This window comes from Acinetobacter sp. TY1, assembly GCF_048551395.1.
Lineage (GTDB): Bacteria > Pseudomonadota > Gammaproteobacteria > Pseudomonadales > Moraxellaceae > Acinetobacter.
In genome coordinates this window covers 1-57,671 of sequence record NZ_JBLYZK010000013.1, presented here as the reverse complement: position 1 = coordinate 57,671, position 57,671 = coordinate 1, and the positions used below count along the sequence as shown (strand labels likewise).

At 37.6% G+C, this 57,671-nt stretch carries 54 protein-coding genes (1 of these 54 running past the window's edge); 46 read left to right on the top strand and 8 right to left on the bottom strand.

Annotation, left to right across the window (positions count from 1 at the left end; translation table 11 throughout):
* Window positions 1-4,127: the 3' portion of a DEAD/DEAH box helicase gene (locus ACK2M2_RS09670; RefSeq protein ID WP_419347890.1), read on the top strand. Its footprint begins 874 nt before the window's first position; the window shows 4,127 of its 5,001 coding nt (coding positions 875-5,001); the start codon falls outside the window, past its left edge; it ends in the stop codon at window positions 4,125-4,127.
* 66 nt (window positions 4,128-4,193) lie between these two features.
* The gene (locus ACK2M2_RS09665) at window positions 4,194-5,477 is read left to right on the top strand and encodes a hypothetical protein (RefSeq protein WP_017396146.1); all 1,284 of its coding nucleotides are present in this window, start codon (window positions 4,194-4,196) and stop codon (window positions 5,475-5,477) included.
* A gap of 108 nt (window positions 5,478-5,585) precedes the next feature.
* Here the strand turns inward: ACK2M2_RS09665 and ACK2M2_RS09660 are convergent, their stop codons facing one another.
* Window positions 5,586-6,137 carry a recombinase family protein gene (locus ACK2M2_RS09660; RefSeq protein WP_168397432.1) on the bottom strand — a complete coding sequence of 184 codons (552 nt, stop codon included), beginning with the start codon at window positions 6,135-6,137 and terminating at the stop codon, window positions 5,586-5,588.
* Window positions 6,138-6,538: 401 nt separating this feature from the next.
* Here ACK2M2_RS09660 and ACK2M2_RS09655 point away from each other — a divergent pair, with 401 nt between their 5' ends.
* The 8 genes from ACK2M2_RS09655 (at window position 6,539) to hisC (ending at window position 14,387) form a co-directional block, all read left to right on the top strand.
* Complete coding sequence (locus tag ACK2M2_RS09655; RefSeq protein WP_419347888.1) at window positions 6,539-7,987, top strand: RNA polymerase factor sigma-54; 1,449 nt, start codon at window positions 6,539-6,541, stop codon at window positions 7,985-7,987.
* 192 nt (window positions 7,988-8,179) lie between these two features.
* Window positions 8,180-8,542: a ribosome hibernation-promoting factor, HPF/YfiA family gene (gene hpf / locus ACK2M2_RS09650; RefSeq protein ID WP_409512275.1), complete on the top strand. Its 363-nt coding sequence runs from the start codon at window positions 8,180-8,182 to the stop codon at window positions 8,540-8,542.
* Between the two features lie 105 nt (window positions 8,543-8,647).
* On the top strand, window positions 8,648-9,235 hold the full coding sequence (locus ACK2M2_RS09645) for a cold shock domain-containing protein (protein WP_419347884.1): 588 nt from the start codon (window positions 8,648-8,650) through the stop codon (window positions 9,233-9,235).
* Window positions 9,236-9,371: 136 nt separating this feature from the next.
* Entirely contained in the window at window positions 9,372-9,623 is a 252-nt protein-coding gene (ibaG, locus tag ACK2M2_RS09640; protein ID WP_004830087.1) for a BolA family iron metabolism protein IbaG, read from the top strand.
* Window positions 9,624-9,629: 6 nt separating this feature from the next.
* Window positions 9,630-10,895, top strand: a complete 1,266-nt coding sequence (murA, locus tag ACK2M2_RS09635; protein WP_409512273.1) for a UDP-N-acetylglucosamine 1-carboxyvinyltransferase — start codon at window positions 9,630-9,632, stop codon at window positions 10,893-10,895.
* Window positions 10,895-11,599, top strand: coding sequence for an ATP phosphoribosyltransferase (gene hisG / locus ACK2M2_RS09630; protein WP_409512272.1), 705 nt, complete (start codon window positions 10,895-10,897; stop codon window positions 11,597-11,599). Before murA ends, hisG begins: the two co-directional genes overlap by 1 nt.
* Window positions 11,600-11,861: 262 nt before the next feature.
* On the top strand, window positions 11,862-13,163 hold the full coding sequence (gene hisD, locus ACK2M2_RS09625) for a histidinol dehydrogenase (RefSeq protein WP_419347879.1): 1,302 nt from the start codon (window positions 11,862-11,864) through the stop codon (window positions 13,161-13,163).
* A gap of 132 nt (window positions 13,164-13,295) precedes the next feature.
* The gene (gene hisC / locus ACK2M2_RS09620) at window positions 13,296-14,387 is read left to right on the top strand and encodes a histidinol-phosphate transaminase (RefSeq protein WP_409512270.1); all 1,092 of its coding nucleotides are present in this window, start codon (window positions 13,296-13,298) and stop codon (window positions 14,385-14,387) included.
* A 66-nt stretch (window positions 14,388-14,453) separates the two neighbouring features.
* On the opposite strand, the gene ACK2M2_RS09615 is transcribed toward hisC, so the two are convergent.
* Complete coding sequence (locus ACK2M2_RS09615) at window positions 14,454-15,830, bottom strand: anthranilate synthase component I family protein (RefSeq protein ID WP_419347876.1); 1,377 nt, start codon at window positions 15,828-15,830, stop codon at window positions 14,454-14,456.
* Between the two features lie 246 nt (window positions 15,831-16,076).
* Between ACK2M2_RS09615 and ACK2M2_RS09610 the strand changes: the two genes are divergently transcribed.
* From ACK2M2_RS09610 to ACK2M2_RS09585, 6 genes are all read left to right on the top strand, one after another.
* Window positions 16,077-17,027 (top strand): DUF6160 family protein, encoded by a 951-nt coding sequence (locus ACK2M2_RS09610; RefSeq protein WP_409512268.1) that lies wholly within the window; start codon window positions 16,077-16,079, stop codon window positions 17,025-17,027.
* A 213-nt stretch (window positions 17,028-17,240) separates the two neighbouring features.
* The gene (locus ACK2M2_RS09605) at window positions 17,241-18,074 is read left to right on the top strand and encodes a C39 family peptidase (protein WP_409512267.1); all 834 of its coding nucleotides are present in this window, start codon (window positions 17,241-17,243) and stop codon (window positions 18,072-18,074) included.
* 47 nt (window positions 18,075-18,121) lie between these two features.
* The gene (locus tag ACK2M2_RS09600) at window positions 18,122-19,324 is read left to right on the top strand and encodes a hypothetical protein (protein WP_419347873.1); all 1,203 of its coding nucleotides are present in this window, start codon (window positions 18,122-18,124) and stop codon (window positions 19,322-19,324) included.
* Between the two features lie 12 nt (window positions 19,325-19,336).
* Entirely contained in the window at window positions 19,337-21,001 is a 1,665-nt protein-coding gene (locus tag ACK2M2_RS09595) for an OmpP1/FadL family transporter (protein ID WP_409512265.1), read from the top strand.
* Window positions 21,001-22,368 (top strand): putative pilus assembly protein FilE, encoded by a 1,368-nt coding sequence (gene filE, locus ACK2M2_RS09590; protein WP_419347870.1) that lies wholly within the window; start codon window positions 21,001-21,003, stop codon window positions 22,366-22,368. Before ACK2M2_RS09595 ends, filE begins: the two co-directional genes overlap by 1 nt.
* Before the next feature lie 14 nt (window positions 22,369-22,382).
* On the top strand, window positions 22,383-24,314 hold the full coding sequence (locus ACK2M2_RS09585; RefSeq protein WP_419347867.1) for a hypothetical protein: 1,932 nt from the start codon (window positions 22,383-22,385) through the stop codon (window positions 24,312-24,314).
* A gap of 112 nt (window positions 24,315-24,426) precedes the next feature.
* On the opposite strand, the gene ACK2M2_RS09580 is transcribed toward ACK2M2_RS09585, so the two are convergent.
* Window positions 24,427-24,975 carry an NUDIX hydrolase gene (locus ACK2M2_RS09580; protein ID WP_419347865.1) on the bottom strand — a complete coding sequence of 183 codons (549 nt, stop codon included), beginning with the start codon at window positions 24,973-24,975 and terminating at the stop codon, window positions 24,427-24,429.
* A 128-nt stretch (window positions 24,976-25,103) separates the two neighbouring features.
* Between ACK2M2_RS09580 and ACK2M2_RS09575 the strand changes: the two genes are divergently transcribed.
* The 19 genes from ACK2M2_RS09575 (at window position 25,104) to ACK2M2_RS09485 (ending at window position 41,093) form a co-directional block, all read left to right on the top strand.
* On the top strand, window positions 25,104-25,718 hold the full coding sequence (locus ACK2M2_RS09575) for a CoA pyrophosphatase (RefSeq protein ID WP_419347906.1): 615 nt from the start codon (window positions 25,104-25,106) through the stop codon (window positions 25,716-25,718).
* A 121-nt stretch (window positions 25,719-25,839) separates the two neighbouring features.
* Window positions 25,840-26,370: a gamma carbonic anhydrase family protein gene (locus ACK2M2_RS09570; protein ID WP_419347864.1), complete on the top strand. Its 531-nt coding sequence runs from the start codon at window positions 25,840-25,842 to the stop codon at window positions 26,368-26,370.
* Between the two features lie 190 nt (window positions 26,371-26,560).
* On the top strand, window positions 26,561-27,226 hold the full coding sequence (gene tsaB, locus ACK2M2_RS09565) for a tRNA (adenosine(37)-N6)-threonylcarbamoyltransferase complex dimerization subunit type 1 TsaB (protein WP_409512260.1): 666 nt from the start codon (window positions 26,561-26,563) through the stop codon (window positions 27,224-27,226).
* Window positions 27,227-27,251: 25 nt separating this feature from the next.
* Window positions 27,252-28,076 carry an undecaprenyl-diphosphate phosphatase gene (locus tag ACK2M2_RS09560; RefSeq protein WP_419347861.1) on the top strand — a complete coding sequence of 275 codons (825 nt, stop codon included), beginning with the start codon at window positions 27,252-27,254 and terminating at the stop codon, window positions 28,074-28,076.
* Window positions 28,070-28,888 (top strand): class I SAM-dependent methyltransferase, encoded by an 819-nt coding sequence (locus tag ACK2M2_RS09555; RefSeq protein WP_419347860.1) that lies wholly within the window; start codon window positions 28,070-28,072, stop codon window positions 28,886-28,888. The genes ACK2M2_RS09560 and ACK2M2_RS09555 overlap by 7 nt, the downstream gene beginning before the upstream one ends.
* 134 nt (window positions 28,889-29,022) lie before the next feature.
* On the top strand, window positions 29,023-30,462 hold the full coding sequence (locus tag ACK2M2_RS09550) for a C13 family peptidase (protein WP_419347858.1): 1,440 nt from the start codon (window positions 29,023-29,025) through the stop codon (window positions 30,460-30,462).
* A gap of 39 nt (window positions 30,463-30,501) precedes the next feature.
* On the top strand, window positions 30,502-31,338 hold the full coding sequence (gene fghA / locus ACK2M2_RS09545; RefSeq protein WP_419347856.1) for an S-formylglutathione hydrolase: 837 nt from the start codon (window positions 30,502-30,504) through the stop codon (window positions 31,336-31,338).
* Window positions 31,339-31,527: 189 nt separating this feature from the next.
* Window positions 31,528-32,628 (top strand): YjgN family protein, encoded by a 1,101-nt coding sequence (locus tag ACK2M2_RS09540; protein ID WP_419347853.1) that lies wholly within the window; start codon window positions 31,528-31,530, stop codon window positions 32,626-32,628.
* Window positions 32,629-32,645: 17 nt separating this feature from the next.
* Window positions 32,646-33,788, top strand: a complete 1,143-nt coding sequence (locus ACK2M2_RS09535; protein ID WP_419347851.1) for a M48 family metallopeptidase — start codon at window positions 32,646-32,648, stop codon at window positions 33,786-33,788.
* A 125-nt stretch (window positions 33,789-33,913) separates the two neighbouring features.
* Complete coding sequence (gene rpe, locus ACK2M2_RS09530) at window positions 33,914-34,600, top strand: ribulose-phosphate 3-epimerase (RefSeq protein WP_409512253.1); 687 nt, start codon at window positions 33,914-33,916, stop codon at window positions 34,598-34,600.
* 248 nt (window positions 34,601-34,848) lie between these two features.
* Complete coding sequence (locus tag ACK2M2_RS09525; RefSeq protein ID WP_419347848.1) at window positions 34,849-35,409, top strand: hypothetical protein; 561 nt, start codon at window positions 34,849-34,851, stop codon at window positions 35,407-35,409.
* 57 nt (window positions 35,410-35,466) lie between these two features.
* The gene (locus tag ACK2M2_RS09520) at window positions 35,467-37,278 is read left to right on the top strand and encodes a copper resistance system multicopper oxidase (RefSeq protein ID WP_419347845.1); all 1,812 of its coding nucleotides are present in this window, start codon (window positions 35,467-35,469) and stop codon (window positions 37,276-37,278) included.
* On the top strand, window positions 37,265-37,567 hold the full coding sequence (locus ACK2M2_RS09515) for a hypothetical protein (protein ID WP_419347842.1): 303 nt from the start codon (window positions 37,265-37,267) through the stop codon (window positions 37,565-37,567). Before ACK2M2_RS09520 ends, ACK2M2_RS09515 begins: the two co-directional genes overlap by 14 nt.
* The gene (locus tag ACK2M2_RS09510; protein ID WP_419347840.1) at window positions 37,554-38,459 is read left to right on the top strand and encodes a copper resistance protein B; all 906 of its coding nucleotides are present in this window, start codon (window positions 37,554-37,556) and stop codon (window positions 38,457-38,459) included. Before ACK2M2_RS09515 ends, ACK2M2_RS09510 begins: the two co-directional genes overlap by 14 nt.
* A gap of 248 nt (window positions 38,460-38,707) precedes the next feature.
* A complete protein-coding gene (locus ACK2M2_RS09505) occupies window positions 38,708-39,025 on the top strand; it encodes a DMT family transporter (RefSeq protein WP_419347837.1) in 318 nt (105 codons plus the stop codon).
* Between the two features lie 84 nt (window positions 39,026-39,109).
* A complete protein-coding gene (locus tag ACK2M2_RS09500; protein WP_419347835.1) occupies window positions 39,110-39,427 on the top strand; it encodes a DMT family transporter in 318 nt (105 codons plus the stop codon).
* A gap of 37 nt (window positions 39,428-39,464) precedes the next feature.
* Window positions 39,465-39,947 (top strand): methylated-DNA--[protein]-cysteine S-methyltransferase, encoded by a 483-nt coding sequence (locus tag ACK2M2_RS09495; RefSeq protein ID WP_419347833.1) that lies wholly within the window; start codon window positions 39,465-39,467, stop codon window positions 39,945-39,947.
* 36 nt (window positions 39,948-39,983) lie between these two features.
* Entirely contained in the window at window positions 39,984-40,319 is a 336-nt protein-coding gene (locus ACK2M2_RS09490) for a hypothetical protein (RefSeq protein WP_419347830.1), read from the top strand.
* A 111-nt stretch (window positions 40,320-40,430) separates the two neighbouring features.
* Window positions 40,431-41,093 carry a nuclease-related domain-containing protein gene (locus ACK2M2_RS09485; RefSeq protein ID WP_419347904.1) on the top strand — a complete coding sequence of 221 codons (663 nt, stop codon included), beginning with the start codon at window positions 40,431-40,433 and terminating at the stop codon, window positions 41,091-41,093.
* A 29-nt stretch (window positions 41,094-41,122) separates the two neighbouring features.
* Here ACK2M2_RS09485 and ACK2M2_RS09480 read toward each other — a convergent pair whose 3' ends face one another.
* Complete coding sequence (locus ACK2M2_RS09480) at window positions 41,123-41,890, bottom strand: hydroxymethylpyrimidine/phosphomethylpyrimidine kinase (RefSeq protein ID WP_419347828.1); 768 nt, start codon at window positions 41,888-41,890, stop codon at window positions 41,123-41,125.
* Window positions 41,891-41,969: 79 nt separating this feature from the next.
* On the opposite strand from ACK2M2_RS09480, the gene ACK2M2_RS09475 reads away from it, so the two are divergent.
* Window positions 41,970-42,614 carry an HAD-IA family hydrolase gene (locus ACK2M2_RS09475; RefSeq protein WP_419347826.1) on the top strand — a complete coding sequence of 215 codons (645 nt, stop codon included), beginning with the start codon at window positions 41,970-41,972 and terminating at the stop codon, window positions 42,612-42,614.
* Between the two features lie 377 nt (window positions 42,615-42,991).
* Here ACK2M2_RS09475 and ACK2M2_RS09470 read toward each other — a convergent pair whose 3' ends face one another.
* Both ACK2M2_RS09470 and ACK2M2_RS09465 read right to left on the bottom strand, forming a co-directional pair.
* Window positions 42,992-43,735 (bottom strand): sporulation protein, encoded by a 744-nt coding sequence (locus tag ACK2M2_RS09470; protein WP_419347823.1) that lies wholly within the window; start codon window positions 43,733-43,735, stop codon window positions 42,992-42,994.
* Window positions 43,736-43,935: 200 nt separating this feature from the next.
* Window positions 43,936-44,400 carry an Lrp/AsnC ligand binding domain-containing protein gene (locus tag ACK2M2_RS09465; protein WP_409512241.1) on the bottom strand — a complete coding sequence of 155 codons (465 nt, stop codon included), beginning with the start codon at window positions 44,398-44,400 and terminating at the stop codon, window positions 43,936-43,938.
* Window positions 44,401-44,538: 138 nt separating this feature from the next.
* Between ACK2M2_RS09465 and ACK2M2_RS09460 the strand changes: the two genes are divergently transcribed.
* The 5 genes from ACK2M2_RS09460 to ACK2M2_RS09440 all read left to right on the top strand — a co-directional run bounded on the left by ACK2M2_RS09460 (window position 44,539) and on the right by ACK2M2_RS09440 (window position 50,350).
* Window positions 44,539-45,798 (top strand): D-amino acid dehydrogenase, encoded by a 1,260-nt coding sequence (locus ACK2M2_RS09460; protein ID WP_409512240.1) that lies wholly within the window; start codon window positions 44,539-44,541, stop codon window positions 45,796-45,798.
* 171 nt (window positions 45,799-45,969) lie between these two features.
* Window positions 45,970-47,076 (top strand): alanine racemase, encoded by a 1,107-nt coding sequence (gene alr, locus ACK2M2_RS09455; protein WP_419347820.1) that lies wholly within the window; start codon window positions 45,970-45,972, stop codon window positions 47,074-47,076.
* Window positions 47,077-47,164: 88 nt separating this feature from the next.
* Window positions 47,165-47,533: a RidA family protein gene (locus tag ACK2M2_RS09450; protein WP_409512238.1), complete on the top strand. Its 369-nt coding sequence runs from the start codon at window positions 47,165-47,167 to the stop codon at window positions 47,531-47,533.
* A gap of 140 nt (window positions 47,534-47,673) precedes the next feature.
* Complete coding sequence (locus tag ACK2M2_RS09445) at window positions 47,674-49,098, top strand: amino acid permease (RefSeq protein ID WP_409512237.1); 1,425 nt, start codon at window positions 47,674-47,676, stop codon at window positions 49,096-49,098.
* Window positions 49,099-49,246: 148 nt separating this feature from the next.
* The gene (locus tag ACK2M2_RS09440; RefSeq protein ID WP_419347815.1) at window positions 49,247-50,350 is read left to right on the top strand and encodes an acyltransferase family protein; all 1,104 of its coding nucleotides are present in this window, start codon (window positions 49,247-49,249) and stop codon (window positions 50,348-50,350) included.
* Window positions 50,351-50,408: 58 nt separating this feature from the next.
* Here the strand turns inward: ACK2M2_RS09440 and hemJ are convergent, their stop codons facing one another.
* Window positions 50,409-50,861, bottom strand: a complete 453-nt coding sequence (gene hemJ, locus ACK2M2_RS09435; protein ID WP_419347813.1) for a protoporphyrinogen oxidase HemJ — start codon at window positions 50,859-50,861, stop codon at window positions 50,409-50,411.
* A gap of 79 nt (window positions 50,862-50,940) precedes the next feature.
* On the bottom strand, window positions 50,941-52,170 hold the full coding sequence (locus ACK2M2_RS09430; RefSeq protein ID WP_409512233.1) for a beta-ketoacyl synthase N-terminal-like domain-containing protein: 1,230 nt from the start codon (window positions 52,168-52,170) through the stop codon (window positions 50,941-50,943).
* A gap of 286 nt (window positions 52,171-52,456) precedes the next feature.
* Here ACK2M2_RS09430 and ACK2M2_RS09425 point away from each other — a divergent pair, with 286 nt between their 5' ends.
* The 5 genes from ACK2M2_RS09425 to ACK2M2_RS09405 all read left to right on the top strand — a co-directional run.
* Entirely contained in the window at window positions 52,457-53,944 is a 1,488-nt protein-coding gene (locus tag ACK2M2_RS09425; protein ID WP_419347811.1) for an EcsC family protein, read from the top strand.
* 147 nt (window positions 53,945-54,091) lie between these two features.
* Window positions 54,092-54,466 (top strand): 30S ribosomal protein S12, encoded by a 375-nt coding sequence (rpsL, locus tag ACK2M2_RS09420; protein WP_002050319.1) that lies wholly within the window; start codon window positions 54,092-54,094, stop codon window positions 54,464-54,466.
* A gap of 179 nt (window positions 54,467-54,645) precedes the next feature.
* Entirely contained in the window at window positions 54,646-55,116 is a 471-nt protein-coding gene (gene rpsG / locus ACK2M2_RS09415) for a 30S ribosomal protein S7 (protein WP_409512231.1), read from the top strand.
* A gap of 186 nt (window positions 55,117-55,302) precedes the next feature.
* Window positions 55,303-57,438, top strand: coding sequence for an elongation factor G (gene fusA / locus ACK2M2_RS09410; protein WP_409512281.1), 2,136 nt, complete (start codon window positions 55,303-55,305; stop codon window positions 57,436-57,438).
* Window positions 57,439-57,531: 93 nt separating this feature from the next.
* On the top strand, window positions 57,532-57,671 hold a 140-nt coding region (locus ACK2M2_RS09405; protein ID WP_409512859.1), incomplete at its 3' end, for a GTP-binding protein.

The window sequence follows — 57,671 nt, the reverse complement described above, 5'->3', positions numbered from 1 at the left end:
ATTTATTCAAGCCCAATGAAGCCAATGAGGACATGAATGTAGTGTTCTCTACCTATCACTCCATTGACGTTATTGCAGAAGCACAAAAAGCAGGATTTCCTGAATTTGATTTAATCATTTGTGATGAGGCTCATCGGACCACAGGTGCGACATTTGAGGGTGACGATGAGTCTAAATTTGTGCGTATTCATAACAATGATTATGTACAAGGAAAAAAACGTCTGTATATGACTGCTACCCCTCGTATTTATGGTGATACAGCCAAAGAAACTGAGGGAGTTACACTGTGTTCAATGGATGATAAATCACTTTACGGTGAAGATTTATATGTCATCACATTCTCGCAAGCAGTAAAAATGGGGATTCTATGCGACTACAAAGTAATTGTACTTGCTGTTGAAGAAAGCCACATTAATCGTCAATTACAGAGCTTATTAAAAGATGAAAACAACTCTCTAAAAGTTGATGATGCTGCAAAAATTGTTGGCTGTTGGAAAGCACTAGCTAAACAAGGTTTATATAATCCAGATGGTACAGTTGCTAAGCCAATGGAACGTGCAGTTGCTTTCTGTCAGGTCATTGAAAAAGAATACAAAGGTAAAAAACATAAGGTAAGTTCAAAACAAATTACTGAAATGTTTAGTGCTGTTGTTGAAGCCTACCAACAAGCAGAAATGGATCATTTGTACAGAACAGAAGAAGATCCATATATTGATCCATCATTAAAACTTAATTGCGAAGTTAAACATGTTGATGGAGGTATGAATGCAACAGAAAAGAAAGAAAAGATCACTTGGTTAAAAGAACAAGCTCCTGAAAACACATGCCGTATTTTATCGAATGTACGCTGTTTATCAGAGGGTGTTGATGTTCCATCACTTGATGCAGTGCTTTTCCTTACACCTCGTAACTCACAAGTAGATGTGGTTCAGTCTGTGGGTCGTGTCATGCGTAAAGCTCCAAATAAAGAATTGGGCTACGTAATTTTACCTGTCGTTATCCCTGCGGGTGTAGAGCCTGAACAAGCATTAAATAATAACGAAGCCTATCGTGTAGTGTGGCAAGTATTAAATGCCTTACGAGCACATGATGACCGCTTTGATGCCATGATTAATAAACTTGAGTTTAATGGCAAAGATGTATCTCGTATGGAAGTCGTTGCCATTGCAGATAAAGTTGTTAAAAAGACTAAAAAAGCAAAGCCACAACCGACTGATGGAAATGAAAAATCTGGTCAATCGGGTTTAAGTGAAGGTAAAAAACGCAAGGCAAAAGCCCAAGCTAGAGGTGGATCATCTATTGGGGAAGCTGTTTCACCAATGCCACAGCAAACAGAAATGGAATTTGAAGTTGGTGAAATTGAACGCGCTTTATATGCCAAAATCGTAAAAAAATGCGGTAATCGCCATCATTGGGAAGATTGGGCAAGTGATGTCGCAAAAATTGCCAAAACACATATTGACCGTATTCAAGCCATTCTTGAGAATCCTGCTAATACAAATGAAATTGCAGCATTCAATGAATTTGCACATGAACTACGTGATGACTTAAACAATAGCGTATCTGATGCTGAAATCATTGAAATGTTGGCACAGCATTTAATTACTAAACCTGTATTTGATGCCCTATTTAAAGACCATAGCTTTGCTGAACACAACCCAATGAGTTTAGCAATGCAAAAGGTGCTTGATGCGCTGAATGAGCATCACTTAGAAAAAGAAGCAGATACGCTTAACTCCTTCTATGAATCAATCCGTATGCGAGCAGAAGGCATTAATACTGCCGAAGGTAAGCAAAGTATTATTTTAACGCTATACGATTCATTCTTTAAAAATGCCTTCCCACGTATGACCGAGAAACTAGGGATTGTTTATACCCCTGTAGAGGTGGTGGACTTTATTATCCATAGTGTAAATGACGTACTCAAAAGTGAGTTTGGTAAAACCTTTGCTGATGATAACGTGCATGTACTCGATCCATTTACGGGTACAGGTACGTTTATCAACCGTTTGCTTCAATCAGGTTTAATCCCTGCGGATCGTTTAACGTATAAGTATAAGAATGAAATTCATGCCAATGAGATTGTTTTATTGGCGTATTACATTGCTTCAATTAACATTGAAACCGTATATCACGATCAAATGAAAACAGTTAATCCTAATCTTGAATATGCACCATTTGAAGGAATTTGTTTAACTGATACCTTTGAAATGTACGAAAAAGATGACCTCGTAAGTAAAGTTCTTATTGATAACAGTGCAAGACGTAAACGCCAAAAGGAACTTGATATTCGAGTGATTATTGGAAACCCGCCTTATTCAGCAGGTCAATCTTCTGAAAATGATAATAATGCCAATGTGAAATATCCATTTTTAGATAGTCGCATCGAAGCTACTTATGCAAAAGAGTCAACAGCAACACTACAAAAGAATCTTTACGATTCATATATTCGTGCAATTCGTTGGGCGAGTGATCGTATTAAAGACCGTGGTGTGATTGGTTTTGTGACCAATGGTGGTTATATAGATTCAAACTCAGCAGATGGTTTACGTAAATGCTTGGCTGATGAATTTAGCTCATTGTACTTCTTCCATTTAAGAGGCAATGCAAGAACATCAGGAGAGCAAAGACGTAAAGAAAAAGATAACGTTTTTGGTCAAGGTACTCGAACTCCAATTTTGATTGCAGTATTAGTGAAAAATCCAGATGCGAAACAACATGGTCAAATCTATTTCCATGACATCGGTGACTATCTAAGTCGTGAAGAAAAATTAGAGAAAATTTCTGATTTAGTCAGTATCAATGGTATTACCGCAATTGATGGTTGGACGACAATTACACCTGATGCTCATAACGATTGGCTAAATCAACGTGATGATAGCTTTAGTGAGTTTATTGAAATTGGAAATAAAAAAGATAAGAATGCTTCTATTCTTTTTAATAATTTCTCACTTGGCATTGCTACTAACCGAGATGCATGGTGCTATCAATCATCAAAACATAAAATTCAAGTACAATTAGAAATAATGATTAAATTATATAATCAAGAAGTTAAACGCATAAAAATGAGTTCTATTTCCAAAAGTGAAATCAATAATTTTATCAATAATGACCCAAGCAAAATAAGCTGGACTGACACATTAAAAAAAGACTTATGGAATAAAGTAATTCTTGATTTTCATCCAAATGACTTATGTCATTCATTATATCGCCCCTTCACTAAACAATGGCTTTATTACAACAAAAATCTAAACCAAAGAAGATATCAAATGCCACAAATATTCCCAAAAGGAGACATGGAAAATTTGATAATATCCTTAACGTTATCAGGTACAAAAGGGTTTGGGGTACTAATTAGCAAATTCATTCCTGATTTACATTTAATAGGTGATACACAGTGCTTTCCACTTTACCTTTACGAAGAAAACTCAGTAGAAAGTAATGAAACTGACCTATTTAACCAAGCTGAAAGCAATACAACAGATGGCAAATACACTCGAAAAGATGCCATTAGTGATGCGGGGCTAAAGCATTTCCAAGATGCCTACCCGAATGAAACATTTAGTAAGGAAGATATTTTCTACTATGTGTATGGCTTGCTACATAGTGAAGATTATCGTAGTCGTTATGCTGACAACCTTAGCAAAGAGTTACCACGTATTCCATGCGTGAAAAAAGCCGAAGATTTCTGGGCATTCTCTAAAGCAGGGCGTGATTTGGCGCATTGGCATTTAAACTATGAAATTGTAGAGCCGTACAAAGCTAAATTGGATTTAGGTGGTAAATCATTAAAGCAATTAGAAGATAAAGACTTCTATGTGACTAAGATGAAATTTCCTAAAAAAGACCAAAAGGATACGGTGATTTATAACAATGCCATTACTATCCGTGAAATCCCTGTGGAGGCTTATGATTACATCGTAAATGGTAAGTCAGCACTTGAATGGGTCATGGAGCGTCAAGGTGTTTCTACGCACAAAGACAGTGGTATTGTGAATGATGCGAATGATTGGGCGATTGAAACGATGGGTGATGCTAAATATCCATTAGAGTTGTTTTTACGGGTCATCACAGTAAGTTTGGAAACAATGAAGATTGTGAGAAGTTTACCGAAGTTGGATATTTAAAATATTGTAAACTCCATCAGTATAAAATCTGATGGAGTTTTATTTATAAAATTAAAGGGGAAGAAAGTGAAAGGTGTATTTTCAAAAAGTTTAGATCCTAAAGATGAACAAAAATTAAAAAACCTTCTAAATGAATTGGATCAGTTGAATAAAAGCTTAACGGCAAAATATACCTTAAGAAATGATTTAGAAGCTATTACTGATGGGCGTTCTGCTGCTGCGAAATTGATTAAAGAGGAAATTGATGCGCTAAGATTAGAAACTCAACAGTTAAAAGTACAAAAAGAACAATTAATAGATGACTTAAATTCATTATCCGAATTAAAACAAGATACAGAAGAACTAAAACAGATTCTACAACAAAACTATAAGCCAAATGTAACCTTGTTAAATTATCTCAAGCAGTTTATGACAGAGGAAAAAATTACTGAGTTAGAGAGCAAAGTAAGTAAAATTGATCATTTATATAGCAACTTTTATGATGAGAGTTCGTCAGAAAAAAATAAAGTAGATCAAATTAATGAAATATATGTGAAAGCGGATACATTCAATAAATATTTCTTTGAAGATGAAATTGAATTTGACGGATTAAAAATTCAAAGAGAGCAAGCTATCAAAAAGGAATATGAAAAGATCTGTGATTTTTATGATGAATTATTTAAAAATTCAGAAGATGAAAGTGGGGAAGAAAAGCTTTCTATATCTAAAATAATAAAGCAACAAGAGAAAAAAATTGACCATTTTTACAACAAGATTTTTGGTTCAAGTAACCCTGAGCAAAAAGCACTTTCTGATGTCTTAGATCATAGACTTCAGAACTTAAAAGAAGTAGAAAGCGAAGCCAAAAAAATTATTGGTCTTTCAAGTATTGCTGGACTTGCTGGTGGATTTGTAGAAAAAGGCAAAGAAGCGAGGATGAATAAATACGTAAGTTTAGGAGTTTTTGTTGCATCTTTAATTTTATTAGCTATTTTTAACTTTAAAACTATAGATTTTAATGCGTTGGATAAAATCACATTAATCTCTATTACTATACGGTTAGTTATAAATATCCCTTTAATTTGGATCGCTACAGTAGCTAATCTTAATTTAAATAAATACAGCAAATTAGAAGCAGAATATGGACATAAAGAGTCTTTGGCTAAATCTTATGAAAAGTATAAAGATGAAATTTTAAAGCTTCATCAAATATCATCAGACAATCAAGAAGCTTATGATAATATTTATGCTGATTTAATTAAAATTAATCTTGAAGCTTTTAAGAAAAATCCTGCTGATGGAATGGATACTGCAAAATCAAATAGTATTTTGGATCAAATATTGTCTAAGATTGATAATAAAAGTTCATAACTTTTGAAGGTAATGATTAATTAAGAGGTCTTATTATAAGTGGCTATTCAATCTATAGATGTGTATGTAAAAAATCAGCGAATGAATACGCATAAGAGCTAATTGAATCTAAAATTTATTCAGTGAGCTATTCAGCGTTACTCGGCTCACACCAAAATGTTTAGCTACTTCAGTTTTAGTAATCTGAGGATCACTCAGCATTGCTTTCGCTTTTTTAATATCGTTTTCTGACATTGAAGGCTTACGTCCACCTTTACGTCCTCTTGCTCTCGCTGCATCTAAACCTGCTATGGTACGTTCACGAATTAGACTATGCTCAAACTCAGCTAGTGCACCAAAAATATGAAAGACTAATCTGCCAGTAGCAGAGGTGGTATCAATTGCCTCTGTAAGCGATTTAAAGCCTATCTCACGCTGATTTAAGTCAGTAGTAATCTCGACTAAATCTTTTAATGAACGGGCAAGGCGATCAAGTTTCCAAACAACCAGAACATCGCCTTTTCTTAGAGCTTTCAAGCAACTTATCAATTCAGGACGATCCTTAGTTTTTCCTGTTATCTTTTCCTGAAAAATTTGTTCACAGTCTGCCTTCTGGAGTGCATCTAATTGTGAATCTAGATTTTGGTCATGTGTACTGACCCGAGCATATCCGATAATCATAATAAAACGTACCTAAACTTTACATAGATTTATTATCGCAATTTCTTTACGTTATTTTGAATAAGAAATGTAATTCTAGGATTATGTTTTAAATGTAAAGAAAACGACCATTTAATTAACACTAATTTTATGGAGGTGTCTTTGTGACATATCAGTCGTATTGTGCAGTAAGTAGTTTTGTTAAATTTACAATAAAAAAATTGACAAAATACTTTACGTTTCAATATAATCAATTGTAATACAAGAATATATTTGTTTTTAGTATATATATCCGTTTTAAATAACTCGATATACATATTTTTATAAAAAAAGTGAATTAAGATGTAAAAATATGAATTGTTATGCTATAAAAAATAAAATAGGCATATTTTTTGCATAACAATTAATTTAAAGGCGCTTTTATGAAGTTATCGATTGGTTTAAAAGTTGCGAATTCATTGTCGTTGACACCACAATTGCAACAAGCCATTCGTTTGCTTCAACTTTCAAGTTTAGAATTAGAGCAAGAAATTCAGATTCAACTCGATAGCAATCCATTATTGGAAAAACTGGAAGAAGAAAATCATTCCATGGAAAGTTTGGATACGATTAAAGAAGAGCAACAAGAAAAAGAACTATCAGAATCTTTAAATGCGGATCATCTACCAGATGAATTACCTGTCGATACGGATTGGGATGATGTTTATACTCATCAATCAAGTGCGATGGAGCGACCTGAATTTGAAGAGCGAGAGGACAATCGTCAGGGCGATGTTTCATTAAAGTCACACATGCTTGAACAGATTAATTTATTGCATTTTTCGCCAGTTGATCGCTTAATTGCTTATTGTATTGTGGATGCTCTAGATGAAAAAGGCTATTTAGATGCTGAAATTGAAGAAATTATAGCTTCAGTACAACATTTACTTGAGCAAATGGATTATGACGTTGAAGAAGACGAAGTTATTGCAGTATTAAAACTGATTCAACGGCTTGATCCGATTGGTATTGGTTCACGAAATTTGGCTGAATGTTTAATGGTACAAGTTGAGTCATTATCAGAGCTTGAGCCATTTCGAAATGAGGCGATATTGCTACTCAAACATTATGGACTTTTGCTTACTAACGACTTAAATAAATTGATTAAACAAACAGGCTTAAATGCGGAAATATTACGTTCAGCAATAGATTTACTGAAGACTTTAAAGCCTTATCCAGGTATGGAATTTGAAAATAAAGATTCAGATTATCAAATTCCCGATGTAGTTGTGATGAAGAAAGATGGGCATTGGCATGTGCAGTTGAATCCTGATGTTATGCCTAAACTTCGGATCAATCCATATTATTCAGGTATGATTCGTCGAGCAGATCAAAGTGATGATAATCAATACTTGCGTAATCAGATGCTTGAAGCTAAAAACTTTATTAAAAGTGTTGATGAGCGCCATAAAACTTTACTTAAAGTCGCAACATGTATTGTGAAACATCAGCGTGATTTTTTGGAAATTGGTGCGGAAGGCATGAAGCCTTTAATTTTACGAGATGTAGCAGATGAAGTTGAATTACATGAGTCAACAATTTCTCGAGTAACGACCAATAAATTTTTACTTACACCGCGTGGTTTATTTGAATTGAAATATTTCTTTTCAAGTCACGTGAGTACAACGGTTGGAGGTGAGGCATCATCAACAGCCATTCGCGCCAAAATTAAAAAATTGATTGCCGATGAAAATCCGCGTAAGCCATTGTCTGATAATATTATTGCTAACTTATTGAAAGAGGATGGAATTGATGTTGCTCGGCGTACTGTTGCCAAGTATAGAGAGTCGTTACATATTCCATCATCATCAGACAGAAAAGTCTTGATCTAAAATTTAAAATGTGAGTATTCTAAAGGCTCATTATGACGAATTCACGACATAATGAGCCTTTTTTGTTTTTTGGAGTAACTGAAATGATTACATGATGTCGATATAGAATTGAGCATAATTTTTGCAATGTTTCTGTCATGGAATTGTTTTGGTTAAGACATTTCAGAGCCTAATAGGGAGAGGGATCGCTTTATGCAAATGACAATTCGTGGACATCATTTAAGTATTACGCCTGCTATTGAAAATACAATTCGAGAAAAATTTGCTCAAATGACCAAGCATCTTGATCAGGTCAATAGTGTGCAGGTGAAATTAAGTAAAGATCATCAGTTGGATAAGCTTTCAAGAAAAGGTAGTGGTAATCATATTGCTGAAGCTATCGTTAGATTGCCTGGAGTAGAGTTGTTTGCTCAGGCTTCAGCCGATGATATGTATAGTTCAATTACACAGTTGACAGAAAAATTAAAAAGACAATTACAGCGACATCGAGATATTCAGGGACAGGCGCAAAGTAATTTTCAACCATTTATAGAAGAAGATCTGCAATTAATTTAAAATATTTTAAATTCACTAAAATAAAAAGAGGCAAAAGAGCCTCTTTTTATATTTATATGATTATAATCGTTTTTTTTAAAATAAAATGAATGAAAAGAGTCAATTATGTTTGTTGATGGGGTCGTGAAAAATTATAATGCTGAACGAGGATTTGGTTTTATTTCAGTTGATGGTCAAAAAAAAGAAGTATTTTTTCATATTACAGATTGCCCAAACCGTGATATTGAGCCTAAACAAGGCGAGCGGTTTAAGTTTCGTATTGTTGATGATCAAGGGAAATCTAAAGCACAAAATATTGTTCGCTTAGATATTCAGAGTGAAGCTGAAAGACATACGCCACAGAGTCGTGCGAATGCCCGAAAGAATATTACACAGCGTAGAAATAACAAGAAATCAAGTTCAGGTAGTGGTTTAGGAATGACTGTAATCGGATTGTTGGTCATTGTTGGGCTTATTTATATGCTATATGGGAAATATCAGCGTGTTCAGTTAGCAAATCAGCCTGTTGCTACTATTCAGCAAATTGCAGAACCTACCAATTTAAATCCAAACAATTATCGTTGCGATGGGCGGGTACATTGTTCTCAGATGAATTCACGAGAAGAAGCACGTTGGTTTGTACGAAATTGTCCTGGCACAAAAATGGATGGCAATCATGATGGTGAGCCATGTGAAAATGATTCACGTTGGTAAATCTGGATTTATTGATTTGAATTACTCTGGTCTGCATTTTTATTGATAAATAATGTACTGAATGATGAATTTTAAGTAGAACTTATAGTAAAATACTCGGTTTTTACACTGTCAGTCCCATAATGAGGTCTTTGCAATGAATAGTGAACAGCTCACTGAAATTTTAAAAGCGGCTTTTCCTGATGCAGAAGTTGCTGTCAGTGGACAAGCAGGTAAATTTGATCTTCGTATTGTCGATGATCAATTTGAAGGAAAACGTCCTGTTCCTCGTCAACAAGCTGTTTATGCACCGCTTAACTCATATATTGCGAGTGGTGAAGTACATGCGGTAACTATTCGTGCAATGACTAAAGAAGAATGGCGCAAAGCCAGTATGTTTGGAGCTTAAGCGTCAATGGATAAATTTGTCATTCAAGGCGGTGCAAAAATTGACGGTGAAGTTCGTATTTCTGGTGCGAAAAATGCCGCTCTACCTTTATTGGCTGCAATGATTCTTGCAGATAGCCCAATTACCCTTAAAAACGTTCCAGATCTTAAAGATGTTCGAACGCTTGTTAAATTGATTGGTGGTCTAGGTATCACCATGAGTTATGAGGGCGATACTGTTGTTGCAGATACCTCTACACTCGATAATCAGTTTGCACCTTATGAATTAGTAAAAACTATGCGTGCCTCTATTTTGGTGCTTGGTCCATTGTTGGCGCGCTATGGTAGTGCAAAAGTATCATTGCCAGGTGGTTGTGCCATTGGTTCACGTCCAGTCGATCAGCATTTAAAAGCTTTAGAAGCATTAGGTGCAGAAATTGAGGTTGAAGCAGGTTATGTCCTTGCTAAAGTCGATGGTCGCTTAAAAGGTGGTGAAGTCATCTTTGATATGGTGACTGTAGGCGGTACAGAAAATATTTTAACTGCGGCTGTTTTGGCGGATGGTGTAACAACAATTCGTAATGCAGCACGTGAACCTGAAATTACTGATCTTGCGCAAATGCTCATTAAAATGGGTGCGAAAATTGAAGGTTTAGACACAGACACATTGGTTGTGACTGGTGTTGAGAGCCTACATGGCTGTGAATATTCAGTGGTTGCAGATCGAATCGAAACAGGTTCGTATTTAGCTGCTGCTGCAATTACAGGCGGAAAAGTTAAAACTACACATACCGATCCAAACCTACTTGAAGCTGTTTTAGATAAGTTTGAAGAAATGGGTGCAGAAGTTACTCGTGGTGATGATTGGATCGAACTTGATATGATGGGTAAACGTCCAAAAGCCGTGAGTTTTCAAACTTTACCACATCCAGAATTCCCAACAGATATGCAAGCACAGCTTATGGCAGTGAATGCCATTGGTCGTGGTTTTGCGACAATTTCTGAAACGATTTTTGAAAATCGTTTTATGCACGTTCCTGAGTTAGCGCGTATGGGTGCAAACATTCAGGTTGATGGTAATGATGCGATTGTGACGGGTGTGGAAAAACTATCTGCTGCACCTGTTATGGCAACAGATTTACGTGCTTCATTCTCCTTAGTTTTGGCTGCTTTGGTGGCTGACGGGGAAACAACCATTGACCGTATTTATCATATCGATCGTGGTTATGAAGATATTGAAGCGAAATTACAGGGCTTAGGTGTCCAAATTCAGCGAGTGAGCGAGACAAGTTAATGAGCGATATGAGAAACGATGATCCAAATTTTGACGTAATGGGCAATTTTGATCATGGTTTAACGTTGGCATTGAGCAAAGGGCGCATTCTAAAAGAAACGTTACCTTTGCTTGAAACGGCTGGAATTAACTTATTGGAAGATCCAGATAAATCTCGTAAGTTAATTTTTCCAACCACACACAAACATGTACGTATTCTGATATTACGTGCCTCTGATGTACCGACCTATGTTGAAAATGGTGCAGCAGATATTGGTGTAGCGGGTAAAGATGTCTTGATGGAACATGGCGCGCAAAATGTCTATGAACCATTAGATTTAAAAATTGCTGTGTGTAAGTTAATGACAGCAGGTAAAGTTGGCATGGTTCGTCCGAAAGGTCGTCTGAAAATTGCCACTAAATATGTCAATTTAACACGTCAATATTATGCAAGCCTAGGTGAGCAAGTTGATGTAATTAAACTTTACGGTTCAATGGAATTAGCGCCATTGGTCGGTTTGGGTGATTACATTGTTGATGTGGTAGATACTGGAAATACGCTTCGTGCCAATGGTCTTGAGCCATTAGAAGAAATTTGCCAAGTATCTTCACGTTTGATTGTCAATAAAGCGAGCTTTAAACGTAAGCAAACTTTGTTGAACCCGATTCTTGCACAGCTTGAAAAAGCGGTTGCAGAGCGTGAAGCGAAGAAATTAGCTACATAAAATTTGCAGATTAAATCACCGCCTTAGGGCGGTTTTTTATGGTCTGAATTTTAATCCTACAATGAAAATTGATTCATTAATGTAAGAGAAAGCTTGAATCCATTTAAAATGAAATAGCAGAGATAGAATCATTTGAAATCATTAACCTGACTTTTCAATGAAAATGAGCGTAATTTTCCATCAACTAATAGAGAAATGCCTGAATGAACTTGCCCACAAGATAGACAAAACAAGGTAAACTCAATCTTTACAAATTAACCTTGTGGGTAAATTGATGCGCCGTTTATCGACTCAAGAGCAGAACTTTAAGCAAGTTTTTGCTGACTTGTTGGCTTTTGAAACCGTGAGTGATCCTGAGCTGTTAAAAACAGTAGACCAAATTATTGCAGACGTACGCCAATATGGCGATGCACATGTATTGAAACTCACCCAACAGTTCGATCGACATCCAGCACATCAATTCTCAGATTTAGAACTGACACAAGAGCAACTTAAAACAGCGTTTGATGGGTTAAGTACAGAAGTACGTGAAGCCTTGGAAATGGCAGCCAACCGTATTCGTACATTTCACCAAGCGCAAAAACAAGACGGTTGGTCTTATGTTGATGAGTTGGGTAATACTTTAGGTCAAAAAGTGACACCACTTGACCGTGTTGGTATTTATGTACCAGGGGGGTTAGCATCGTATCCATCTTCAGTATTGATGAATGCGGTTCCCGCACATGTTGCAGGCGTGCAAGAAATTATTATGGTTGTTCCTGCACCGAATGGTGATTTAAATCCATTGGTATTGGCAGCAGCATATTTGGCAGGCGTACATCGTGTATTTACTATTGGTGGTGCGCAAGCAGTTGCAGCCTTGGCTTATGGAACTGAAACCATTCCACAAGTCGACAAAATCACAGGGCCTGGGAATCGTTTTGTTGCAGCAGCAAAACGTGCAGTGTTTGGTCAAGTCGGTATTGATATGATTGCAGGACCTTCTGAAATTTTGGTTTATGCAGAAGGTAAAAATAATGCGCAATGGTTAGCAATGGACTTATTGTCACAAGCTGAACATGACACTGTTGCACAAGCAGTATTTATTACACCCGATGAACAGCTGTTAAATGACGTTGCGGAAGCAATTGAAGCACATTTAGCAGAATTACCAAAAGCAGAAATTGCACGTACTTCTATTGCAAACCGCGGTGCATTGGTTTTGGTGAAAAATCGTCAAGAAGCGATTGATTTAATTAATCAAGTTGCACCTGAGCATTTAGAGCTTTGCTTAGATGAAGCAGAACAAATGTCAGAAAGCATTCGTCATGCAGGTGCAATTTTCATGGGACGTTATACGCCAGAAGCAATTGGTGATTATTGTGCAGGCCCTAACCATGTTTTACCAACATCGGGTACAGCACGATTCTCTTCACCACTTGGCGTTTATGATTTCCAAAAGCGTTCGAGCTTGATCATGTGTTCTGAGCAGGGTGTGAAACCGCTTGCGAAAACTGCCGATATTCTTGCACAGCAGGAAAATCTGGATGCACATGCGAGATCGGCAAGATATCGTTATCAGTAATTAAAAAGTATTTAAGCCTCTCCTTAGCCTTCTCCTGAATGGAGAAGGCACTTTTATAATATGAAAGAACTCTCTCTTCCGCCATATACGGCTCAGGGAGAGGTTAGGAGAGGGGCAATAAGAGAAAATAAAATGTCAAATATTACCCCCGAAAAAATGCGTTTTTGGAGCCCTGATGTACGTGAATTAGATCCGTACGTACCTGGCGAACAACCGAAAATTCAAAATATTTTAAAACTAAATACCAATGAAAATCCGTATCCGCCATCACCAAATGTTGTAGCTGCGGTACAAGCTGTTTTGGAAAATTCAGCAGATGCTTTGCGTCTATATCCTGACCCTGATGCGACAGCTTTGAAACAAGCGATAGCTAAACAGCAGAATGTCGATGTGGAAAATGTTTTTGTTGGTAATGGTTCAGATGAAGTATTAGCACACATTTTTAAAGCATTTTTTGTGCAAGAAAAACCGATTCTATATCCAGATATTACCTATAGCTTTTATCCTGTTTATAGTCAGTTTTTTGGCATTGCAGAAAAAACCAAAATTTTGCCGTTAAATGATGATTTTGAAATAGAAGTTAATGACTATAAACAGCCTAATGGCGGGATTATCATTACCAATCCAAATGCACCGACCAGTATTGCACTTGGTTTATCTGCAATTGAAGAAGTGTTGCAAGCCAATCCTGATTCGGTAGTTTTAATTGATGAAGCTTATGTAGACTTTGGTGCGGAATCCGCTGTTAGTTTAGTTGAAAAATACGATAATTTGGTCGTATGTCAAACAATGTCTAAATCACGCTCATTGGCAGGTTTGCGTGTTGGTTTCGCTATTGCACAACCGCACTTAATTGCGGCACTTGAAGCGGTAAAGAATAGTTTTAATTCCTACCCAATAGATCGTTTTGCCATTGCTGCTGCTGTCGCTTCATTTGAAGATCAAGCCTATTTTGAAGCGCAAAATAAGAAAGTGATCGAAAGTCGTGACAAGTTAACAGTTCAATTGACTGAGCTTGGATTTAAAGTTTTACCTTCTAAAGCTAATTTTATTTTTGTAACATTGCCATCACATGATGCAGGTGAATTGGCGAGTCAATTACGTGAACAAGGTATTATTGTACGCTACTTCAATAAACCACGAATCAATCAATTTTTGCGTATTACCATTGGCACAGATGAGCAAAATCAACGTTTAGTGGATACCTTGAAAACGATATTTTGATCTAATCTCCCCTAACGCTGAGCCATTATTGGCGCAAGGGAGAAGAGCAGGGATAAAAAGTGAATCTTAGGATTCGCTTTTTTTATCTGAAGATTCAGGTTGATACCATGTATTGAGTAAATCCAATATGGCAGAAACTTTATCAAAACATTCTTGATACTCAGCTTCACCATCGGAGGCAATGGTGATTCCACCACCAGCCCAAACTGAAAGTTCATCTTGATACTTTTGGACAGAGCGAATTAAAATATTCCAACTACCTGTACCATCAAAATTAAAATAACCCATTGAACCGCAATATGCACCACGAGGAGTGCCTTCAAGTTCTTCAATAATTTCCATCGCACGAATTTTAGGTGCACCGGTAATTGATCCTCCTGGTAGTGCAGACAAAAGCACATCAACAGGATGAATATCTGCTTTTAATGTTGCAGTGACTTCACTGACCATATGGTGAACTTGATTAAAGCTTTCAATTTCAAAGAGTTTTGGTGTTTTTACCGTGCCTGTTTCAGCATAAATACTGAGATCATTTCTCAGTAAATCTACAATCATCACGTTTTCAGCTTGATCTTTTTTCGATGACTTTAATATTTGTTTAGATTGCTTATCTAAAATTGAATCAACATAGCGAGGCATTGTGCCTTTGATCGGTTTAGTAACAATTTTTCTTTCACTTTCAAAGTCAATAAATAATTCAGGTGAACAACTGAGCAATTCAAAATCATCAATTTTGAGATAACCTGCATAAGGTGCATTGGTGAGTTTCCACAAGTCTTGTGCTGTATCAAGCAAATTACCTATTGTTTTTGCAGTAAATTCTTGTGTTAGATTAATTTGATAGCAATCCCCCGCTTGAATGTACTCTTGAACTTGCTCAAAAGCATGTAGATATTGTGTCTTATCCCAACGTGGTTGACAGGGTGTCATCATTGAAAATAAAGAGCTTGATGTTGGTTTTTGAAAAATTAAAAAATTGATTTGATTGAAAATTTCTTCTGCATTTTCTTCTGTGCTATAAAAAATCCATTTTTTATTTTCTAAGCGTAAAAACGTGAGGTATTGACCTAAAAAAAACGTAGGTTGTTGTCGATGTTGATTGTGTATTTGTTGATTTGCAGAAAAATTATAATCAAAAAAACCGATATAACCACCGTTAAAACCATCAAAATTTTGTGAATTTTTCGTCAGATCAATGTCAATAAAAGATTTAAGATCTTGCAATGCAGTTTGCGTATATTCTGATTGATGATCGCGAACATAATGTAGGGCTTTAAAATTACTTTTTTTAATACAATAAGATACGGGTGAAAATGCAATTACAGGCATATTGTTGTTTGCTAAATAGACACAGCCTGTGAGTGATGAAAGGCGTTGTAAGATGAATGCAACATCTAGATCATCGAATGGGCATAAAAGATTTAAAAAGGAAGAGCTTGGCATTACATTCAAAATATCAGAGTTTCTATAATTTTATCTTACTTTCACGATGTAGTCACAGTAATTGCCGTTTGTCGGTTAGTTACTGATTTTGATGAACAGCAGTTGAACAAAAAACAACATGGAGTTAATTTAAAAAGGCAAAACGGATTACTCAAGGATTGATGCTTCTGTTGTAAAAAAATAAAAACAACATGGAGCGGCGGAGAGTGGTTAAAAATGAAAAAAAATGCTCTTGGGAGAGTACACATGAAATTATTTACTAAACTTGCTTTAGTTTCTGCAGTAGCTGTAAGTTCAAATGCAATGGCTATGCAAGCTATGGATGATGCTGCATTGAGCGCAACAACAGGTCAAGATGGTATTTCTATCGGTATTGGTATCTCTAAGGTAGATATTGCTAAAGTTCACGTTTTTGATGGTGATGGTTTGGCTGCTGCTGGTGCTGCTGGTGCACCAGGTTTTGGTGGTACTGCTACAACAGGTGCAATCACTTTAAATAATGTTGTTCTTAGTGCACCTCATACTTCTGCGGGTGCTTTAGATACTACTCGTATGTTGGCTTCTGGAAATTTAGCTGATTTGACTATTGATACTGATGGTGGTGCAGGAGAACCATTCTTAAACGTTGCTGCTGCAGTGTCTGGTCTTGATATTGAGTTAGGTAAAATTGAAGTTAATGATGCAGCTGGTACTGCGGGTGCATATACTGTTGGTACAGCTAGTGCTGAAATTCTAAGTGGTTTAAGCCTGAAAACAGGTAAAATGAACGCTGTTATCCAATTGGGTAACACACCGCAAGGCGCAATGATTAAGCTTGCTGGTTCTATGACTGGTGGTCTTGAAATTAAAGATCTAGCGATTAAAGATGCATCAACTGGTGGTGGTGGTTACATCGTATTGGGCGGTATCAAAATTAAAGATACAGTTGGTAATGATTTAGCATTAGATGCTGATGTGGCTGTAACTAAACAAGGTCTTGCAATTACTGCAATGAAGGGCTCTACAGATATTTATATCACTAAAGTAGTATTAGGTGGCGGTACTGGTTTTGTTCCTAAATCAGGTGCTGTAGCTGCTACGCCTGGTACTGGTGTGGGTTCTGGTTCAATTGGTGATGTTGCGATTTCTGGCATGAAAGTATTTAATGGCGCTGCTATGACTGATCCAGGTGCTAAGATTACAATCTCTGGTCACTAAGTTTTGTTTATAGTCTAGATAAATTAAAAAAGCGCGTGAGTCCACGCGCTTTTTTTTACTTAAAAATACGATAATGATGAAGTAGTCAAAAAATTAGCTGTATTTTTTTGGAAAAGAAGGTATCTTCTAGTCACAGGGACGTAGAGTGTTTACTCTAAAAATAAAATCAACACTTTAGGCAAATTGATTGCCGATACTAGAATAGTTAAAATTATGTTAGAGATTACTTTAGGTTCGGCATTAATTTATTATTTTGCCAGCCATGCATTAGACATCAAAGAAAAGCCTGCTCAAGCTGTTTATTACACAGAACTTGCAGACTCAAGAGATAAGGCTTTTTCAAAATATCATCGTGAAGCAGTAGAAATTAAACCTGCGCTTGAAAATCAATTTCGTGGCATCGTTCGTCAGGCTTATGACTATAGTTGTGGTTCAGCGGCATTAACTACTTTACTCAATGGTTATGTTGGAACGAATTTGACCGAACAGCAAACGATGGAAGGTTTGCTCAAATTTGGTGAGTATGAACGAATTGTAGAACGTCGAAGCTTTTCATTGCTCGATATGAAACGATTTGTCACGGCTGTTGGATTGCAGAGTAATGGCTATAAAGGTGAGTTTTCCGATTTAGTTAATCAAAAACAACCTGCTATTGTACCTATTTCCTATGCTGGATTTAAACATTTCGTTGTTTTTAAAGCTTATAAGGATGGTCGAGTATATGTTGCCGATCCTGCCCTCGGTAACATCAGTTTCGATCAAGAGCGATTCAAAGAAATTTGGGAAAATAATACATTATTTATTATTAATGTCGAAGAAGGGCAACGTAAAGATATGCTTGCCCTACAAGATGCAGATCTAAGACACGTTGATGATGCAACAATCAATCGTTATGCGTTGGTCGATGCGCAATTTTCAACGGATTATATGAATAAAATTGCAGATAAAGCATCAACCATGCGAAGAGTCATTGACCAAGATAAGAACTCAGAGACGTATGGTCAGCCAATTACAACCTATATGCGACTCTATTATAAACGTAAATAAAAGATCGATTAAAAATTAGATAATCAAATTCTTTGGTAGGGAATAAAATGAATAATCAATGGATGAAAAGAACACTGCTAGCGATAAGCATTCAATTGGTCATGGGTGGTGCTTATGCAGCCAATGAGGAAAATGCTGTCGATGCAGTTGCAGAAGAAGCAACGGATGTTGCTAGCGATGCTGTTTTAGATACGGTTAGTGATGTAAAAACAGCAACACAAGACGCTGTCGCACCAATTGCAGATAAAGTCACCATCAATAAAGATGAAACACCTTCACTTAAACCTGTAGAGGGTAGTCAGGCTGCAAATGCATTACAAAAACAAGAAGGTGATGCAACACAAGAAACTAACCTTCAAGAAGTTTTTACCTCAAATGAGCGTCAATACTCTTTAATTAAAAAGGGTGAAATTTCAACATTTTATGATTTAGATTATTCTTATTACCGTGATACACAAATTAATGCGGCAATGAATGAGGGTAGTTTATATCAATTACGTGTGGATGAAGATGCAAGTCATACCATTACCAATACATTTTCATTTCAATATGGTGTACTTGATAATTTAACGTTTAGTGCGTCTGTGCCCTTGATTGCTAAATCAGACAAGATGAAAGATGCCACAACAGCAGGTTTGGGCGATATTAATTTTGGCGCACGTTGGGAGCCATTTCCACTTAAAAATGATCGCTTACCTTTAATCTTATTTGGTAGCTTATCGACTAAAACAGGTGACAGTCCTTATGAGATTAATCCAATAACGGATCTATCAACAGGTAAAGGTTATTATTCAGCAGGTATAGGTGCAAGTACACGTAAGTATATTGATCCTGTCGTTTTATTTGCTTCAGCATCTGCAAATTATGGTTTTAAAGAAACAGGTTTAAATCAAGTTCGTGGTGGTCCAGGTAGCGATACAGTCCGTATCCTAGATGAATTCGAACCAGGGATTACAGCAGGTTTCTCATTTGGTTTTGCATACTCATTTAACTATGACGTATCCATGACAATGTCATATCAACAATCCTTTAACACCAACACATCATTTACTTATACCAATGGCGAATCATACGACAGTGCAGACCAAACGAGCTCAATGTTTTCTATTGCATTGGGTGTACGTGTAAGTCCTGAAACAATTGTCAATGGAACACTTGGCATTGGCTTGACAGAAGATTCTCCTGATGTGTCATTGGGGTTATCATTCCCACTTGATATTCTTGGATTTGGTAAGAAAAAAGCAAGCTAATAGGGGTTTGGTATGAAAAACATACGCTTACGCCCGTTGGTTTCTGCAATTTTATTAACGGGATGCACGACACAAGCTTTTGCACATTTGGGCTTAAACTTGTCTGTTGATGTTCGATCTTTAACTATGGGGAATGCAGTTACTGCAGACCCTCCAGGCATTAGTGCCATTCATTTTAACCCAGCAGCTCTAACTAAACTGAAAGGTTTGCAGACGGATGTACAGGGGCTAATTGCAAATTTTGATGTGCAACGTGAATTTTCAGCACCTGCAGGCTATAACGTTTTTGGTTTTTCTGATGACCCATTAATTTGTAATGATAGTCCAGATAATCCATCAAGCTTGTGTACAGATTTCAAAGATTCTGTTCATGGTGATGTAGAATATGCAAGCTTATATATTCCAATTTTGAAGAAGGTTGTAGATTTAGGTGCGGGTTGGCCAGTAATGGCGCCAACGGGTGGTGTGTCATATAATCCACCTGGCTCTAAATTGACTTATGCAACAGCAGCTTATGCACCAATGGTTGCCGGTTTTGGTTCTGAAAATGGTAACCCTGGTAATTTTATGGGGCAGCAGGTTGCCATTGAGCGTATTACTTATTTATCGCCATCTATTGCTTATCAGGTCAGTGATGAGCTTTCGATAGGTGCATCTATTGGGATGTCATACAATGCGATTGCATTGAAAACAGACTTACGTTTCCCCAATGAAATGATTGGTGTACTACGGATGGTAGATGAATCTGTTTGTGCACCATTTAGAAATGATTCCAATGAAATTATTAACTTACTTTTGTTCGGTTTATGTAATGCCGATGAGGGGATGAATCCATTTGGTAAGTTTGGACAAATGGAAGTCCAAATGGAGCAAAGTCTCAGCCCAAGTTATAATTTAGGGTTAATGTGGGAACCAACGGACGAGTTCGGTTTTGGTATGGTTTATCAAAGTTCTGCAAAAATGCGGATGAAAGGTAAATACTTTATTGATAATGCCAATGCACCACGAGAATTAATCAAAGGTCTTAATCAGTCAGCAACAGGGCAAATTCTTGCAGCTATTTTAGGTTTTCCAGGCTATGTTCCGCCAACAGAGTCGGGTTTAATTGCAATGGATCTTGAATATCCTGCGCATTTTCAAACTGGGATAAAATATAAAATTTTACCTGATTTACAAGTAAATTTTGATTTGGGTTGGACAGATTTTAAAGCATGGGAAAAATTCAAATTTGAATTTGATCGACAAATTTCGGCTTTAAAAATTGCGAAACTTTTGTCTAATGATGTTACTGATACATCTTTAGCCTTACCACTTGGCTTCCAATCACCATGGAGTTGGGGCGTTGGTCTAGAATATTCAGCAACAGATCGTTTGAAATTACGTGCAGGTTATGAACCTCGTGCTAGTGCGATTCCAGATGATAAGCGTAATACGATGGTTCCAATTAACAATGCACAATTATTTGGTTTGGGCTTAGGGTATCGTTTTGATGAAGATACAGATATTGATCTATCTTTAGCTTTTTTACGTAGCCGAGATAATATTCCAGCCAATACGAGTAGCATGTCCAACCAAACAGGCGTAGGTAATCTGTTATTGAATCCTTATGCAGGTATGGATGTAAAAACCAATACAAAAGTTACAATTTTGGGTCTGAACTATAGAACGAGATGGTAATGGCATTGATGTTAAAAAAAATATTTAGACATACACCTTTGGCATTACTCCTGTTAACAGGAGTTTCTGCCTCGGCTGTAGGTGCAGGGTTTTATACCATTATTGGACCTGATGGACGTCCAATGGTGGTTCCTGAGCGAACATCGAAAAAAAAATCAGATGTTCCTCAAATAACAAAAACACCTGAAAAAGTAATATCTGAAAAAATCCAAAATGCGAATGTTCAGTCAAAAAAAGATGTTCATCAAGCACAACGCAATATTTCAAATCTTCCGCAAAAAGCGCAATCTGTCGTTGAACAAACTCAAAATATCGACAAGTCAGCATCAACTCAGCAACAGGCTTTAAATAAAGAAAACTCCGCTAAAAAAGTTGACCAAGTCGTGGTTGCCAAAGTAGCTGTCGTTCCAACGACTCAAAAAGTTGAAATATCTGAAAAAGTAGATGCAACTCGTAAAGAGCCACAGCCAATCGTGACTGAAAAAATAAATATTCCTATATCAGTTAATCATTCAGATCAGCCATCTACGACTTCATCGACACAGGTTATACACAGTGATGTAAAACAGAAGTCTTTATTGGTAAATAAGCAAGCTGAAACACAATTTACTCAAACTCAACAAGCGTTAAAAGTAGATGAAAAAATTCAATCACAAGACGATCAAAAGCCGAATAACTTTGTTGAAATTGATGGTGTTCAGTATGTAAATAATGAATATTTAGAAGAACGTGAATTTAATTTGGAAGGTAAAAAGCGTTTTTATATCATGCCTGAAGCAGGTTCATCAGGTGCAGGTCATCATGTTGAAACCGTAGAGAGAGAAAAAGGTCTTGGTCATTCATTGATTGAAAAAATTCAGAAACAGAAGCCTGAAATTGCTAAGACAATTGCCTTGTCACCAACGTATTATCGTTTGCCTAAAACAGAAGTTGTTGAGTCGCTACAAAAAGCTTGTTTTACGGATAAAAAAGTTACAAAGGCAAAGATATTAGATTTAAAAAATAAGGATGTCGGATTTTGGCCTGTTGCGCCAATCAAAGATGATTTTGCTTATGAAGTGGTCAAGCTTGATCAACAGGTCGAAAATGTTTTATTGACCTCTTATGCTTCGTCACAAAAATCACCAAGTTATTATTGGCCTTTAGTGGTCTTTTTAGATCAAAAAGGTTGCGTGGTTGAAGGCGTTAGTGGTTTTAAAAATCAAAATCTTGACGAAAACAATATGCAACATGCTGCAATGGAAGGTATTCTGAAAAAGCCAGAAACGGCATCATATATGTTTATGACGCCACTTTCTGCAGCAGTGGATGCTGAAAATATGCAATTAACAAATCAGGGACAAATTAAGCTTAGCGTTATTCGCTAAGTGATGAGAAGAGAATGATGAATAAAAAATATATTTTACCTTTTACATTAACAGGTTTAGTTTCTGCACTGGCTGCATGTGGCGGTGGTGGTGAAAGCGCAACAATTTTTGAAGATCCCAACAAAGGTGTGGTTACGACCACCAATGGTTGTAGTGATTCATCTGAAAAATGTTTAGCATTCTATGTTGATTATCCTGTTGAAGGCTTGAACTTTGACTGTAGTACAGATACTAAAAACCATTTTATTACAGAAATGGATGGTGGTTTGGCGTCGGGTGGTTGTGCTGTCGGTGATAAAGCGAGTTTTTATATTCAAGGTACGCAAACGTCACGTAAAATTTCTTTAGGTGTGATTGATCTTACAAAAATACGTCCACTGAAAGTGACAGGACAGCCCGCAGCAATTGGGCTGATTGATATTGCTACAGCAATGACTGGTAAAGCACCAACACAAATGAATATGAATGATGATACATTCAAAGTCATGGTTGGATTGGTTCGTGTTATGCAAGCGGTTGGAACCGCTCAGGATGCAAGTGTTGAAGGTGATGTTCAACCCATCGAACTGACCAATGAATTGAAGAATAATCTAAGTAAAATTGCATCGGATGTTGATGTAAAAAATTTCCTTGATGGCAGTTATGTCAATATTTTACAACCATGGTTGAATATTGGAGCGATTGATCAACAAGCTGCTGAAAAAGTCGCAGTACAATTAATCAATTTATCTGATGTGGGGCTGTATACTGCAAATTTCCTTGCAATTAAACAAGGTAGTGTCGATCTAGGTGGCTTCTTTGGTACAACTACATCTGGAAGTGGTATTGAATCTATTGCAAATCTCTACGCACTGACTAATCGTCAAGGTTTTTCTACAGGTTATGCTGTGCAATGGATGGGTAAGCCTGTAACAACGGGTGAAAATATTATTAGCACGATTGGTCGAATTAATTTATTGACACAGAGTGTACCAAATAAATTAAATGCTCAAGGTACAAGCAATTGGATTAATTCATTTACGAAAAAAATTGGAACACCATTTGTTTTACAGTCACCATCGAATATTGCGGATCGACTTGAAATTTATCAAGGTGCCTTACTAAATGGTATGACTATTCCTGGTACTGAGTTTATGTACAAGCAAATTACAGGGGATACTAAAGCACCGACGGATAATTCAGTCTATGGTCGTTGGAGACAATCTGCTGGCAATGAACAATTGACAGGTTCAATTGATATATATAAAACTAACCCTGCAACCTATCTTGATAAACAGGTTTTTAGCACGATTAATAATGTGAAATCAGGTGAAAAGTATATATTCCCATTGTATGCAAATCTGACTTTTAAGTTTAGCGATTCGTCAGTTTCTGATGTTAAATTGGGTATTGTTGTTGATGAAAATGGTGATATTCGAACCAATATTGGACGTAATGCAACAGTAAATGATATGTCATCGGCTGAATGTGTGAGTGTTGATGATTCAACTTATAAAGATACTAATGGTGTACAGCAATATCGTGTGGGTACAACAGGGGCTGCAAACTTTGGCGTTAGTGATAAATCATTGACCATTCGTATGATTTTAGCAAATCCTGCATTTGGTAATATTGATGGTGCATTGATAGGTTTAAATGAAAGTCTGATGTTCTTGCCACAGGATAGTTCAGGAAAAATAACATCTTATAGCTCTGGTGGTGTGCGCTTAAATCTACAAAATTTAATTGTAGGTAATGTGTCAGCAGGTATTAATATTACAGGTTGGGATGGTGCAGCTGCGACTAATGCTGAGTGGGGGAATTTGTTAGCGATGTCGCAGGTTGTTTATAACTCAGTCAAAGATAACGAAAAGAAGGTAACTGCTGAACAAAAAGAGTTAGCAAAACGTACGAGTGGTATTATTACCATTGATTTACCATCTTGTTATACTGTGAAAACTAAATAATAAAATTTAATTATTATAAAAAACCATCCTTTGGGATGGTTTTTTATTTGCTTGATTGAGTCAATATGAAAATGTGTTTATAAAAAGTCTCAACAACATTTAATTAATTCAATTAGCCCGTATGATCTAAACGAGAACCTAAAGTTTCTAAATGCATTGGAAAGCTTCCCGTTTTTTGATCTGCAAAATAATGGCGTAAAGTGCGTTCTACACTTGGAAATGCCAAGTCACCCCATGGAATTTCGTGTTCTTCAAATAAGCGACTTTCAATGGTTTCATCACCTGCACCAAATTGACCATCAATGAGTGTAGATTTGAATAGTACATAAATTTGTCCTATTCGTGGAATGTCATACATACAGTATAATTCACCGATGCTGACTTCGGCTTCGGCTTCTTCACGGGTTTCACGTGCTGCACCCTGTGCCATCGTTTCTTGTAATTCCATATAACCTGCGGGCAATGTCCACAGTCCATAGCGCGGCTCAATGGCACGGCGACACAGTAGAACTTTGTTGTCCCAAAGAACAAGTGAACCACAAATGACTTTAGGATTGACATAATGGATTGTTGCGCAATGTGTACATACCTTTCGAATTTTTTGATCACCTAAAGGAATTTTTTCTATTGTTTTATGACCGCATGTTGTGCAAAAACTCATAAGCTTCATGAACCAAAGATGATGACTCAGCATAGCGTAAAAATGCTTATTTCGCATCATTTATAGCCGAATACATGAAATTTCATATATGATATTAAAAGAATAAGAAAATGGCGATGAGGGAAAGAATGCAGGATGCTTTACTGACACAAGTTTTACAGCAAAGACTCCGTTTTGCTAAACGAACACACCCCGCAAAAGCTGCTGTTCTAATTGCCATTACAGATGAAGCTGATCCTAAGGTATTGCTAACACGCCGCTCGGTTTATCTTAATAATCATGCAGGTGAAGTTTCTTTTCCCGGTGGAAAACGTGATCCCTCCGATACCAGTAATATTGTGGTTGCACTGCGTGAAGCATGGGAAGAAACAGCCTTAAATCCTTTTGATGTCAAGTTGTTGGGCGATTTACCCATGGAACTTGCTAAGAGTGGTATGACGGTTAAACCCGTTGTGGGATTGATTCCTGCAAATGTCCAACTGATTGCTCAGCCGACTGAAATTGATCGCATTTTTTATGCACCTTTACAAAAATTAATGGATGCAAAGCCCATTCCGTATGAGGTACGTTTGGCACATCAATCGGTTTATTTTCCAAGCTTAAGAATTGAAAATGAGATCATTTGGGGGTTAACGGCTCGTATTCTTATTTCATTGTTTCAATATGGGCTTAATCATCAAAAAAATTGGCCATTTTTACTGAATTCACCAAGTTTTCAATCTAAAATTTTAAATAAAAAATAGCACGATATTTTGATTTATCTAAGTGTGGTTTAAATTATCAATATAGCAAAAGGGCACAATGGAAGAGTACGGTGAATGAAAAAATCGTATTGATACAGGAACGTATTCGAGGCATAAAGTTATGATGTATATCTTTAAAGGACATTCACCGAAAGCACTTCATCAACCATGGGATGGTTGGGTCGCAGACAATGCGACTGTTATTGGTCAGGTGGAAATGGGGCAAAAAGTAAATATTTGGTTTGGCGCAGTGATTCGTGGTGATAATTCCGTAATTCGGATTGGTGACTTTAGTAATGTGCAAGAAAATGCTGTATTGCATACCGATGCAGGTATTGAGCTAAATATAGGAGCTTATGTCACCATTGGACATCAAGCGATGCTACACGGCTGTACTATTGGTGATAACAGCTTGATTGGTATCAATGCTGTCGTACTGAATAACGCAGTAATTGGAAAAAACTGTATTATTGGCGCCAATGCGTTGGTACCTGAAAGAATGGTGATTCCTCACAATTCACTTGTGGTCGGTTCGCCTGCAAAAGTGATTCGTACTTTAGATGATCAAGCAGAAGTTCGTTTGAAACTAAGCGCAATGCATTATGCAGAACATTTTAAAGACTTTGTTAATTTAGAAAAATTTGAATTTTAAATAGAATCAAGCTCAGCAAAAAATGACCTAGCACAGCGTAAATCAAAAAGCCGATGATGTGGAATTCACAGATCGGCTTTTTTATCTTTGTGTTTAATCGGCTAAACAAGGAATATTTTGAGAAATTCTCGCAGGATTAAAATGAGTGGAGTATCATGGACGGCATTTTCAAAGTGAAGTAGGGTTGTGCATGAAATTGCTGGCACTGGAAACTGCTAATGAGCAGTGTTCTGTTTCAATAGTCGATGAAGATCAGACACTTTATTTTCAGTGTGATCTACGAGCAAAGGCACAAACTCAGACGATTTTACCGTTAATTGAGCAAGGTTTGCAGGAAACACAAACGGAACTTACCGATTTAACTGCGATTGCATTTAGTCGTGGGCCAGGTTCTTTTAGTGGTGTGCGCATTAATGCGGCAGTGACACAAGCATTGGCATGGGCAAATGATTTGCCTGTAATACCTGTTTCAACATTGCAAGCATTGGCGCAAGCTGCATATCGTGAACTTGGTTTACGTGAAGTGACTGCGGTACTTGATGCGCGCATGCAAGAAGTCTATATGGCGAGTTATCAGCTTGATGATCAAAACATTATGCAAGCCATTGATGAAGAAAAAATGCTGGATTATGTTCAAGGTGCAACGTATCAAAAATTTACAATAATCGGTTCAGGTTCAGCTTTAATTAAGGCTGATTTGGAATCATACCCGCAGATTACTGCCCATGCGGATGATATTGCGACAATTGCACGTGCATTGGCAAAAAAACAGCAATGGTTAAGTGCTGAAATGGCATTGCCTGTCTATTTACGTGATAACGCATGGAAAAAAATTGCAGATCAAGGCAAACCATAATTTTATAGAATATTTGGAATAGTACATGGATCTTTTACTGCTGCTGAAAGCGGCAATCATGGGTATCGTAGAAGGCATTACCGAGTTTTTGCCTATTTCGAGTACAGGACATTTAATCCTTGCATCGGAATTGATGAATTTTTGGACCAAAGAAAAGAGTGATGTTTTTGTGATTGCGATCCAAATGGGTGCAATTGCGGCAGTGATTTATGAATATTGGGCACGTCTTTGGGGTGCGGCAACAGGTATTGTCACAGGTGAAGAAAAAGGTCGTCGTTTGGGTATAGGCTTAATTTTGGCTTCGATTCCAATTGTGATTATCGGATTGACTTTGGGGCAGACAGTAAAAGCATTATTATTCAATGATATTGCCATTGCGATTGGTTTGATTGTTGGTGGTTTGATTATTATATGGGTGGAGAAAAATCCACCCGTTGTTCGTGCACAAGAAGTTGATGATTTAACCATTAAAGATGCAGTATGGATTGGCTTAATTCAAGTATTGTCTTTAATTCCAGGTACATCACGTTCAGGCGCAACGATTATTGGTGCGATGATGTTGGGCGTATCACGTAAGGCAGCGACAGAATTTTCGTTCTTCTTAGGTATTCCTGTAATCGTGGGAGCAGGTTTACTTGATCTATATCAAAGTTATCATGTATTCCAAGGTGCGGCTGATTGGGCGGTGATTGCCGTTGGTTTATTGGTTTCATTTATTTCGGCACTTATTCTTATTCGTGTACTTGTGGCTTATGTGGCAAAACGTGATTTTATGATTTTTGCATGGTATCGCATTGCATCAGGTTTAGTAATTTTATTGTTTGCATTCACAGGTTGGAAATTATGGTAAGCGAGCTTCGCTTATACACTGAAGCACAATATTTAGAGAAAGCACAGACATATCAGTCTGTGCTTTCTTTACGTGGTGTGGATGTAAATATTGAGTTAGTTGAAAAACTTAATGCCCGTTTTTTACGGTTGAATCCTGAAATGGCATTGTGTGCAGATGACGCAGGTTTATGGCTCAGTGCCAATGGCATGAAAATGCAACCTGACTGGAAAGCAGAAATTCCACGTTTAAAACGTGCAAGCCTTAAATCTGAAATGATTGCACGTGCGTGTAATTTATCCGAAAAGCCATCGCTAATTGATGCTACGGCAGGGCTAGGGCATGATAGTTTGCTCATGGCAGCACTTGGTGCGCAGGTTACACTGATTGAACGGCATCCGATTTTATTTACCCTACTTGAAGATGCGCAAGCACAATCTCGCCATGATCCCTTTTTAGGTCTAGTGGTTGATCGTATTCAGTTGGTTTTCTCAGATTCAGCCGCTTATTTACAACAGTTAGCTGAGCAGGAAAAAATGGTTGATGTGACTTATCTCGATCCGATGTTTCCGCAACGTGATCAAAATTTACAAGCCGTCAAAAAACAGGCACAAGTAAAAAAGCAAATGCAACTACTGCATATGCTTTTACCTGAAGATGGTGAAATGGATTTGGGTGATTATCTTTTAGTCTTAGCACGGAAAATATCCAAGCGTGTTGTGGTAAAAAGACCGAGACTTGCAATTTTTCTTGATGATCAATCACCCGACCATCAATGGCAGGGCGATGCATGTCGTTTTGATGCCTATTTCAATAAACAAGTTATTGAGTAATTTGGTAATTGTTTCAATATTTATGTAAGAACTGATATATAGTTATTCAAGTGTTGCATAAAACTTAAGCAAAATATTCAATCAGAAGTATTTTTAGGTCACTGTAATCGTGATCTACCCAAACTAGAACTGACATGATCGATTTAAAACCTTCAATAAATTTTTGGCATGATTTTAAAAGCAATCAGTGGGCGGGATTGTGGCTATTTCTCGGATCAAGAAAATCATTACAAATAGTACATCCCTCAATTTTACAACTTATTTTTTGGGGAATATTAGGGGGCTGTGCCAATACGCTGTTTAGTTGGTTGGTCACGGGCGGGGTCGGTGATTTCAACAAACAAGGTTTAGTTAGTTATGCGTTATGGCCATTTATTGCCTTAATTGTTGGGATATTTTTATCACAGCGAACCAATAATACACGATTAATGTTAGTTCCAGCCTTGCTGTGGCTCGTTCTTGACACGCATATTATGCTGTTCCAATGCTTAATTCAGTATTTGGGTAATCTCGATTATTTACCCGACATTGTTTATAACTACATTCCATTTTTATTTGTTCTGCTTTTTGTTTGGCAAAGTTTAGCAGTGGTTTGGGTTATTTCACGTGAATTACATTGGCCTTGGTGGGAACGTGCCCTGATTATGATTGGGACGGTCATTACACTGTCTGTTTGGCAAGTTTCAATTAAAGAACAACCGATTTGGAAAGTGGAAGACGTTCCACCGAGTTTATCTGAAGATGCCTTTTATGCACAAAGTCGCTTACTCAATAAGTCCTTGGAGCAAGTTCAATTTGGTGAGTTTGCACAAACGCATTGGTATTTTTTAGGTGTTGCAGGTGCGAGTTATCAAGATGTTTTCCGTTTTGAAATAGATCGAATTAAAGAGCAGTTTGATACTCGTTTTGGGACATTTGGACGTTCAGTTGAATTGGTTAATAATCCTGAGACACGTACAGAAACCCCAATTGCGTCTAAAACGAGTATGGAACTTGCGCTACGCCGTATTGGGCAGCAAATGAACCATGAAAGTGATGTGTTATTTTTATATATGACATCACATGGTTTACCGAATCAGTTTGAAATGGAAAATGAGCCTATTGATTTGGATGATATTGATCCTAAATGGCTACGTGAAACACTCGATAAATCGGGCATTCGTTGGAAAGTGATTGTGATTTCAGCCTGTTATTCGGGGAGTTTTATTCCTGCATTACAATCGCCTGATACTTTAATTATTACAGCCTCAGCCGCAGATCGGGCATCTTTTGGTTGTTCTAACGAAGCAGATTATACTTATTTTGGTCGAGCATTCTTTGATCAGGCTATGCGTGAAAAAAATACCTTACACAGTGCATTTAATCAAGCGGCTGAAACGGTTGCAAAATGGGAAAGTAACCAAGGCTTTGAACCTTCAGAACCACAATGGGTCATTGGGAAAAATATGGAATTGATGTTGCCACAACTTGAACAGCATCTATTTCCACAAGGTATACAAAATACGCAGGCGGATGGAAGTATCCAACCTCATGCTTTAGAGCTTGATGTGAAACATACACCCAAATCAAATTGACCTGTGCCATTTGACACAGTGTGAGTAAAGGACAATAGAATGGAATTGCTGCAGAAAAATAAATGCTTTGAAGGCGAACAACAGATTTTTCAATTTGCATCTAAGACTTTAAATGGAACAAGCAAATTTTCAGTCTTTTTACCTGAACCAGCACTGCGTGGGCAAAAATGTCCTGCACTTTTCTATTTGGCTGGTTTGACTTGTACGGAAGAAACCTTTGCGATTAAAGCCCACGCACAGCGTATGGCAGCACAACTCGGTTTAATTCTCATTTCACCAGATACCTCACCACGAGGAGGTAATGTCGAGCAAGGTGATTCTTGGGACATTGGTCAAGGTGCAGGCTTTTATATTAATGCGACACAAGCGCCGTGGGCGACACATTTTCAAATGGAAAATTTTGTTGCTGATGAATTATATACACAAGTCATTGAGAAATTTCCAATTCGTACGGATGCAATTGGCATTATGGGGCACAGTATGGGAGGTCATGGTGCATTGACCCTTGCTTGGAAGTATCCTGAAAAATTTAAATCGGTATCAGCATTTGCACCCATTTGTGCGCCGTGTGATTGTCCTTGGGGTGAAAAAGCATTTTTAACGTATTTGGGTGATGACAGAGAATTATGGAAAGCGCATGATGCTACGCAGTTGGTTTTAGAAAAAGGTACATTATTGAGTGAAGTACTCATTGACCAAGGTCTAGCAGATCAATTTTATAGTCAATTGAATCCTGAAAAATATCAGCAAGCATGTCTAAAAGTTGGGCAAAAGTTAACGCTACGTCAACATGCAGATTATGATCATGGTTATTATTTTATTCAGACCTTTATGGATGAACATTTACAGTTTCATGCCTTACAGTTACAAAAATAAAACTTAGATTTGTTATGTATAACGTTGAATTGTCTATAGGGGTGATTCAACACAGTTTTATTTATTATTGTAAAAATATACACTTATTTGATGAGAAACCACATTGATATTTTGTATATTTGTGAATATGTCATACCTTTTTTAGCATTGAATCGATTGAACTCCCAAATTTAAAAAAAAGAGAAAATAATGCAAGAACAATATGATTCTACATTTACAAATCAATTGCCTCCTGATCTTCCTGTACCGCATACATTGGACTCACGTCCTGAATACCTCGGTAGAATTTATCGCTTTAAATTCCATGGTGAAGCGATGGAATATTTTGGTATTTGGATTGTGAATATTCTATTGACTATTGCAAGTTTGGGCTTTTATGCACCATGGGCAAAAGTCAGACGATTGCGTTATTTCTATGGTAATACTGAGTTCTTTGAACGTTTTTTTGACTTTACGGGATTACCCACCAAAATATTAATTGGTCGGTTAATTGCACTGGGTATTTGGGGTGCATTTACTTTGGCTGGTTATTTAGAAATGACCATTGCAGCCTTTGGTGTCGTCATTATTTATTTGGCTTTGCCATGGTTGTTACGTGCAACTATTCGTTTTACCTCTCGAAATAGTAAGTATGCGAACAGCCGTTTTTATTTTGATGGTACTACGGGCGAAGCCTATAAGCAGTTTTTCTTAGGTGCATTGATTGTTGTTTGTACCTTAGGTTTATTTACACCAGTGATGATCTATTTTTATAAGCGCTATGTGCTCAATCATCTGTATGCAGGGCAATTGAAATTCCGTCTAAATAACAGTTGGACAGATTATATGAGTGCAGTGTATTTACCTGTTGCACTTTTTGTTGGGGTGCTGATGCTCTGTGGAATTTCCATTGGTATTTTTGCTGCAATTGGCTTAGATTTTTTAACGGCTTATACCGCAGGATTATTGGGATTAAGTTATCTCTTTGGTTGGGTTTTTATTGTGCCATTAATTCAGGCACGTATATTTATCACTACATGGAATAATACAACACTTGGTAATAGTCAATTTAAAACTGATTGTAATCAGTGGCGTTATGCGTGGATTGTGGTCAGTAATTGGTTTATGAAAATTATTACAGTTGGCCTGATGTCTGCATGGGCTGCCATTCGCTTATATAAATATCAATTGGAATCGATTAGTTTACATTTAGAAGATGATCCTGATCGCATGATGAATATAGCACAGGCAGATCACAGTGCAATTGCCGAAGAAATCAGTGATATTTTTGACCTTGATATTTCATTATAAATACGGAGATAGAAAATATGAGTACAGATTATATGAACTCCATTTCCGTGGTTTTTTATGATGGTATTGTGTCTAAACCACATCAGGCACAATTGTCTGCAGTTGATATGAACTCAATTTTGATCAGTTATCGTGAACAAAATGATCTGCGCAAAAAGACTTTTAAATTAGAACAAATGAATTTTATTGGTGCTTTAGGAAAAAAGTGTCCCGTCATAGAGTTGAATAATGATGCCCGTATTGAATTTCAAACGATAGATATTCCTGAATGGGTACCGATTCCACAAAAAGAATTTCAACAAAAAATTTGGAAGCTTGAACGTACCCCTGCATTGATTTTATTCAGTGTAGTTTTTGTGGTGGCATTGGGCTTTTCAACATTGAAATGGGGGATTCTATTTGCCTCTAAAGTGGTGGCTTTTCAATTACCTGCAAATACTTTGCAGAATATTGGTCAGAAAGCCGAAGACTATATTGTGAATGATTGGACAGGTCCGAGCAAATTGGTACAAGGTCAACAAGCGCAGATCAAACAAGAGTATTTATCTAAGATTGCCGAGGGTCGTCCTGCAAAAATTATTTTTCGAGACGGTGGGCGAATTGGTGCTAATGCACTTGCTCTGCCTAATAATACGATTATTGTGACTGATCAATTGGTAGAAATGGCACATAGTGATCAGGAAATTTTAGGTGTACTCGCACATGAGCAAGGGCATTTAGTCGAACGTCATAGTTTACAACAAGCCTTATCAAGTTTAGGTTTTTCAATTCTGTTGGTTGCTGTAACAGGTGATAGTGGTGATTTAATGACTTCATTGCCAGTGGCGATTTTAGGTGCAAAATACTCTCGTCAGTTTGAACAGCAAGCTGATTTATATGCTTTAAAATTGATGGATAAAAAGCATATTGAGGTTTCCCATTTTGCAAATTTCTTGCAACGTATGGAAGATGAAGAACTTGCAGCAGAACAAAAAAGTGATCAAAAGGCAGGGAAGACCGCAAATAAAGATCAGCAAGCCGCATCTACAGCACAGGCAACATCACAAGATCATTCAAATATAGTAACGGTATTGGAAGCCTTGTCTTCACATCCCGCAACGGCAGAACGTGTGCAGATGGTCAGAGATTTTGAAAAGCAACAGAAACTCGAAAAACCCTAACAGAGAAATTAAAGCTATAGAAAATGGATTTTTACTTAGATTTGAAAAGTCCAATTCGCTTTGAGCGAGTACAGTCGAGGTCTGCTATAATGACCACATTCAAGTCCTTTAAGCTAGGTTCCATCATGTCCAAGCCATATTTAATCGCACCTTCTATTTTATCTGCTGACTTTGCTCGTTTGGGTGAAGAAGTAGAAAATGTATTAGAATCGGGTGCAGATGTTGTTCATTTTGATGTGATGGATAACCACTATGTACCGAACTTAACCTTTGGTGCAGGTGTATGTAAGGCGCTAAAAAAATATGGTATTAAAGCACCGATTGATGTGCATTTAATGGTGTCACCCGTAGATCGTATGATTGGTGACTTCCTTGAAGCGGGTGCAGACATCATTACTTTCCATCCTGAAGCGACTGATCATATTGATCGCTCATTACAATTGATTAAGGATGGTGGTGCTAAGGCAGGTTTAGTTTTTAACCCTGCAACGCCTCTGCATTATCTTGATTATGTTTTAGATAAAGTTGATCAAGTATTATTGATGAGTGTCAACCCTGGTTTTGGTGGTCAAAAATTCATTCCAATGACTTTGGAAAAATTACGCCAAGCACGTAAAATTATTGATGCTTCAGGTCGTGATATTCGTTTAGAAGTTGATGGTGGTGTGACACCAGCGAATATTCGTGAAATTGCAGAAGCAGGTGCAGATATGTTTGTTGCAGGTTCTGCAATTTTTAGTAAACCAGATTATAAAGCTGTCATTGATGAAATGCGTGCAGAATTGGCAAAAGTAGGTTCACTAAGCGTCTAATATTTCCAATATTAAGTTATGTGAATTGTGGATAACTATGATGATAACTTTATGGATAACTGTGTTGATAAGCTTGTAGATAAAGTGCGTATAGTTTAATCGATATTTAATCAAGTGCTTGCAATATCGCCTATATCTGTTCAAAAAGAGTTCAAAAGAGCTCTTTTTTTATGGGAATACTATAGGATTAAGTCGTTTAATTATTCAGCTTTGATTGATAATTGATCGGTGTAAGAAAGAATCAATTTTTGAAAAACAACTCAACAGAAATATATTTGCTTGAAATTCAATTAAAAGTTATCCTTAAAGTAGAAATTGGTTCTAACAAAGGTTGGATTGTGTTCACACAGCTTTGCAAACATCTTTGGTTTGTATCCGTTATGGCTTTTGCTGTAGCGTGGAGCAGTGTGTCTGTTGCATCGGTTAAGAGCATGCAAGTTAGTATGCAGATGCAACATCAACAAAGTATTAATCAACCCCATGTAAGTCCAAATATGCAAAATATGTCAGTGCAGGAGATGAAAAATCACTGCATAGAAATATTACAGCAAGGTCAAAGTGTAGTTGATCAGGTGCAAAGCCTGAACGATTGTCATGCACAGTTGATACAAAATAAACATGCACAGCATGCTGAATGCCAAGATTGTGCATTGTTTGCGTGTCAGTCTTCGATTGTTTGGTTCAATAGTGATATTCCCAAACTTATCACGCCTAATGATCTAGAAAAGAATAGTTCGCTACAAGTACATTATCAAGTACAGCATCTTGTTGGTCATTGGCAAGAAATTCTACGTCCTCCTAAAACCTAATCTATTTTTTCGAAAACTTCTAAATACAAAACTATTTTCAAAAAATTAGGTTGAGTTATGTCTATAAAATTTAATCAAGGTCTGCTTGCAGGCATTTGTATTGTATCGTCTTCATGGGTATTTGCCGCCGTGAAGGAATATCACCTTAACATCGACGAAGCTATTGTTAATGTGACAGGAAAACCTGTCAAACGTATCACGGTCAATGGTCAATTTCCTGCCCCTTTACTTGAGTTTGAAGAAGGTGATGATGCTGTTATTCATGTGCATAATAATTTAAAAACTCAGGATTCTTCAATCCATTGGCATGGATTACTTTTGCCTGGAATTATGGATGGTGTACCTGGTTTTAATGGCTTCAATGGCATTAAACCAAAAGGTGATTTCGTTTATAAATTTAAAGTTCGTCAAAGCGGAACTTATTGGTATCACGCCCATTCTAAGGGGCAAGAACAGGATGGTTTATATGGCTCTTTTGTGATTTATCCAAAAGGTAAACAGCCATTGGCAACACATGAAAAAGCTGAACGTGATTATGTAGTGATGCTGTCAGATTTTCATGAAAAAACCAGTGATCAAATTCAAAAAGATTTGAAAATTTCCGCAGAATATTATCAAGATCAACGTGAAACACTCAGCGATGTATGGAAGCAAGTACAGCGTGATGGGGTAAAAGCAACGTGGTCTGATCGGAAAATGTGGAATCAAATGCGTATGCTGAAAACCGATATGTCTGATGTCACAGGCTATACGTTCTTCATCAATGGGAAAACACCTGAGCAAAATTGGACAGGCATGTTTAAGCCGAATGAGAAAGTGCGTTTGCGTTTTGTGAATGCTTCAGCAATGTCTTTTTATGATGTCAGTATTCCCAATTTAAAAATGACGGTTGTGGCGGCAGATGGTCAGTCTGTGAAACCAGTTGCAGTGGATGAATTCCGTATTGGTACTGCGGAAACTTATGATGTAATTGTTGAGCCAAAAATAGGACATTATCAGATTGAAGCGGAGTCTATTGATCGTTCAGGTTATGCGATTGGTACACTTCACAATGAATTGACTCCTGTGACACATGGCATACACATGCCTGCACCTCGTCCACGTTCACTTTTGACTATGGAGGATATGGGGCATGGTAGTGGTGATATGCAAGGCATGGATCACTCAAAGATGAATCATGCTGATATGCAAGGCATGGATCACTCAAAGATGAATCATGATGATATGCAAGGTATGAATCATTCAGAGATGGATCACAGTCAGCACAGCACATCAGTACCACAAAAAAATGATCAAGTGGTTTACGGTTGGGCAAATGCATCAACACCTGCAGGTAATAAAGCCTTGCAATACGCCGATTTAAAATCGCTTGAACCACAAAAAGATACACGTGAAGCAACAAGTGAGTTGGTCGTGCGTTTGGGTGGCACGATGGAGCGTTATATTTGGACGATTAATGGGAAAAAATTTAGTGACGCTGAACCATTGAAAGTGAAATATGGCGAGCGTATCCGTATCAAATTTATCAATGACAGTATGATGGCGCATCCGATGCATTTGCATGGAATGTTTATGCAGTTGGAAAATGGTCAATCGCCTGTGGATATGCCGAATAAACACACTTTGATTGTGCCACCAGGTAAAACAGTGACTGCTTTATTGACTGCGGATGAGTTGGGCGAATGGGCGATTCATTGTCATCTGTTATACCACATGAGTGCTGGTATGATGAATAAACTCATTGTCGCAAATGTTAGCGATGGACAAGTGTCTACAACGCTAATTCAAGGTGTAGCCAATAACGCTCAAAACAAAGTTCAAAACACAGCGACAACTGAGCAAAAAGGAGCTGAACATGCGCACCACTAATTTTGTATTAAAAGCAATTTTTTCGGTTGCAGTATTGAGTTTAAGTACTTTGAGTTTGGCACATGAAGGTCATCATCCATCTACAACAGAAGGAAAAAATACTTCAGGAATAAGTCAAATGGATCATTCACAACATTCTGCGCAAGAACATGAAAAACATGTACAGATGACCCATTCCGAACACATGAATAATCTGCAAGTACAATCTGAAAATACTCAGCAGAAAGATTCAATTGAAAAATCTCAGAATAAAAATGCAAAGAAAGGAGATCAACATGCACATCATTAATCTTTTTTCTAAAAGTGTTTTAGCGACGTCTTTGTTGATGATGAGTGCTTTGAGTTTTGCTCATAATGGCGAGGATCATAGTGCAAAATCGACCACGACAGCTATGCAGATGGATCATAGTCAGATGAATCATTCACAGCATCAGACAACTTCCACAGTCAATCCCAACGAACCTATGCAGGATGGAGGTAGTCATCAAAACTCCCATCAAAATCATCACCGTAAAGAACATGGTGCGCAGATTTATGCAGTCACGACCGTAGATAATAAATGGTTGATGAATGAAGACGGCGTTGGTGCGTTAAAGTCAGAGTTTGAAACTCGTATTGGCACTGATGAAAATAAGATTTTTATTAAGTTTCATGCAGATAAAGAAGAATCACATGAAGCACATTATGATGCTAAATTTTTATATAGCCGTATGATCTCAGACTTTTGGGATGCACAAATTGGCGCGCGTTATCGAAGTGAAAAAGTTGAATTAAATCATCATCAAAAAGATACTGAAGAAAATGTAGATGCTGTGATTGGTTTACATGGCATGGCACCGTATTTCTTTGAAACCGATGCATATTTTTATGCAGGTGAAGATAAGTATGCGGCATTTAGTTTAGAAACTGAACGTGATTTACTGATTACACAAAAGTTGATTATTCAGCCTTATTTAGAACTTAATGTGATTTTTAGTGATGATTCTAAATATGCTCAAAAATCAGGGTTGAGTAATGCAACCGCAGGGCTAGAAACCCGCTATGAAATTAGCAAGAAAATCATGCCGTATATCGACATTGCTTATGAATATTCGAAGGGCAATGATGAAACACCGTGGCAAGTTAAATCTGATTCTGAAAAAGGTTGGCTCTATGGTGCGGGTATTCGCTTTAAATTTTAAGATATAAGCACTGATAATTGTTGTGAAAATAGGGTTTTAAGGTTCTTGTCTTAAATCCCTATTTTTTACAGGTGTATTTTTAGTCAAAAAATGTAAATCATGATCAATGGAATTTCGAAATTGATTATACTGATCAAATTACAAGGAGGAACGACCTCCCTCATTTTTGAGTTTTCATCTAAAACTTGATCTTTTGAGAAAAATTCGTCAGGACGACCTGACTCTAATATAAATTTGGAGCAGGCATCATGGCTTGGATTTTTCTGATCTTTGCGGGCATTTTTGAAATTGTTTGGGCATATAGCATGAAAATGTCCGAAGGTTTTACTAAACTCACACCAAGTATTATTACCTTATTTTTTATGATTTTAAGCTTTGGTCTGTTGGCCTATGCAATGCGTACTTTGCCACTTGGGACGGCATATACCATTTGGACGGGCATCGGGGCGATCGGTTCATTCCTCGTTGGTATTTTTATTTTAGGTGAGCCTGCAACGGCTATGCGTATGCTTGCAGCAGTATTGATTGTTTCAGGCTTGGTTTTAATGAAAGTATCGTCAAGTTAATAATTGGATTTTGAGCACTATGTTTTTAAAATGTAGTGCTTTTTTATTTTGAATATGGTTGATTTTTAGATTAAGGAAAGTGTTATGGCTTGGGCTTTATTGATTGTTGCAGGGGTTTTAGAAGTCATTTGGGCATATTTTATGAAAGTGTCCGATGGCTTTTCTAAACTTGTCCCAAGCGTATTGACCATTATTTTTATGATTGCAAGTTTTGCCTTGTTGTCTTATGCCATGAAAACTTTGCCACTCGGTACGGCTTATACCGTTTGGACAGGAATTGGGGCAATTGGCTCTTTTGCAGTGGGAATTTTCTTCTTAGGCGAGCCTGCTTCAGCAATGCGTATGCTTGCAGCTGTGTTGATTATTTCAGGTTTGGTGTTGATGAAACTTTCTTCGAGTTAAGTTAATCTGTACGTTCATCCAAAGTAGGAGTAGAGCAATGCAACTTTTTTTTATGGAAATAGATTCACCTGTAGGCGTGTTAAAACTTGTTGCAAATGACATTTCGCTTATTGCGGTGCTTTGGGAAAATGAAACTCCAAATCGGGTGCGCTTGGCAGAGTTGGTTGAAAATAAACAGCATCCCATTTTGCTAGAAACGAAAAAACAATTGAGTGAGTATTTTGAAGGGCAGAGAAAGATTTTTGATTTACCACTCGATTTCGAAGGTACAGAATTTCAACAAAAAGTTTGGCAAGCTCTACTTACCATTCCATTTGGTGAAACACGTAGTTATAAAGATATTGCAGAACAGATTGGCAATGTGAAAGCCGTTCGTGCAGTCGGTGCTGCTAATGGTAAGAATCCGATTTCGATTATTGCGCCGTGTCACCGTGTGGTTGGTGCAAATGGTAAATTGGTTGGCTTTGCAGGTGGATTAGAGAATAAGGATATTCTTCTAAAAATTGAGAATATGGTTTAAAGTATTTGAACTATAAAATATATTTGAATTAATAATATGGTCTCTAGAAAACGAAGTGAACGCGCTTTACAAGTTTGGCAAATTTTAATTTCAGCAGCCAATAATCGTCAAACTCTTACTTATAAAATGGTAGCAAATTATTTAGAATTTCGTGGAGCTGGTATTTTATCGCAAATTTTAGGTCGTATTATGCATTATTGTGAGCGTGAAAATTTACCACCTTTAACATGTATAGTTGTGAACCAAGAAACAGGTGAGCCTGGGAATGGGTTAACAACCATTGATAATTTAATGAAAGATCGTGAGAATGTTTATAATTTGAATTGGTTCGCATTAATGCCACCGACTTTAGAAGAGTTGAGTCAAAATTAATTGATTATCATTTGTAATTTGAATTGCGGATAGGCTTAAATTTTCAATTAAATTAATTTTTATTTATTAAAAAATATAAATAATATTTTGATTTTTTAAGGGGAATTCAAGATAAATACTTCACAAATTTTAGCGCCACTATTGTTGCAACTTTGGTGGTTTATTCCTTTATTTTTAGTTATTGGAGCAATCAAAGCATTTAAACCATTTTTAAAAGGTAAATTTGGTGAGTTTGCTGTGAGTACGCATGTAAAACTCTATTTAGACAAAGAAAAATATATCTTACTCAATGATTGTACTTTACCTGATGAGGAAAATTTGACGACTCAAATTGATCATATTTTATTAAGTCCATACGGAATATTTGTGATCGAAACCAAAAATTATAAAGGTTGGATTTTTGGTAGTGAACGCCAAAAAACATGGACACAAAAAATTTATAAAAAAAGTTATAAATTTCAAAATCCACTGCATCAAAATTATAAACATGAAAAAGTATTGGCTAAGGTTTTAGCAGATATTATCGATCCTATATTGATTCATTCGGTCGTTGTCTTTATGCCTGATTGTGAGTTTAAAACTGAAATGCCAAAAAATGTATTTCAAGGTGCAGTATGGACAGACTATGTGAAAGCTTTTAAAGATGAAACGATTTCCTCAACGAAGCTGAAACAGATTCAATTACACATTGAAAAAGAAATTCTAGAAAAATCATGGAAAACCAACCGTCAGCATGTACAGAATTTGAAAAATAAATCTGTAAATCCATCATAAAAAATGCCCTAAATGATTAGGGCATTGGTTTAAAATCGTTTTGGAATTTTCTGACCACCCTCAATCGGGCTATCCGCATTTTTTAACACACCAAATAACCATGTTTCAGCGTGATTGACTGCGACATTTAAAGCATCACCCATCGCTAAGCGTCCTGCAATAAAGCTTGCTAAAGAACAACCTGAACCATGATATTCACCATCAAGGCGTGGACATTTTGTTTCAGAAATCAATTCACCATTGATATACAAAGCATTACGAATATATTCAGGTGTATCTTCATGTCCACCTTTGACTAAAACGGCTTTTGCACCCATTGTAAAGAGTTTAGCGGTAGCTTTTACTAAATCATTTTCACCTGTTAAAGCACGAAGCTCAACGGTATTTGGCGTGATCACGGTTGCGTGTGGAATTAGCTCAACAAAGGCTTTGACCAAAGTTTCTTGATTGCCCAATGAACCGCCACTATTGGCGACTAAAACAGGATCAAGTACATATAAGTAATCGGGATGCTCACGTAAAAACTTAGCAAGTGCAGCAATATTATCTGTTGTGCCAAGCATGCCTGATTTAATCGCTTTAATTGGTAAATCATTGACCACGGCATTGGCTTGCGCAAGCAATAATTCTTTAGACGTTGCTTCAAAACCAAAGACTTGTTGTGAGTTTTGTATGGTTAATGCTGTACAAGCAATAGCAGCATGTGCGCCACTTTGACCAATCGCTTCAATATCTGCTTGTAAACCCGCACCACCTGAAGGATCAAGACCCGAAAAACACAGTACAGTTGGACGCACCTGATTATCCTTAAATCACAAATTTACGCTAGTATAGGCAACTTTTCGGGAACTCTCGATAGCTAAATAGAGGTAGATTGTGATTAAAAATATTTTGATTGATTTAGATGGCACATTAACCGATCCTAAAGTAGGTATTACCACATCTGCACGATATGGCTTAGCAAAAGTTGGACACCCAATTGCAGATAGTGAAAATATTGACTGGATTATTGGACCACCACTCAAATCATCACTTGCCAAGATTTTAAAGGTTGATGTTCATGCGGATTTAGCCGAACAAGCATTACTTGGTTATCGTGAGCGTTTTTCGGTGACAGGCTTATTTGAAAATCATCTATTTGCTGATGTTACTTCGACATTACAAGAGCTGAAAAAACAAGGTTATAAACTGTTTTTAGCGACGGCTAAACCTGAAGTTTATGCACGTCAAATTTTACAACATTTCGAATTGTTGCAATATTTTGATTATCCTTACGGCAGTGAGTTGACAGGTGAGCGTACCAATAAAGGCGATTTGATCGGTTATATTCTAGAACAAGAAAAATTAGAACCTACTGAATGTTTAATGGTGGGTGACCGTGAGCATGATATTTTTGGTGCGCGCCGTTTTGGTATTGAAACTATTGCAGTAGAATATGGTTATGGCTCAAAACAAGAGTTGGATGAAGCACAACCTAAAGCTCGGATTCAAACTTTTGCTGAATTACTCAATGTAATTTGAGTGGAGTAGTTATTACTTACTGATGTCACTCATAATATAAGTACTATTTCTTATAAACTTATTTGGCAGAGTCGTGCATCAAAAGTTTAACCGTAGGGATTAGTCCTCGGCTAGAGGTACTTTTGTTTTGGCAAAAGTACCTAAAACCATTGTTATTTGCAGAAATCATTCACTTCCGTCAACTAATTCCAATCATCGCAGAAACATTTTTATCTAAAGTAGTCCTGCCTCGGACAAATGCGCATACCACGTATCCAAATTCTTCAAGTGGTAAAATATGATTTTAATAATACGACCTAACATTAGTTAGCTATTTACTATTACGATCATTTTAATCTCGTACAACCCATCTTTGAAAAAGAGGGGGTGTTTTTGAATTAAATACCCAATAGACCCTTAATCTCATGCGTAATATTGGCAAGATTTGCTTGGTTATGAGGAATGGTCATACTTTTAAAACCATCACCACGAAATTTACGATCCACTTCTAAAAGCACATGTGTTTGATGTTGTTCAGCGACAAATGAAACTTCAATTTCATTAATACCACTAAAAATTCCTTGTGGTTTAAATTCTAATTCTTGATAGCAACCAATTGTGGATTGATAATTATTGCCACGTAACGTACCTTTTTCCGTGTCTACGGTTGCAAGTTGATAGCCACATTGTTGCATCGCTTGAATGAAAGCCTGTTGTGTGGGTGTTGGTGAAATTTGTAAAAAATCTTTATCAGTCGCATCAAGTCCCCAGTCTACATCTAAATGCGTATGTAGCCAAACACGGCTTTTATTCTGACGACATTGTATTTCTGTAATCGGCGTTTCAAAAGGGAGCTGAATTGAAAATGGAAAATTATGTGATTGATTAGTTTGAAGCTCAAATGCACCACTAATATGCCACTGGGCAATATTAAGTGCAGTATTATGCTCAGAATCATTCGATTCAACTTCGGCAGTCGTCATCAACTGTAAATAGATACCATTGATGTTTTTATTCGATGAACCACCTCTAAATAGCACCTCACCTAAAAGATTTTGTCCTGCTTGTACATGAGAGTTATGTAGGCGAGTATCGACCTGAATGCCTTGAATTCCGAGGCTAGACATAATTCTGTTGAACATGATGTGTTTCCCAATGTTGATGGCTCTCAATATATGCAGATTCAAATGTGAAAATAGAGCTATGTCAATGTTATCATTGTGAAATAATTTATTAAAAATTAAAAAATATGACTAAAATTATCATTCGTCATTTTTAATTGTTGTTCATATTTCATGGAGTAAAACCAATTAAAGCGGTCTAAAAATTTAAATTAGAAAAACTACCTCACATCCAAATATAAAGATTCCTTGATTTCCTCCATCACAATATAACTATGAGATGAGGCAGAAGAAGGGAGTTTTTTTAATAAATCACCTAAAAGTCGACGATAAGCACTCATTTCCTTTAAACGTGCTTTGACCAAATAATCAAAATCACCTGAAATTAAATGGCACTCTTGTACCTCAGGAATTTCCATTAAGTCTTTAGCGACCTGTTCAAAGACATCCCCAGATTTTGCAGATAGGCTAATTTCTAAAAAAACCAATAAATTTCGATCTAAATGTTTAGGATTGAGCCGTGCGTGATAACCCATGATGATGCCTTCACGTTCTAAGCGTTTAACGCGTTCTGAACATGGTGTTGTCGATAAACTGACACGGGATGCCAACTCGCTAATTGCAATCCGACCTTCATTTTGTAGAATATCTAAAATCATCCGATCTATACGGTCTAACTTACGCATCAAGAAAATCCTTTTTTTCTTTAATTTGCACGATAAAAAATTAAAACACCTAAATTATAACCTTAAAAATAGTGAAATAAACTATTGAGGCAAAAATATACTAGTTAAATAAACTAGTAAATGTGTAAAGGATGAGACATGCGTGTAATTGTATTAGGTAGTGGTGTAATTGGTGTCGCAAGTGCATATTACCTCGCGCAGCAAGGAGCACAAGTTACAGTTTTAGACCGCCAAGCTGGGCCTGCAGAAGAAACAAGTTTTGGTAATGCAGGTCAAATTTCTCCTGGATACTCGACACCGTGGGCTGCGCCAGGGATTCCATTCAAGGCTGTAAAATGGATGTTCCAACATCATGCACCGCTTGCAATCAATATGGATGGTAGCATGTGGCAGTTACAGTGGATGGCACAAATGCTGAAAAACTGTAATGCACAAAGTTATGCGATCAACAAGGAACGTATGACTCGCGTTGCAGAATATAGCCGTGATTGTTTAAGAGAACTTCGTAAAGAAACAGGTATCCAATACGAAAACCGTTCAAAAGGTACTTTGCAAGTTTTCCGTAACGAAGCGCAGTTAGACATGGTGCAACGAGATATTGCGGTATTGAAAGAATGTGGCGTTCCACACGAATTATTATTGAAAGATGATTTAGCCAAAGTAGAACCTGCTTTGGAATATGCGAAAGATAAATTGGTCGGTGGTTTACATTTACCGAATGATGAAACGGGCGATTGTTACTTATTTACCAATGCTTTAGCAAATTTAGCGAAAGATTTAGGTGTTGAATTTAAGTTTAACCAAAATGTTGAAAAGCTTGTGGTTGAAGGCGATGAAATTAAAGGCGTGTTGGTCAATGGTGAAGTGCTGACAGCCGATCGTTATGTATTAGCATTTGGTAGTTATTCTCGTGATTTCTTAAAACCACTTGAATTAAACTTGCCTGTTTACCCTGTAAAAGGTTACTCCCTTACCATTCCTATTGTTGATGCAAATTTTGCACCGCAATCTACGGTACTTGATGAAACTTACAAAATTGCCATTACGCGTTTTGATCAACGTATCCGTGTTGGTGGCATGGCTGAATTGAGTGGATTTAACCACGGTTTAAATAAAGATCGTCGTGGCACTTTAGAAATGGTAACACAAGACTTATTCCCAGGTGGTGATTTGGCTCAAGCCTCTTTTTGGACAGGTTTACGTCCAATGACACCAGATAGTACGCCGATTATTGGTGCGACCAAGTTTAAAAACTTATTCCTCAATACAGGTCACGGAACTTTGGGTTGGACGATGGCATGTGGTTCGGGCAAGTTAATTAGTGATTTAGTTCTTAATCATAAAACGGACATTAGCACTGAAGGTCTATCTATTCAGCGTTATCCGTATGCTGCTTAACTTTGTTAAGCATCTCTCCCTAGCCCTCACTTGAGCTGAATTTTAAACTAGTACTTTGAAATTCGCTCAAGAGAGGGAATATTGATTAGAGAATCAGTGGGATAAGGCTTTGTGAATAAGGCCTAATCTATTTAAAAGTTAGGACATTGACCAATATTCAAGGACGAAACAATGCCAAGACCTATTCAGGCGGTTATCCATTTAGATGCATTACAGCACAATTTAAATATTGCACGACAAGCGACGCCACAGAGTAAAGTCTTTGCTGTGGTGAAAGCCAATGCTTATGGGCATGGCATCGAACGTGTTTATGATGCCTTTAAAACGGCGGATGGATTTGCGCTGCTGGATATCGCTGAAGCCATTCGTGTTCGAGATTTAGGTTGGGCAGGTCCAATTTTACTTTTAGAAGGCTTTTTTTCAGCCGAAGATCTGGTGGATTGTGAACAATATCGATTGAGTTTTAGTATTCACAATGAACAACAAGTAGAATGGCTTGAGCAATTTCAAGCGAAAAATAAAACTCAATTTGACGTTTTTCTCAAAATGAATACAGGGATGAACCGTTTAGGTTTCCAGCCTGAGATGTATCGAAATATTTGGCAAAGATTAAAGCAATCTGAGGCCGTAAAATCGATTACCCACATGATGCATTTTTCAGATGCTGATGGTGACCGTCTAGGTCAAGAGGGTATTCAATATCAACACACAGTATTTGAACAAACCATTCAAGGTTTGGATGGTGAGTGTTCAATTTCAAACAGCGCAGCTATTCTCCGTCATTCTAAAAAGTTACATTCAGACTATGTTCGTAGCGGCATTATGCTGTATGGTAGCTCTCCCGATTTTCCGACGCATAGCATTCAAGATTGGAATCTAAAACCGACGATGAGTTTGCGTAGTGAAATTATCGCTATTCAAGAAATACAAACCAACGATACTGTTGGTTATGGTTCAAAATTTACTGCAACACGCACAATGAAAGTTGGAATTGTTGCCTGTGGTTATGCCGATGGTTATCAACGTATTTCACACAATGCACCTGTGCTCGTAAATTCGATCCGTACACAAACGATTGGTCGTGTCAGCATGGATATGTTGGCGGTTGATCTTACAGATATTGAAGATGTACAGATTGGGGCTGAAGTTGTACTTTGGGGAAAATCCTCAACAGGAGCAGTTCTGTCTATAGATGATGTTGCTGAAAGCTCGGGTACGGTTGGATATGAGTTGATGTGCGGTATAACAACTCGTGTTCCATTTAAAATTTTGGAATAACAGTGACTTAAATATCAATTGTTATTCAAAAGATATAGATACTTTGGAAATAGTATCTTCTATAAACAACGATTTAAAGGAAATATTGATGTCAAATCAAACACATTCAGATATTCAAAATATTAACCCAACGCATGTAATGAGTGCGGCAACTGTCTTTAATAAAGTGGTGTATTTATCGGGTCAAGTGCCTAAAAATACTGATGCTGATATTACGGGACAGACTCAAGATATTCTAGCAACGATCGATCAGTTACTTGCGGAAGCGAATACGGATAAATCACGTTTATTGTCTGCGCATATTTATATTAAGAATCTTTCTGATTTTCAAACATTCAATACGGTATGGATTGATTGGATCAAAGACAGCGTGCCACCTGCACGTGCCACCATTCAAGCTGATTTAGTTAATCCAGATTGGCTGATCGAAATTGCAGTGACTGCTGCACAGCGCTAAACAGTAAAAGGTTAACGTGTAAAACCAACGAACCTTGTGTAAAGCAGAAGGTTCGTTTTGTTTGATTGAACCATAGAACGAGGATGTTCTTACGCCACAAGCGGGTTGAATCTCCCAAAGTTGTCAAAAAGGATATTTTAATGACAAATATAAGTCATCAAGAGGACGAACAATCGTCGCCACATGAGCTTCAGCGAAAACTATCCAATCGTCATTTACAGTTAATTGCGATTGGCGGTGCGATTGGTACAGGTCTATTTATGGGATCTGGAAAAACCATTTCTCTAGCAGGGCCATCAATCTTAATCATTTATATGATTATTGGTGCAATGTTCTTTTTCCTCATGCGTGCATTGGGGGAGATTTTACTTTCAAATTTACATTACAAATCCTTTATTGATATGGCACATGACCTTATTGGGCCAGGTGCTGGTTATTATATTGGGTGGTCATATTGGCTTGGTTGGATCCTTGTAGGTATCGCCGATCTTGCTGCAATTATCAATTATCTTAATTTTTGGCTACCCGAAGGAATGGCATTTACCCCAATGGGGCAAGCGCTAATAAGTGCAGGATGTGTATTGCTTGTTCTCGGAATTAATTTACTCACGGTCAAATTATTTGGTGAGATCGAGTTTTGGTTTGCCCTGATTAAAATTTTAGCCATCGTTGGTTTGATTTTAATTGGTGGCTATATGGTGATGACTCATTTTGTCGCACCGAGTGGTTCCGTTGCAAGCTTTAGCAATGTTTGGACAAATGGTGGCATGTTTCCAAAAGGAGGAATGGGCTTTTTAGCAGGTTTCCAAATTGCACTGTTTGCTTTTGTCGGCGTTGAACTGATTGGAACGATGGCTGCAGAAACTAAAGATCCTGAAAAGAACTTACCTAAAGCAGTTAATGCGATTCCAACACGAATTATTTTATTCTATGTTTTGGCATTATTTATTGTGATGTCAGTAACGCCTTGGACAGAAATTCCTGCCGATCAAAGTCCCTTTGTGACGCTGTTTATGCATGCAGGTATTGGTGGTGCAGCGCTGATTATGAATTTAGTTGTACTTTCTTCAGTGATGTCTTCAATGAACAGTGGCGTGTTTTCAACAAGTCGTATGTTGTTTGGTTTGGCAAAAGAAGGTCAAGCACCTGAAAAGTTGGCAGAATTATCGAGTCGTGCCGTTCCAGCAAAAGGTTTAATTTTCTCTTGTGGATTTATCATGGCAGGTGCTGCCTTACAGTACTTCGTACCGAATACTGTGGAAGCATTTACCTTGGCAAGCTCGCTTTGTGTGATTTTATTTATTAGTATTTGGGGACTTATTATGGTGTGTTATTTACGCTATCGTAAGTTACGTCCTCAATTACATGAAAGCTCTAATTTCAAAATGCCAGGTGGTATTTGGATGTCTTATACTGTCCTGATCTTTCTTGCTTCAATGCTCGTTGTGTTGAGCCTAGAAGCAGACACATTTAGAGCATTACTCATTAGTCCTTTATGGATCATTATTTTAACAACAACCTATTATTTCGTATATAAACCACGAATGGCTAACCGGAAGAAATAACTCACTATTAAGCCTAGGCAATAGTGAGTTATTTTGCAGGAGATATGTTTTCATATCTCCTGTTTTTTTTACAAATTGTTCAAAATATAGTTTTGAAATTAAAATAAAAATAGCTTTCAATATCAGGCTGGAAAAACAGAATACTAATATGCGAAATTATAAGATCGATGTTTTACGTGGTATTTCAATTCTTTTGGTACTTATTCACCATTTTAATATTCCGTACAAATTGCATGACACTCTTTTAGGTGTGCACGTTTTTGGAGAAAGCCTAAGTACTTTGATTGCCCGCAATGGCAACTATGGCGTAACGATGTTTTTTGTCATTTCAGGCTTTCTCATTACCCAACATACTTTACAACGAAGTCGTTCACTTGCCGATATCAAGCTCAAAGACTTCTATATTCGTCGTATTGCTCGCATTATGCCTTGTTTAGTCTTACTGGTAGCAATGGTCACTATACTAGGTGCTATGGGTTTAAAACCCTTTATCAATCAAGCACCAAATGATATTGAAGTATCTTATGGCTTAACGATTTTTGCAGCCTTCACCTTTTGGATGAATATCCTGATCATTGAAAATGGCTGGGTGAATTACGCACTTGGCGTATTGTGGTCGTTATCGGTTGAAGAGATTTTTTATCTTGCTTTTCCAGTTTTGTGTGTATTACTTGGTCGAGGCAAAGGCTTCATTCTATTCTTATTTGTCATTATTTGTTATGCACCATATTTCAGATCTTTACATTTTAGTGAAGAAAGTGGGGCGTATTTATATCATTATTTTTCAAGTTTTGATGGAATTGCAATTGGTTGTTTAACGGCTTTAATTGTGCAGAATTTTAAAATTAATTCATCAGCTATAAAAGTCATCGTTCCAGTCGTTTCAGTGTTAATGATTGGACTATATTTATATGCACCTATCAAAGAAGTCAGCACATGGGGAATCAGTGCGTTTGCATTATTTTCTGCAATTTTAATTTTTTGTTTTGCGCAAAATCCACAAGTGCATGGACAATCATTCATTACAAAAATCATGGTGTGGATTGGTCAGCGCAGTTATGAAATGTATTTATTTCATTTGATTATTTTGGGTTTGATGAAGGTTTTTTACTTTCCAAAAGAAACGTTGCCTATTGAAAAATTGATACTTTTACCAATTTATTTTATTGCGGTGTTTATCTTGAGTTGGGCGATCGAAAAGTATTATTCAACACCGTTGAATTTGAAAATTCGTCATACATTAATCAGGTAAATAAAAAAACCTCCATTTCGGAGGTTCTCTAATTTAGTACATTAATTTAATGAGCATATTAAAACGTCGGTTTAACCACCACCAAAATCACTACTGCAAATAAAATCAGTGTTGGCATTTCATTGAAAAAGCGCCAAAATTTATGCGACTTGTAGTGTGCATTGCCAATCAACTTTTGACGGTAGTAACCACATACAAAATGATAAATCACCAATAGTCCAACTAGACCTACTTTGAGATAAAACCAAGTTGCTTCATGATAATGCCGTGTTGCATCACCCCAATCGACAAGGAAGTGCGCTGTAATGAGTGTTGCGATCATTGCAGGCATCATAATGCCACGATACAACTTACGTTCCATGACTTCAAAGCGTTGATGACTAATAGCATCATCACTCATAGCATGGTAGACATAAAGACGAGGAAGATAGAATAGGGCAGCAAACCAACAAACAACTGCAATAATATGAAGTGCTTTTACCCAAAGGAAAGCATCTGAAGGAGCATCCATCTATTTACCCTTAAAAGGGCAGTGTGTGGAAAGTTGATCATTCACCATCAATGTTGATGAATGATCAAAAATTCTGAACTTAGCCTGCCCATTTTTTGAAAATAAGGCATGCATTTACACCGCCAAAACCGAAACTATTACTCATTACAGTATTCAATTTTGCGTCACGTTTTTCAAGTACGATGTCATAACCTTTTGCACCTTCATCAAGTTCAGTTACGTTGATGTTTGGCGCAATGAAGTCATTTTGCATCATTAAAATAGAATAAATCGCTTCTTGAACACCTGCAGCACCTAGGCTGTGACCCGTCATAGACTTAGTCGAGCTAAATGCGGGCACTTGACCTTCACCAAATGCGCGTTCCATTGCTTTAAGCTCAGTGATGTCACCTGCAGGCGTTGATGTACCATGCGTATTTACATAGTCAATTTGATCAACACCATGCTGTTTTGCTTCTTCTAAAGCCATAAGGATACAACGTGTTGCGCCTTCACCTGATGGTGCAACCATGTCAGCACCATCTGAGTTAGCAGCATAGCCTACTACTTCAGCTAAAATATTTGCACCACGTGCTTGTGCATGCTCAAGTGATTCAAGAACAACAAAACCACCACCGCCAGCAATCACGAAACCATCACGGTCAGCAGAGTAAGGACGTGAAGCTGTTTCAGGTGTTTCGTTATATTTAGAACATAACGCACCCATTGCATCAAACAATAAGCTTTGTGACCAATGATCTTCTTCACCACCACCAGCAAGCATTAAATCTTGCTTGCCGAGTTGAATCAGATTGTATGCATAACCAATGGCATCGGCAGACGTTGCACAAGCACTGGTAATTGAATGTGCGACACCTTGTAATTTGAATGCGACACCGACATTTGCTGTAATAGTATTGGACATATTACGTGGCACGAAGAATGGACCAACTTTACGTGCGCCTTTGGTATTGAGTAATTCATTCATCTCAATAACAGATGCTGTTGAACCACCACCTGAACCACCTGCAATACCGTAACGAGGATTGCCACCAATTTGCTCAGCAGTTAAGCCAGCATGTTCAACGGCTGCCAAAGCAGAGTTGTAAGCATACATGGCACATACGCCCATAAAGCGTTTGAGTTTACGGTCAATGCCATCAAAATTTTGTTCAGCGGCTGCGCTTACATGACTTTTAAAATTAAGTTCTTCGTAAGTTGAATTATGACGTGTTCCTGAAATACCGTTTTCTAAAGAATTTTGAACAGCTTCTAATGTATTACCGATACATGAGTTGATACCCATACCCGTGATCACAACACGTTTCATCTACAGTTCCCTTTATGGTGATGGTGCAGTATCTGACTGACATAGATCCGTTATATAGAAAATATATTGCTTGACTATTGATCGGCAGATACTAATTTGAAATTATGCTCATCATAACAGAAAGAATTTTGAATTCTTATGGCAAATCCGTGCCTCTGCTTGAAAAGCAACAATGGCGAATTTGTTCACCTATATGACACTAAAAATTACAGTTTAAAGTTGTGTTAAATCAAGACTACACCTAGTATCAAGGACAATTATAGAGAACAAGGATAATGGGGGATAAATGACAAATTCTGATCACAAACAATCACGCAGTTTAATCTCTAATGTATTTGGAGTGGCTAAAAAGCTCAGTGCGACAGGCTTAAGTGTTATGAATCATGTCGCACCTGGAACTGTTTCTAAGCTGACACAGGCACCTGAGGCATCACAAGTGATACAAGGTTCAGCCCGAACAAAGGGTGTGTTTGAAAAAAAACAATATGACAATCCGCAACAAATGATGCGTGAACATTTACCGAAAGTTTCAAGCCAACTGCTTGGAAGACACTACAAAAAAATGAATCAGGTGGTTTCATTTATTTCACCCGATTTAAACGACAAACTTTCCGATTATGTTTTTGATAAACTCAATGATGCTGTTTCACAGCTCACCTCAGTGGAAGGTTTACTCAAAGAAGTTGGGGCAAAAAGTTTAGAGGAATTGGCGAAAGACCCTGAACGTGCAGCACGGATTAGTCAGGCATTGGCAAATCAAAATAAAATCATTGCTGCATTACAAGGTGCAGTAACAGGCTCAACAGGTGTTATTGGTGCAGCATTAGATGTACCGACATCACTTGCACTTGCGCTCCGTAGTATTTATCACACAGGTCGTGCTTACGGTTTTGAGTTGAAAGTTGAAGATCAAAACATTGTTGAATATATTTTTAAACAACTCGATTTAGGCACAGTTGCAGAAAAACAGGCTTTACTTGCTACTTTGAGAACACTGAGCCAAGTCGCTCAAACACATAATATGAGTCAGCTGCAACAATTACTTGGTTCGAGTAATGACACTGAAATGCTGAAAAAAATGCTTACCAACGATGATGGTAGCTTTAAATGGGCATGGATGAATAATATCCCTCAAATGGGTTTTATTTCTCGCCTGACACCATTAGCGAGCATTGGCATCAGTGCTATATATAGTTGGAAATTGGTTGATGATGCAACAGACCATGCCAAAGTTGTTTTTCATGGCGCACGCCAATATATATTACAACATCCTGAAAATGATTTAGATGCATTGACGGCGTATGAGAGGTTTTTAGCTCAAGCACCTGTTTTGTTACTTGATGCATCCAATACATTAGCCGAAGATGCAGTGGATGCTGCCCCTGAAAATGATGCTATACAGCCGATTTCAGATGTTCAAGTTGCACCAAAAACTAAGGGGGAAGCTGTCCCATTAGTTGATGTATTGAATGAGAATGAAGCAACGCCAAAAAAAGTGACTGAAAAAGTACAGCAAGATGAGGAGCTCATTGTTGAGCCTGATGTGAAAGTACCTTTAGAAAACTCAACAATAGATACAATAGCGCAAAACAATACTGAGCCATCTCTTGATTCAGCTGACATGAAGTCTAAACCTCTGGCAACAGAACAAGTACAGATTGAAGGCGAAAATACAAAAAAGCCAACTGAGAAGAAGCGTACAATACGTAAAACAGCAGTTAAAAATGAAGAGCCACTCAGCTCAAAAGAAGATACTTCTCAGCCGAACGATTAAAAATGACTGAAAAAAGTCATGAAATATGTAAATGGTTGGTATTTGGCGTATTGCCGAATATTGACCATTTTCACTTCATGGAATACAATTGCGTGCCCTTAAAAAGTAGTATTTTTTTGGGTTTTTATTTAACGGGAGATTTGCCAAATGGCAACAACAAATCAGTTGATCCGTAAGGGTCGCACAACTTTGGTTGAAAAATCAAAAGTTCCTGCGTTGAAGGCTTGTCCACAACGTCGTGGTGTTTGTACACGTGTTTACACAACTACACCTAAAAAACCTAACTCAGCAATGCGTAAAGTTTGCCGTGTTCGCTTAACTTCAGGTTTTGAAGTTTCTAGCTATATCGGTGGTGAAGGCCATAACCTACAAGAGCACAGTGTTGTTCTTATCCGTGGTGGTCGTGTTAAAGATTTACCAGGTGTTCGTTACCATACCGTTCGTGGTTCTTTAGACTGTGCTGGCGTGAAAGATCGTAACCAGTCACGTTCTAAATACGGTACTAAACGTCCTAAGAAATAATTCTTTTAAGAATTATTTTTAAGATGTAGAACCGCAATCCTTTATCGTCTCGCTTGTCTGATTTCTGCATTTAATTTTGTGAAATTCAAGCGACGTGTAGTAAGGCCAGCGAAAGGTGCATGACACTTTGCACTAATGCTGGATAAACCTGAAGTGTCATATTTATTAGGTAGTTTAAAATGCCAAGACGTCGCGTAGTTGCTGCTCGTGAAATCCTTCCGGATCCGAAGTTCAGTAGCCAAACAATCGCTAAATTCATGAACCACGTAATGCAAGATGGTAAAAAATCTATTGCTGAAAGTATCGTTTACGGTGCTTTAGACCGCGTTCAAGAAAAATCTAAAGTTGACCCAGTTGAATTTTTCGAGACTACTCTTGAAAAAGTTCGTCCTATGGTCGAAGTAAAAGCACGCCGTGTTGGTGGTGCTACATACCAAGTACCTATGGAAGTACGCCCATCCCGTCGTACTGCCTTGGCTATGCGTTGGTTAGTAGATGCTGCTGCTAAGCGTTCTGAAAAAACTATGGCGTTACGTCTTGCTGGTGAGTTGCTTGATGCAGCTGAAGGTAAAGGCTCAGCGATCAAAAAACGTGAAGATGTGCACCGTATGGCTGAAGCTAACAAAGCCTTCTCTCACTACCGCTTCTAAGCGGTTAAAACAGTCCTTAATCAGGAGAATACTCATGCGTATTGCAGCTCGATTTAACATCGCACTCTTCCAAAGCGGGGGATGGGCGGGTATTTAAGTTGCCCATTACGTCTGAGTATCCGTACGCATCAATACTCTATTGATGCGTACTGTTTTAAACAACAAAATTTAGGAATGCAAGAAATCATGGCACGTCAAACCCCAATTTCTCGTTATCGTAACATTGGTATTTCTGCGCACATTGATGCCGGTAAAACTACAACAACTGAACGTATCTTGTTCTACACAGGTGTATCTCACAAAATTGGTGAAGTACATGATGGTGCAGCAACAATGGACTGGATGGAGCAAGAGCAAGAACGTGGTATTACAATCACTTCAGCTGCTACGACTACATTCTGGTCAGGTATGTCTAAGCAATTTCCTGAACACCGTATCAACGTAATTGATACACCGGGACACGTAGACTTCACAATCGAAGTTGAACGTTCTATGCGTGTTCTTGATGGTGCATGTATGGTTTACTGTGCTGTAGGTGGTGTTCAACCTCAGTCTGAAACTGTATGGCGTCAAGCAAACAAATACCAAGTACCGCGTTTAGCATTCGTGAACAAGATGGACCGTACAGGTGCAAACTTCTTCCGTGTTGTTGAACAAATGCGTACTCGTTTGGGTGCTTCTCCTGTACCAATCGTAATTCCTGTTGGCGCTGAAGATAACTTCCAAGGCGTGATCGACTTAATCGAAATGAAAGCGATCATTTGGGATGAAAAATCTCAAGGTATGGAATTCGAATACGGTGAAATTCCAGCTGATCTTCAAGCAAGTGCTGAAGAATGGCGTACAAACATGGTTGAAGCAGCAGCTGAAGCATCTGAAGAACTGATGGACAAATACCTTGAAGAAGGTGAGTTGTCTAAAGAAGAAATCGTTGCTGGTATTCGTACCCAAACTCTTGCTGGTTTAATTCAACCAATGCTTTGTGGTACAGCGTTCAAAAACAAAGGTGTTCAACGTATGTTGGATGCTGTAATTGAATTCTTACCATCACCTACAGAAGTTAAAGCGATTGAAGGTGTACTTGACGATAAAGCTGAAACTAAAGCGACTCGTGAAGCATCTGATGAGCAACCGTTCTCTGCACTTGCGTTCAAAATCATGAATGACAAATTCGTAGGTAACTTGACTTTCGTACGTGTTTATTCTGGTGTTCTTAAGCAAGGTGACTCGGTTTTCAACCCTGTTAAATCTAAGCGTGAACGTATTGGCCGTATCGTGCAAATGCACGCAAACGATCGTCAAGACGTTGAAGAAATCCGCGCTGGTGATATCGCTGCATGTGTAGGTCTTAAAGACGTTACTACTGGTGATACGCTTTGTGATGAAAAACACGTTATTACACTTGAACGTATGGAATTCCCAGAGCCAGTTATTGCATTGGCTGTGGAACCAAAAACTAAAGCTGACCAAGAAAAAATGTCAATTGCTTTAGGTCGTTTGGCTAAAGAAGATCCATCATTCCGTGTACGTACTGACGAAGAGTCAGGTCAAACAATTATTGCTGGTATGGGTGAACTTCACCTTGACATCATTGTTGACCGTATGAAGCGTGAATTCGGTGTTGAAGCAAACATTGGTAAACCAATGGTTTCTTACCGTGAAACGATTAAAAAGACTGTTGAACAAGAAGGTAAATTTGTTCGTCAGACTGGTGGTAAAGGTAAATTCGGTCACGTATACGTACGTCTTGAGCCGATGGAAGCTGATGCTGAAAAAGACTATCAATTCGTTGAAGAAGTTGTTGGCGGCGTAGTACCTAAAGAATTCTTTGGTGCGGTTGACAAAGGTATTCAAGAACGTATGAAGAATGGTGTACTTGCTGGTTACCCTGTTGTGGGTATCAAAGCGACATTGTTTGATGGTTCTTACCATGATGTCGATTCGGACGAATTATCGTTCAAAATGGCGGGTTCTTATGCCTTCCGTGATGGTTTCATGAAAGCGGATCCTATCCTTCTTGAACCAATCATGAAAGTTGAAGTAGAAACTCCAGAAGACTACATGGGCGATATCATGGGTGACTTAAACCGTCGTCGTGGTATGGTTCAAGGTATGGAAGATCTTCCTGGTGGTACTAAAGCGATTAAAGCTGAAGTTCCATTGGCTGAGATGTTCGGTTACGCAACTTCTATGCGTTCTATGTCTCAAGGTCGTGCGACATATTCTATGGAATTCTCTAAATATGCTGAAACTCCACGTAACGTGGCTGAAGGCATCATTTCTAAATTCCAGTCAGGCGGTAAAAAAGGTGACGACGAGTAATCTTTCGATTACTATAAGTCCAAACTAATACATAGTTAAAACTCAAGTACTCATGCAGTGACCCTGTATGAGTAGTTAAAAAAGGAAGCTCTCATGGCTAAGGCTAAGTTTGAACGTAATAAGCCACACGTAAACGTGGGTACAATTGGTCACGTCGACCATGGTAAAACAACTTTAACAGCTGCAATTGCAACTGTTTGTGCTAAACAGTTCGGTGGCGAAGCAAAAGATTA

What these genes read in the sequence shown, in the direction of transcription:
- ACK2M2_RS09660 (WP_168397432.1), bottom strand. Translation starts at nt 6,137, where the DNA reads ATGATTATCGGATATGCTCGGGTCAGTACACATGACCAAAATCTAGAT.
- ACK2M2_RS09655 (WP_419347888.1), top strand. Translation starts at nt 6,539, where the DNA reads ATGAAGTTATCGATTGGTTTAAAAGTTGCGAATTCATTGTCGTTGACA.
- hpf (WP_409512275.1), top strand. Translation starts at nt 8,180, where the DNA reads ATGCAAATGACAATTCGTGGACATCATTTAAGTATTACGCCTGCTATT.
- ACK2M2_RS09645 (WP_419347884.1), top strand. Translation starts at nt 8,648, where the DNA reads ATGTTTGTTGATGGGGTCGTGAAAAATTATAATGCTGAACGAGGATTT.
- ibaG (WP_004830087.1), top strand. Translation starts at nt 9,372, where the DNA reads ATGAATAGTGAACAGCTCACTGAAATTTTAAAAGCGGCTTTTCCTGAT.
- murA (WP_409512273.1), top strand. Translation starts at nt 9,630, where the DNA reads ATGGATAAATTTGTCATTCAAGGCGGTGCAAAAATTGACGGTGAAGTT.
- hisG (WP_409512272.1), top strand. Translation starts at nt 10,895, where the DNA reads ATGAGCGATATGAGAAACGATGATCCAAATTTTGACGTAATGGGCAAT.
- hisC (WP_409512270.1), top strand. Translation starts at nt 13,296, where the DNA reads ATGTCAAATATTACCCCCGAAAAAATGCGTTTTTGGAGCCCTGATGTA.
- ACK2M2_RS09615 (WP_419347876.1), bottom strand. Translation starts at nt 15,830, where the DNA reads ATGCCAAGCTCTTCCTTTTTAAATCTTTTATGCCCATTCGATGATCTA.
- ACK2M2_RS09610 (WP_409512268.1), top strand. Translation starts at nt 16,077, where the DNA reads ATGAAATTATTTACTAAACTTGCTTTAGTTTCTGCAGTAGCTGTAAGT.
- ACK2M2_RS09605 (WP_409512267.1), top strand. Translation starts at nt 17,241, where the DNA reads ATGTTAGAGATTACTTTAGGTTCGGCATTAATTTATTATTTTGCCAGC.
- ACK2M2_RS09600 (WP_419347873.1), top strand. Translation starts at nt 18,122, where the DNA reads ATGAATAATCAATGGATGAAAAGAACACTGCTAGCGATAAGCATTCAA.
- ACK2M2_RS09595 (WP_409512265.1), top strand. Translation starts at nt 19,337, where the DNA reads ATGAAAAACATACGCTTACGCCCGTTGGTTTCTGCAATTTTATTAACG.
- filE (WP_419347870.1), top strand. Translation starts at nt 21,001, where the DNA reads ATGGCATTGATGTTAAAAAAAATATTTAGACATACACCTTTGGCATTA.
- ACK2M2_RS09585 (WP_419347867.1), top strand. Translation starts at nt 22,383, where the DNA reads ATGATGAATAAAAAATATATTTTACCTTTTACATTAACAGGTTTAGTT.
- ACK2M2_RS09580 (WP_419347865.1), bottom strand. Translation starts at nt 24,975, where the DNA reads ATGAGTTTTTGCACAACATGCGGTCATAAAACAATAGAAAAAATTCCT.
- ACK2M2_RS09575 (WP_419347906.1), top strand. Translation starts at nt 25,104, where the DNA reads ATGCAGGATGCTTTACTGACACAAGTTTTACAGCAAAGACTCCGTTTT.
- ACK2M2_RS09570 (WP_419347864.1), top strand. Translation starts at nt 25,840, where the DNA reads ATGATGTATATCTTTAAAGGACATTCACCGAAAGCACTTCATCAACCA.
- tsaB (WP_409512260.1), top strand. Translation starts at nt 26,561, where the DNA reads ATGAAATTGCTGGCACTGGAAACTGCTAATGAGCAGTGTTCTGTTTCA.
- ACK2M2_RS09560 (WP_419347861.1), top strand. Translation starts at nt 27,252, where the DNA reads ATGGATCTTTTACTGCTGCTGAAAGCGGCAATCATGGGTATCGTAGAA.
- ACK2M2_RS09555 (WP_419347860.1), top strand. Translation starts at nt 28,070, where the DNA reads ATGGTAAGCGAGCTTCGCTTATACACTGAAGCACAATATTTAGAGAAA.
- ACK2M2_RS09550 (WP_419347858.1), top strand. Translation starts at nt 29,023, where the DNA reads ATGATCGATTTAAAACCTTCAATAAATTTTTGGCATGATTTTAAAAGC.
- fghA (WP_419347856.1), top strand. Translation starts at nt 30,502, where the DNA reads ATGGAATTGCTGCAGAAAAATAAATGCTTTGAAGGCGAACAACAGATT.
- ACK2M2_RS09540 (WP_419347853.1), top strand. Translation starts at nt 31,528, where the DNA reads ATGCAAGAACAATATGATTCTACATTTACAAATCAATTGCCTCCTGAT.
- ACK2M2_RS09535 (WP_419347851.1), top strand. Translation starts at nt 32,646, where the DNA reads ATGAGTACAGATTATATGAACTCCATTTCCGTGGTTTTTTATGATGGT.
- rpe (WP_409512253.1), top strand. Translation starts at nt 33,914, where the DNA reads ATGTCCAAGCCATATTTAATCGCACCTTCTATTTTATCTGCTGACTTT.
- ACK2M2_RS09520 (WP_419347845.1), top strand. Translation starts at nt 35,467, where the DNA reads ATGTCTATAAAATTTAATCAAGGTCTGCTTGCAGGCATTTGTATTGTA.
- ACK2M2_RS09515 (WP_419347842.1), top strand. Translation starts at nt 37,265, where the DNA reads ATGCGCACCACTAATTTTGTATTAAAAGCAATTTTTTCGGTTGCAGTA.
- ACK2M2_RS09510 (WP_419347840.1), top strand. Translation starts at nt 37,554, where the DNA reads ATGCACATCATTAATCTTTTTTCTAAAAGTGTTTTAGCGACGTCTTTG.
- ACK2M2_RS09505 (WP_419347837.1), top strand. Translation starts at nt 38,708, where the DNA reads ATGGCTTGGATTTTTCTGATCTTTGCGGGCATTTTTGAAATTGTTTGG.
- ACK2M2_RS09500 (WP_419347835.1), top strand. Translation starts at nt 39,110, where the DNA reads ATGGCTTGGGCTTTATTGATTGTTGCAGGGGTTTTAGAAGTCATTTGG.
- ACK2M2_RS09495 (WP_419347833.1), top strand. Translation starts at nt 39,465, where the DNA reads ATGCAACTTTTTTTTATGGAAATAGATTCACCTGTAGGCGTGTTAAAA.
- ACK2M2_RS09490 (WP_419347830.1), top strand. Translation starts at nt 39,984, where the DNA reads ATGGTCTCTAGAAAACGAAGTGAACGCGCTTTACAAGTTTGGCAAATT.
- ACK2M2_RS09470 (WP_419347823.1), bottom strand. Translation starts at nt 43,735, where the DNA reads ATGTTCAACAGAATTATGTCTAGCCTCGGAATTCAAGGCATTCAGGTC.
- ACK2M2_RS09465 (WP_409512241.1), bottom strand. Translation starts at nt 44,400, where the DNA reads ATGCGTAAGTTAGACCGTATAGATCGGATGATTTTAGATATTCTACAA.
- ACK2M2_RS09460 (WP_409512240.1), top strand. Translation starts at nt 44,539, where the DNA reads ATGCGTGTAATTGTATTAGGTAGTGGTGTAATTGGTGTCGCAAGTGCA.
- alr (WP_419347820.1), top strand. Translation starts at nt 45,970, where the DNA reads ATGCCAAGACCTATTCAGGCGGTTATCCATTTAGATGCATTACAGCAC.
- ACK2M2_RS09450 (WP_409512238.1), top strand. Translation starts at nt 47,165, where the DNA reads ATGTCAAATCAAACACATTCAGATATTCAAAATATTAACCCAACGCAT.
- ACK2M2_RS09445 (WP_409512237.1), top strand. Translation starts at nt 47,674, where the DNA reads ATGACAAATATAAGTCATCAAGAGGACGAACAATCGTCGCCACATGAG.
- ACK2M2_RS09440 (WP_419347815.1), top strand. Translation starts at nt 49,247, where the DNA reads ATGCGAAATTATAAGATCGATGTTTTACGTGGTATTTCAATTCTTTTG.
- hemJ (WP_419347813.1), bottom strand. Translation starts at nt 50,861, where the DNA reads ATGGATGCTCCTTCAGATGCTTTCCTTTGGGTAAAAGCACTTCATATT.
- ACK2M2_RS09430 (WP_409512233.1), bottom strand. Translation starts at nt 52,170, where the DNA reads ATGAAACGTGTTGTGATCACGGGTATGGGTATCAACTCATGTATCGGT.
- ACK2M2_RS09425 (WP_419347811.1), top strand. Translation starts at nt 52,457, where the DNA reads ATGACAAATTCTGATCACAAACAATCACGCAGTTTAATCTCTAATGTA.
- rpsL (WP_002050319.1), top strand. Translation starts at nt 54,092, where the DNA reads ATGGCAACAACAAATCAGTTGATCCGTAAGGGTCGCACAACTTTGGTT.
- rpsG (WP_409512231.1), top strand. Translation starts at nt 54,646, where the DNA reads ATGCCAAGACGTCGCGTAGTTGCTGCTCGTGAAATCCTTCCGGATCCG.
- fusA (WP_409512281.1), top strand. Translation starts at nt 55,303, where the DNA reads ATGGCACGTCAAACCCCAATTTCTCGTTATCGTAACATTGGTATTTCT.